Genomic DNA, 54,494 nt, shown 5'->3' with positions numbered 1-54,494 from the left:
GGCCCAGCGCTCCGAGTGGATCCTTGAAGAGAATGACGTGCTGCCCCACCTTGAACTGGCCGTAACAGTTCTGCTGTTCCGACAGATCCCGCACGACACCCGATGTGTCGACAACCCGGCAGACGGACAACTCGGTGCTCTTCTTCACGCCCCGGCGCTCTCCGGTGTCCGCCACAACACCGTGCACACGCTCACCGAGCTGTTTGACGTACGTCTCGTAGAACGCGGGCCCGGCGAAGAACGGAAGTGCGAGTGCGGCAACGGACGCGAGTGTCGCTGCCCCCGCCCGATGCCAGACGCCGCCCGCGACGATCGCAGCGGCGGCCACCACCCCCATCATGATGATGACCCCGACCCACATCCCGTACGGATACTGACCGAGTGCCCCCGCGAGAACCCCCACCGCCGGGATGAGGATGGCCCACTTCAAACTGTTGAGTGTGCGACGCGGAGTTGCGGCAGTGGTTATGGCTTCAGTCGCCGACTCGGCCTGTGCGACCGGCGGCATCTCGTACGGCCCCATACAGCTCTGCTCTCCCACGTACCCCGTCGATATTCCGGACTACCGACCTGCAGCGCTGCTCGGCGGTTTCCGGACGCACACAGTAGCCGGTGCCGGTGACACGCCCGCCGACTCGGACCATGGGCCGAACGGCACACCGCATGGCCATAGCAGCCGCCGGCTCCCCGATCGCACCGCCCGTGTGGGCCCCAGCAGCGTGCGCCCGTCAGGAATTCAGGTCCATGACTACTCATGCGCGTCTGGGGACTCACCGGGAACGCTGGTCACCATGCAGATGCCGCGTCTCCTCGCCCGCCGCCTCATCAGCCAAGGTGCGCCATCCGACACCTGCGACCCCGCACAGTGGGCCACGACATCGGCTCGTACCGCTTGCGGCCGCAATGCGGGCCTCGCTTCGGTAAGTGCTTTGCAGTTGCCCGTCACTCCGCCGAGTCCGCCCTGGCGAAACCAAGAACCGCACCGGTAACGTCGCTGTCCTTGACTTGCCACTCACCCCACCCCCACCGGGAGACGACCGTGAAACGCCGTTCTTTGCCCGTTGCTGCCGCGCTGGTCGCAACCGCAGCCTCGCTGTTGACGGCCTGCGGCAGTGGGAGCGACTCGTCCGAGGGCCACGACAAGATCTCAGGCGCGGAGCAGAGCGCGGCACGGACGGCGTCGCCGACTCCTACGGCCGACATCGCGCGGCCTGACCTCTCACTTCCGAGCGATATCACGGAAACCTTCGAGAGCTGGAAGACCGGCGACACGGCCAAGGACACGATCCTCACGGACGCCGGTCATGCGCAGTCCGCGGTCACACACGCGGTCGTCAAAGGCGATCCCGAAGATGCGAGTCTGAAGTTCTACCAAGCGGACACGGCTCTCGCGGGCAGCCAGGACTGGGTCAAGTCGATCGTCGATGCGGGATCCACCTTCACGGGTGCGGTGCGTTACTACGTGCCGAAGATCAGCGTCTTCGACAAGACGTCTGCGGCGGTGACCTATTGCTCGGACGAGAGCAAGGCTTTCAACAAGAATCGCAAGACGGAGAAGGTCGACAAGTCGCCAGTCACTAAGGACGCCTACGTGCTGTACAGCACGCGTCTGGAGAAGAACGCACAGGGCGTTTGGCAGACCACAAAACTCGAGTCCGAACGGGGTAGCAAGACGTGCACGCCTTGACCCGGCGCAACAGGTGGCTCGTTGTCGTTGCAATGGCAGGAGTCTGCGCGCTGATGCCGAATGCCGCGATGGCGGGCTGGGGCCCGCCAGGCAAGTCGAACGGCAGCAAGACGGAGACGACCGGTGGCCAGTCCGGCGGCGACCTCGTCTCCATGGTCCGCTTCTCCGGCAGCACCTCCGGTAGCGACGGCGGCAGCTCGGGGAACGTCACCCCCGTGGGCAACTGGAGCCCGCCGGCCTGCTGGTACGAGCCGCGTAGTGCGGCGGAGTTCTCGAAGTACGTCGAGGACATGTACGACGAGACTCTCAACACTCCCGGCCAGGCCAACTACGCCAAGTCGAGCGTCGGCGAGTTCCGCACCACCTACAAGGACGGTCAGTACAAGAACTACAACCTCGACAAGGCGGACGAGGGCAACTGGTGGGTTGCCGTCCGTGACGAGGACCGGTGGATGGAACCGGAGGCCCAGGCCTGTGACAAGCAGCCGTTCTGGGTCGAGACCGGTGATACGCCCGACGTCCCGAGCGCCGTCACCCCGCAGGTGCTCGCCGAACTCGCCTATGACAGGCTGCACCTCCCTGAGACCGAGGTCACCCTCGCGCCGAGGGACGTCACCAAGGTCAACCTCCCGACCTGGGCCTGGCTGGACGGGTCCAAGTTCAAGCCGGTCGAGGTGACCGCCGCCCTGAACGTCGGCGGCCTCAATATCCAGGCCACCACCACGGCGAAGCCCGTCTCCCTCAAGCTCGAACCCGGCACCCGGGACGCAGAGACCTACCCGGCCGGCGGCGAGTGCAGGTTCGGTGTCGACGGATCCATCGGCGAGCCGTACGCCAAGGGCAAGGCCGACCGGACTCCGCCGTGCGGCATCAATTACCTGCGATCCTCGGGCAACGGCACGTACTCGATCCGTGCCACCGTCACCTGGGAGATCACCTGGTCCGGAACCGGTAACCCCGGTCCGACGCAGCTTCCCAACGGCACCTTCGGGGACACGCAAAACATCAAGGTCCAGGAAATCCAGTCCGTCAACCGCTGAGCCTGGAGGCCCTGGCACCCCAGAGTGAGTGCCAGGCGCTCCGCTGGGAGTGCACTGTGAACCGCCGTTCTGTCCCGATCGTCGCCGCGATCGCCGCGGCCGCAGCTCTTTCGCTCTCGGCGTGCGCGGGCCACGATGCCGAGTCCGCGAAGCACCCGTCGAAGTCCAAGAACATCGCCGAGATCAAGGCAGCCCTGTCGGCGGAATTGCACACGGCGATCAAGGCGGCCACGCCCAAGGCCGACTACCCGAAGGACGAGTTCGGCAAGGCGGCCGGCGGCTCCGGCTGCTCAGGCACACAGTCCACCGTGCGAATCGCCGGCTGGGACCCTGACGAGGCACAGTCCAACGAGGAACTCCTCACGAGGAGTACCGCCTACCTCGGAAAGCACGGGTGGACGATTACCCCTCAAGTCTCCGACAGCGAGGACCAGGCAGCCAAGATCGCCAAGGCCGACCTCGCAGAGGGGCTTCTCACCGCTGCTAACCAGGGCCTCACCTTCGAGGGTGACACCGTCTGCAGCGCGCCCTGACCGCTCGGCAGCACCGCCGCGCACATCTTCGCACCACAGGTCTACGTACAGGGGAACTATCTGATGCGAGCACACCACATGGGGAGGACGGTCGCGGTCGCCGTCGCCCTCGTATGCGGAGTCGCGGGGTGTTCCGCATTGCCCGGGGCCTCCGGCAAGGACAGGAAGGAGGAGCAGACGACCTCCGGCCCTACTTACAGCGAGGCGCTGGCTGCGATGAAACCCGATGTCGCAGACGCCCTCAAAGCGGCGATGCCCAACGCGGAACTGGACGAAAGTTCAAGTGCCGACGACTGCGGCGGCCTCGACATCCTCGACAGCAAGGACGGCAGCAAGCGAAAAGGATCGCTCGACGTCACCATCGCCGGCGCTCCTTCGGACACACGGCAGTCCAAAGAACTGGTGGAGGCGGTCGTGAAGCAGCTGTCCAGCCGGGGATGGACCGTCGAGAAGCGATCCGATACCACCCCTGCCGGCCATCCCGACGGCTACATGCAGTACCTGAAAAAATCCGGCCTGCACGGCACGGTCGCCGTCTCGGCCTCACCCTTCAAGCTCACTTCGGGCAAGGTCTCCCAGACCCTCGGCGCCACAGTGGTCACCGACTGTCTGCGGAACCCGGACTGGCGCAAGGAATGACGATCGAAGAGGACGAGGAGTGAGCGGGGTCAGTTCCCCCCGCCCTCATCCTCCTTGCTGCGCTGCGTGGCGGCGGACCCTTCAAGGTCGTCGGCCATGGAACCCAACCGCCCCTTCCTGACTTTCAGTTCGCCACGCACCTTTTCAGCGGTAGGGCCCTGCCAGCGCTCATCCGCTTTGGCTTGCTGGTCCGCCGCGATCTCGATCGACTGGTCGAGCAACTTCCGGACGTCCTCCGCAAGCTGCCGAATCTTGCCCGCGTCGTCCTTTGCCCCCATGGGAAATCCTCATTTCATCCGCACTCTCATCGGGATTCGGTTCGCCGAAACCCGCCTTGCAGATCCTATCGATGGGATAGCGTACTAGACTATGGCCCTGGTTTATGCGGATCCTGACATGCTAGATCGGCTGGCGAAGTCCCTCGACAACAAGGCGGGAGAGATCCCGCATTTGAAGTCCCGAGCATCCGCATTAGGTGTTACCCCAGACGTGTCCGGATTGCCCGCAATTGCCAACTGGTTAGGTGAAACCGCCACCGACCTCCGCAGACGCGCGAAGATCCTCAGAGCCCCTTCCGAATCCCCTTTCAGCTCACTCTCGGAGTTCGGCCTGCCGACGTCCCTGGCCAGGAAGCCGGGCGCGGGCGACAAGTTCGAATCGGGTCTCAAGTTCGTCCTTGCCTCCCATAAGGGCGAGACATCGCAGGAGCAGGCCCAAGCGGTCAAGACCTACTTCGCCACGCTTTCCCCGGAGGAGCAGGCAGCACTCGCTGTCGCCGACCCCAGCCTCGTCGGGAACCTCGAAGGCGTCCCGGTCAACGTACGTTTCGCCGCCAACCGAATTTCTATCCAGAATGAGTACACCGAGGAGTCTGAGCACCTCAAGGGAATGGCGACGAACGATCCCGCATACAAGCGAACAAAGGATCGCGTCGACACCCTCCGCAGTTTCCTCAGCCCGCGAATCCAGAAAATCAGGGACCCGAATACGGGTAAACCAAGAGAGCTTGAAGTACCCCGGCAATTCCTGATCTTCGACGCCAAATTCGGCTCGACCGCCGACCCGAAATCCTCCCCATTTCCCGACGGCAGGGTCGCCGAAGTTGTCGGCGACCTGGAAACCGCCAAGAACGTGGCCTTCCGAGTCCCCGGTATCACGAACCGTCTCGATAACTTCAACGGTTTCACCGCTGGCGGCTACCAATTAGCATCGGACGAGCACGGCTTCGAACAGCCGGACACCGCAGTGGTCAGCTGGCTCGGCTATGACACCCCGGAGATCGGCGACTCCGTTGACGCAGAAAAGGCGGAGGTCGGCGGACGTCGACTCGACGCCTTCCGCCAAAGCATATCCGTGAATCTACAACCGGATGCGAAGACCAGCATCTTCGCCCACAGTTACGGAACACTGGTGACCAGCAAGGCCCTGCAGGACGGGCTGACCAACATCGACAACGTTACGTTCATGGGCAGCCCGGGCCTAGGGCCGAATATTCATTCGGCCGCGGACTTCCACATGCCCAACACCAAATTCTACGTGATGCGCGCCAGGGAAGATCCCGTGTCCTACACTCAGGGACACGGAGACGATCCGGCGGACTTCAAAGACATCATCCGGCTCGGAACCGACGGCGCCACCGGACATTCCATGTACTACGACAGGGGCACCGCGTCCCTGAACAACATGCGAAGTGTCCTCTTCGGCGGCGCCGAGAAGCTCACCTTCACCCACACCACACTCGACCAAGAAATGCCAGGCGCCCAAGAAGTACGCGACCTGGTCGCCTTCTTGCACGAGAAGGTACCGCCCGAGGCCGTCAACGAGATGGGTGCAGACCTTGACCCCATCGTGCAGGGTCTACTGAACGGCAGAAGTAAATTCATCGACGTCGTGGGCCCCATCCACTCGGTCCTCGGCAAGCACAACATGCTGGACCGGGTGAAGCCACACGAACTCATGGGCGAGGTCAACGCTCTCGCGTCCCGGTTCGCGTACAAACAGGCCTACAAGGCGGCGAAGGACAAGGGGGCCCCGGACTGGTTGGCGACGGCTGCCGCAGGGACCGCAACCCTGGCGGCCAAGGCCTCGCTCCACATCGCAACCTGGCCGGTCGTCAAGGTCATGGAGTTCGACCGTCTGCAGAACGACACCCGCCAGTTGTACGGCATCGTCAGCGATGGCTGGGGAGAGATCTCTGCCGACGGCTCCGCGCTGGCGAACAGCCTTGGAAGAGACGGCAGCCGCGTCTTTGCCGCCGGTGCGGACATGACTGGCAGTGCCATCAACACCGGCGGGCAGGTGGTGTCGGGAATCGGAGACTCCATCCTGAACCCCTCCCACACATTCAAGAACGCCGACGACATCGCCAAATCAGTGCAGTCCACCACAGATTCCTTTGTCCGGGACGGCACCGAAATCATCAACTCTGTCGACCATGCCTTCGAAGAGACCGTCGACAAGGGTGGAGATATGCTCAGCAGTGGTCTGGACACCGGGAAGAAGGCTCTCCACAAGGGCGGGGACGTCGTGGACTCAATCGCCAACTTCATTTCCTAGAACATCCCGGGAGGAGCCACTATGGCTGTAGTACAGGCACGCACCGAGTTGATCAGCAGGGTCCGGTCCGCGATCAACACCGTGATGGCGGGCGCGACGGTGATGGACCTGCCTTCCGTCGTCTCGTCCGACGCCGTCGCGATCACCGCCTTCGACGAGTCCGACACCAGGTCCTCCGACGCACTGACGGACGCGTTCATCGCACAGCTCCGTTCCGACGGCTGGGCTGTCGACGAACGGGAACGCACCCGTTCCGAGCCCCAGTTCCACGCCGCCAAGGCCGGGCTCGGCGGCGGCGCCTTCGCTGTACGGACGGCAGCCGTTTCCTTTCACGGCCTGGCGAACCACGACACAGAGGCAGGACCCCGTCCATGAGCATCGAGGAGACGCAACGGGGCATCGCGGAGGAGATTCGTGCCGCCATCAAGGCAGCGACCTCCAGAGCGGTGTACCCCGACGACGAGTTCGGCCACCCCGACCCCGCCTCGCTGCGGGTCGCCGGCTGGGACCCGGACGAGACTCAGTCCAACGACCGGCTGCTCAAGCACAGTACGAGTCACCTCGTACGCAACGGGTGGAAGGTCTTCCCGGAGCCTACGGACAGCGACGACCGCTCGGCCCGGATCCTCAAGCCGGGGTTCGCGAGTGGTCGTCTGTACGCGGCTAACCAGGGACTGACCTTTACTGGCACGGTCGAATCCTGACCTGCGAGCCGAATGGTGCCGATGCCAGCGGATGCGTGGTCGGCCCCGTACAGATGTCGTCGCACGCAGATGGGCAGTTGCACTCAGGCCACACCGGGCGCCCTTCTCGGCCTCTCTGTCGTGTGTGCCCTGTACGCCGCGGTGAAGTGGGGGCGTGGGGTCACGCAGGACGCCGGCTCGCGCCTGGCGATGGGGATCTACGATCTGATCAACCCGTGGACGGAGACCGCTCTGTACGGGGACGGCAACTCCGCCCCGGACGGCGCCCAGCACACCGTACGAGTGAACGAGCACCACGCCACCGTCGCACTGCCGCTGACGACGGCCGTTGTACTGGCCCCGGCAGCGCTGGTCACGTTCGTCACCTTCGCGGCGGTGCGCCACCGGAGTAGCCGCACTCGGACCCGTCCCAGCCCCCGGCCCAGTTCAATGTGGTGACCCTGTAACGGTCGGGAACAGTTCCCACTCACCGACTCACCTGCCGCAGACGCCCCTCGTATGCTTCACCAGCGATGTCGCCGTGGACGGATATGCGGACATCGCTCAGCAGAGCGGTAGCAGTCAACGGGGGAGGTACCGCACGTGGCGGTCACGGACGGCGGCGACGAAGCCGCCGAATTGAAGAAGCGGGCGGAGAAGCTGCGTGAATGCGCGCGGGAGGCGCGGTCGCTCGCCCGCCGGCTCGGTCCGTATCTCGACGACGCGGTGAAGAAGGCCACCCCGCGCGCGGACGCGTTCCGCACCGGGGGCGACAAGGGCGCGCTCTGGCAGGGGCCGTTCGCCGACGAGTCCACCGCCATGCTCCAGCAGCGCCAGCGCGGTCTGAACGGCATGGGTACCGCGCTGCTGGCCGACGCCACCCGCTGGGAGACGCAGGCGGACGAGCTGGACAGGCAGGCCAAGGAGAAGGACAAGGCCAAGTCCGGTACGGGCGGCGGGCACTGATGACATTCAGAGGCTTCGACGCCACCGGTCTGACGGCACTGGCCAACCAACTGGACGCGCTCGCACAGAACTCCGGGAAACTGCACTCCCAGCTCGCGACCGTCCTGACCACCGCACAGCAGAACCTTCCGCCCGGACAGAACGCGTCCCGGGACCCCGGCCTCCAGGACCTGGTCGGCGATGTGATCCCCATGCCGTCGATATTCGGCGGTGGCCGTCGGCGGCTGCCCGGCTCCCTCGGGGGCGAACTCGGCGACCTGCAGACGTCGATGAAGCGCCGCATCAAGCAGCTGGAGGGTATGCAGGAGCTGGAGAAGCGCGGCTATCCGGTCAGCGACGGCAGCGTCTTCCTGGACGAGGCGACGCCCGACGCGAAGAAGATCGACGACGCTCTGCGCAACCTCCAGGGGCTTCAGGGCAAGGACTTCGGCGTGAACGGCAACCGTGACGACCTGGAGAAGGTCTCCGGTGAGCTGGACGGCCTGACCGCCGCCGAGCTGGACGTGCTGATGACGAAGGCGTCCCCGAAGGACCTCGCCTTCTACAACCAGCTGGTCAGCAACACCGACGACTCGGGCTGGAACCCGTTCGACGACAACGGGCTGCCCGAGGACAAGCGCCGGGCCACCCTCGGACTGATGCTCTCCAAGATCAGCCCGGAGAACGTGGGCAAGTTCCAGGCGGCCTTTCCCGGGACGCAGCCGACGTTCACCAACACGGGCGCGTACGAGAGCGGCGGCAACAACCAGAACGGCCAGACCAACAGTGGAATCCACTGGGCGCCGCCGTCGGACCCGCTGTTCCAGGACGGTGTCTCGGCCGACGACGTCAGCCAGAACCAGTTCGGGGACTGCTGGTACGTCGCCTCGTTGGCCGGACTGGCGCAGAAGAACCCGAAGTTCATCCAGGACGGGATCAAGCAGAACCCGAACGGCACGGTCAGCGTCCGCGTCTGGGACAAGAACGGCAACTCCCAGTGGGTCACCATGACCGCCGACCTGCCGACCGACCAGAACGGCAACCCGATCAGCACGTACGGCAACGGGGAGACCTGGCCGGCGTACTACGAGAAGGCCTTCGCGATGGTCTACTCGGACGACGGCGACGACGAGCGCGGTTACGGCGGTATCGAGGGCGACGACCCGAAGAAGGCCGCTCCCTACCTGACCGGCCAGGAGGGCGACGACCTCGAGTCGGGCGGTTTCCTCGGTATCGGCAAGCACGACGACAAGGACATCGACTCGCTGAAGCGGGCGTTCGACGCCGGGAAGGTCGTCACCGTCTCCACGCCGGACGACGAGGACCTGGACAAGAACCACCCGTCGGAGTGGGGCAGCACGTACCACAGCAACCACGCCTATTACGTCCGCGGCTTCACCGACGACGGCAAGATCATCCTCGGCAACCCCTGGGGCGTGCACGGTTATCCGCCGATCACCGTGACCCAGGACCAGTTCGACAAGTACTTCCAGGGACCCGAGGCGTTCGATGTCCCCTGATGCCCGACAGGTGAGCGTGAGCGCAGTGACCGAGCCCGAGCCCCGGCCCGAACGGCCGCACGTGAAGTACCCCTTCGAGTTCGACGGCCGCTGGGTACTCCGTTATCACATTCCGTACACGGTCGAACACGAAGGTCGCACGCACCGGATCGTGGCGACGGTCTTCTCCCGTCCCTCGGTGCACGGCCGGATCCAGGTCAGCAGCGAGGGTGGCCCGGACGCGGAGTACGACGACCTGACCCCCGGCGACGTCGTGGAGATCACCGGCGACGCGTGGCGGGTCGCGGAGGTCGACTACCGCACCCGCGTGGTGCTGGAACGCGCGACCGACGCCGACGAGGAGGAATCCGGTGCTCAAGCCGGCGAGTGAGTACGGCGTCGTGGGCGTCGCCGTGGTCCTGCTGGCCCTGTCCGGCTGCGGCTCCTCCTCGGGCGGAAGCGACGGCGACGACCCGACCCCCACGCGAGCCGCGGCGAAGGACAAGGGCCCGGTGTGCGTGGGCTCGGCCCCGGCGGACGGGGTGCACGTGCTGCGCGGCGGTGGTTTCAGGCTGCCGGGTGGCGGGGGCGTACGGTACGTCGCCGCGGACGCCGACGGTACGTCCCGTACGGCGACCCTGGGCGACGGCGCGGTGTACACCTCGGGCGGTCGGCAGTGGAACGTCCGGCCCGGCACGGAGCTCACCGTCTCCGGCCACGGCTACACCGTCCGACAGATCTGCTCCTACCGTGTGGTCCTGGAGCCGAAATCCGCCGAGGACGGCGACGCACTCGCCGCCGCGCCCAAATCACGGAAGGCCACGGGCGGTTCCGCCGACGCGGGCCTCTGCTTCACCACGAACCGCTCCGTGCTGGACACGGCGGCCAAGGGCTTCCCTGCCGAGGACGAGACCCTGTCGGTGCTCGACAACGGCGGTGTCCAGCGCTTCCCCACCGGCCTGTCCCTCACCGTCTCGTACGTCGATTCCGCCGCGGGAACCGCCGGTCTCGGCGCGAACTGCGCCGCTGTCGGGGTCGCCGCCTACAAGGACGTCCGGCTCGGCGATTCGGTCGAGTTCGCCGGGGTGCTGTTCAAGGTGTCCGAACTGACGGAAGAGGCCGTACGGCTGAAGCGCACGAGCGCGTAGCCAACGGCGGTCGGCGGTAGGCGGTCGGCGGCTGTTCCTTCCTCACCACCCGACCGTGGAGACAGACTGTGTTCGGCAAGAGCGAGAGCAACAGCAGGAACAAGACCATGAGCACGAACACGAGCACGACGGGTGACGATGACGCGTCCCCCGTCCCCGTCGTGCCCTGGGGCGACGCGTGGGAGTTCACGATCGGGGACGAGGAGCGGCCTGCGCCCGGTCGGTGGACACGGCCCGTACTCGGGGTCCGAGCCGTCCTGGTCCCGCACGGCGGGGGAACGCCGCCGGCCGACGCCCCCTGCGCCTTCCTTCCCCCGCAGGGGACCGAGAACGGCCCGCGCCTGTACGAGGACGCCGGGTGCCGCCGTCTCCTCTGCTCCGTCGACGACCCCGAGGAAGAGGCGGGCGCGCGAGGCTACCGCGTTCGTGACGGACAGGGACAGGTCATCGGCACCGTCCGACGTGTTCCCCCGCTCAAGCACGCGCTCAAGCCGACCTGGCGCATCGACCAGCCCGGCCGCCCGGAGATCGTGAGCGACGCGGAGTGGTCGACGGGCGGGGTGCCGGAGTTGGTCCGGCGCGGGGCCGGGAAGCTCCTGCTGGGGGCCGTGCAGGCAGTCGCCGACCTAGGGGCGGACGGCGGTGACCAGTCCGCCCGGTCACGTGTCGTGGTGTGGAGGGCCGACGGTGAGCCGGTCCTGGCGTGGGACGGCCGGGACCGGTACCTGATCAGGGCGGCGTGGTTCGATCGCCGGCTGGCGTTCACGTACGCCCTTCTGCGCGCCCGCTGACCCCGGCGCCCTCGTCCCCTCGTAGCGGCCGCGCAACGTCCCCCACCGCGCCCGGGCCGTCGTGGGCGGGCATCGGTACAGTCGAGCCGTCAGGCGTGAGGCACGGGCATGGAGGCTGGCGTGGCGTTCGGCAGGCAGAAGGCGGAGGAACCACCGGTTGAACCGGTCGGCTGGGCCGATGTCCAGACGTTCGTCGTCTCCGCGGTGGAGCGTCCGCTCACGGTCAAGCGCAAGCGCGCCGTGCCGGGGAAGCCGGCCGTGCGCGTGGCCCGCGGATCAAAGGACCTGCGGGTGCTCGCCCCCTGCGCCTTCCTCGGATCGGACCTGACTCAGCACCCGGGCCTGCCGTCGCTCCCCCAGCACACCCTGTATGAGGATCCCGACGCCCGGCGTCTGCTCTGCTACGTGGACCCGGCCGTGGACGTCGACGGAGAGCAGCGGCACGTCGTACGCGACGGCCAGGGGCAGGTCCTCGGCACGCTCACCCGGGTGCCGCCGAAGCGCCGCCCCTTCAAGCACACCTGGCGCATCGAACAACCGGGTCACCCGGAGATCGTGGGCCGCAACGAATGGGTGAGCGGGGACGCCAAGGAGATCGCCGGACGGGTGGCGGGCAAGTTCCTCGGCGGTGTGCTGAACGCCATCGGTGACATGGGCGCGGAGGGCGGCGACCAGGCCTCCAAGCCGCGCTCGCTGGAGTGGCGAGCGCAGGACCAGGTCGTGATGGTCTCGGAGGGCAGCGAGCAGGTCAGCGTGCGGGCGGGTTGGATCGACCGGCGGCTGGCCTTCGCGTTCGCGCTCGTCGGGGACCGGTGAGGACGGCCGGTGGCGGCCGCGAGAAGGTGAACGGCCAAGTGCCCGCTTGGCAAAACGTGTTCGCGTACGCACCGCTTCACCACAACTGATTCCCTGTACGCCCCCGACCCCGCCCGTATCATGGTGCGCCGACCCGCGACCAGTCTCCGTCGGTCCGCCGGGAAGTGCTCTAGGGGGATGAATCATGGGCATGAGGAACGTCAACCCGGACGATCTCGACCAGTTGGCGAAGCTGCTCGACGGTCGAGGCGGCATGCAGGACAAACTCGACGAGGCGTTCACCAGGGCGTCCCGGCTCGGTGTCACCAGCAAGCTCACCTCGCTCAACCCCTTGCGTTCCTGGGTGAAGGACACGGCACCGGACCTGCGCAAGCGGGCGATCTACGCCCGGCTGGAGAGCGGGGATCCCGAAGCGGGCCTTCGGTGGGCGGGGTTCAGCGCCAAGGACATCGAGCAGTACAAGGGGCTCTCTCCCGACGAGATGCTGTTGGCCAACTCGGTTGCCGCCAGCGACGATCCGAACGCCTACAAGTTCAAGAGGCAGCCCGACGAATCACTCGCGGACTGGGTCGAGCGCCTCGAAGCGCATGCGATATCCCAGATACCCGGACTTCAGCCGCACGAAGAGACGATCGCCACCATGATCGGCCTCTACGGCGACTGGGGATCGGTGACCGCCGCCACCGCCGTCGTGACGATCCAGGGCGCCTCGATGACCAAGGTGCTGCTCGGCAACTCACTGAAAGCGGGCGCGCTGCGCACCTGGAAGACCCGGCTGGGCGTGGTCCTGCGCGGTTCCGACAACGGCCTCATACGGTCGGCGGGCAACGGACTCATCAAGTGGACTCCGAAGATCCGGTCCCTGGGCGCTCCCGGCAGCTGGCTGCCCGGTCAGCTCGGCCGGATGTTCTCGGGCAGCTCGCTCTACCAGAACGCCAGCCGTGTCCCGCTGACCGGCGGCCTGCGCGGAGACCTCCTCGGCAACGCGTACAACTGGGCGCGCAGCACACCCCTCATGCGCAGCTTCGGCGTCAACAACGCCATTGACTTCGTGGTCGGTTCGGACGAGGTGGCCACAGCGTTCGGCGGTCTCACACATGCCGGACAGCCCGTGGCCCGGGCGGGCAACGCGAGCCTGATCAAGGTCTTCTCCAACGCCTCCCGCGCGGCGGGCGAGACGGGCGGACTGCGCGTCGGACTCGGCGCCGCGGCCAAGACCGCCGGCTTCCTGCGTGGGGCGGGCATCGTCGGTGGCGTGGTGTCGACGGGCTTCAGCGCCGCCAACGTCATCTCGCAGGGCAACCCGGTCGAGGCCTTCAAGAGGAACGGCGCCGGGTACGTCGCCGACATCGCCGAGGTCGGCTTCAACGCCTCCCTCACGGCCGCCATGATCGCCCCCAACCCGATCACCATCGGCCTGGCCGTCGGCACGGGCCTCATCTACGGCGGCGCCAAGGTCGTCGAGCACTGGGACGACATCACGGAGGGCGCCGGCAAGGCGGCCGACTGGGTGGGCGACAAGGCGGGCGACTTGGGGAAGAGCATCGCCAAGTCGAAGGCGAACCCGATGAACTGGTTCTGACCCGGTAGTCGGTGCGGCCCGCTGCGCGGAACCTCTCGTCCGTACGGATTTCCGCGCGTGTCCAGGCCGGCCGGATTGTCCCGCGTTCGGCGCTGCCTCGTCGCGCGGTTACTCGCCCTCGATGAGCAGTTCTTCCTTGTCCGGGATCAGGTCCGTGATCTTTTCCCAGACCTGGGCGGAGTGGGAGAGGGCGAGGACCAGGGGGCTGTCGGGGGTGACCTGGCCGGGGAGGATGGGCTCTTCGGGCTGTTCGCGGATCCAGTAGCCGAGAGGGCCACAGTCCCAGACAGCGAGGGCGCGGACCATCGCGGAGCGTTCGCCGTCGTGGCGGCCGTCCCAGGCGGTGGTGATGCGCCAGGTGGCGTTGAGGGAGACGACCAGGTCCCGGAACTGTTCGAGAGCCGGGGTCTTGAGGCCGGCGTCCGCCTCGACGAGGGCCTTGTCGACGAGTGCGCGGGTCGCGTCGTCGTCGGGGCCGGGCTCGTCCAGCGCGACGAAGGCGGCGTCCAGCGCGGCCATCGTCGTCTCGATACGGACCTCGGGGGCGCCCTCGGCCGGCTTCTCGCCGCGGTGGAGGTTGACCTTGCGGGCCAGTTCCCAGACGAGGGTGTTGGGCTCGATGGAGACGTACTCGGACTCCTCCTCCCCCGGCCAGCCGTCGTGCGCGATGACCGCGTCCTGGCCCACGACCACACCGTGGTTCACCGGGCCGTGTTCGCCGGTGATCTCCACCTGGATCAGCACCATGGGGTCGGCCAGGGCGCCGAGCAGGTCGCGCAGGACCGGGGCCAGTTCGCCCTCCTCGCCGACCAGGCCGACACGCTGGAGTTCGACCAGCGACTCCCACAACTCCTCCGGAGGCGTCTCGCCGTCCAAGAGGTGTGCGAATACGGCGATGTGGCGGTCGGCCAGCCGGAAGCGTGCTCGGGAGCTGTCGTACGAGGGCACTGTCTGGGTTCCTCCCGTGAAGCGGCGGCGACGCCGGCTCACTGCTACTTCTTGTTGTCCTTGAGGTCCTTGGCGTCCTGCGTGCACCTGTGCGCTTCGTCGCGCAGCGCCTGTGCGACGGTCCCGCAGGTGGTGTGCCAGCTCTTGAGCTTGCCGCGCACGTCGTCCGCGTTCGGGCCGGACCAGGTCTTCATCCCCGTCGTGCTGTGGTTCTTGGCCGAGTCGACGAGCGAGTCGATGTGATCGGCCAACGACTTCAACTGACCCGCGCGCTGGTTGAGTTCCTGTATGTCAGGATTCGCCATATCAGTCTCCCCCGGTGTCTCAACGACCCCAGCATACTGTTGCACCGGCCCCGTTCAGAGTGGACCCCTGGCCCGGAAGAACGGGATGAACACGAGTCGTTCACCGGAAGATCCCATCTTCGGCAGCCCTGGACGGGAACTGCGGACGGTGCGGTAGCGTCCACTGTTGCAAACGGACAGTCCGGTTGCCTCTGACAACACACGGGGAGGATCGCTATGGATCGCGGTGCAGATCTCGGGCGGCTCCGGGAGCTCTCCAAGCTCTACAGCCGCAAGGCGCACGACTTGCAGGTCCTGATCAAGGACCTGCAGTCGGCCACGGCTGACAGCACGGGCTATTGGAAGGGCCCCAAGGCCGACCGCTTTCGTGACGACTGGCACGACGTGAAGCCCACCTTCGAGAAGTGGGTGGACACGCTGAACGACGCCAGCAAGTCGGCGAACACCAGCGCCGACAACATCGAGCGCGCCACCTGATTTCAGGCGAGCCGCGCGTTGTCGCGTTGCGTCGGGGCGCCCGGTCCGAGACTTTCGAGTCTCGACCGGGCGCCCCGGTCTTATGTGCAGTGGGCGGGGTCAGATCCCTTTGTGATAGCTGCGGGCGTCGGCCGCCGAGACCTTCTCCGGCTCGTCGCGGATCGCCGCGTCGACGACCGGCAGCAGATTGCCGACCTGTTCACTCAACTTGCGGTGTCGGCCGTCGAGTTCGCGGTGCCACGCACGAGCGTTCCTCCCGACCCAGACCTTGTCGCCACCGATCTCCTCGGTGGGGCCCTTGAGTGCTCTCTTGAGGCTTTCCACTTCCTTGGCGAGATCGCTGCGCAGCTTCTCCAGGTCGGCCTTGCGCGGATTAGGCACCTTGGGCTCGGGGGCCGCCACGAGCATCACCTCTCGTTTTTCATGTACCAGACAGACGCACGATCACCAACGGGCGATGCCGCCGCAATGGCTGACGATCACGTTGCTCACCGGCTGACGCGCCTCATAATCTGAGCCGATGACCTCAACGAGTGCAACCCAGGGCACTCCCGAATTCCTCGTGCTGCCCACAATGGCCGAAGTGCCGCAGGCCGACGACGGTTCGCCGCTCATCGACGGCACAGCGGAGGTGATCCTCGTCTCGGTCGCCGACGACAACGGCGAAGACCGGCTTGTCGCGCTCGCGTTCACCAGTGTGCCGTTGTTGGTCGAGGCCATGGGCGAGGGGCAGCCCTGGGTCATCGTCCCCACCCGGGAAGCAGAGAAGGCATTGCACGGATCAGGCGCGCGGGCGGTGCTGGTCGACCCGCGCCTCGCCGACGGCACGGAAGAGGAATGAACCGGTGGTTGACCCGAACTTCTCCGGTATCGATCCAGACAATCTGAAGAGGACCATCAAGCACCTCGAATCAAGCAGCAGGACTCTTCAGGACGCCAAGTCCGCCTACACCAGCCGATTCCAAAAATACGGGCTGGACACGAGCAGCCTGACCGAGATGGGGAAGATCGCCGGTTGGGTCGACGACGAGCTCCCTATGCTGCGTCGCAGGCAGGCCTTGGCTGCGGCCATGGAACTGGATCCGGACAGCGGCCTCGAACCTGGCGCCATGGTGCGGCTCCGTGAGCCCGTCACGACGGTCCGAGAAGCGCGGGAGGAAGGCGCGCGGCTCGCCGCGGACGCGAACAAGGCGGCGGACCTGGGGCCGGAGGCGGCTGGGGCGGAGTTCCATCGGATCGCCGCGGAGCTGGCGAAACACAAGGGCGACGCCGACTTCGTGTCGGCGCTGTACGCCAAGATGGATCCGGACCTCGTCAGAAACCTGCCGGTGGCGATCGCCACGACGGGCGCGTCCACCGCCGAGGACGACGTCAGGCTCTTCGGCTCGTCGTTCACCACCGCGATCGACTCCGAGTCTCCCGCGCCGGGGTTCGAGAAGACCGCCGCCCTGTTCCACGGCCCGATCCCTGACGACGAGCCCACGGCCGTGTTCAACCGGGCGCTCATGCAGGGGGACGACCCGGCTCTCTGGGATCTCGCCTGGAAGCATATGAATATCGCTGTCAAGAAATTGGGCGATCCCGCCGACACGTGGTCCGACAGTGTCGGCTTGCTGGCCAGCGTCTTCGGTATGCAGTCGAAATACGCCGAGGACTTCCGGAAGCGCTCGCAGTCACTGTTCGACGCGGCGCGTGACCTGAAACAGGACCGTGTCAACGCCGTGGGCAAGGCGGCGAAGCGGGCGCTCAGGAACGAAACCCGACGCGCCGGCAAAGCTTCGAGGCACTCTGCAGTCGAAGCGGAACGCATCTTGTCCAAGTACGGATTGGGCTCCTTCTCCCGCCTGATGGAAGCCTCTGTCGCGGACGGTGGAAGCTGGTTGATGGGCAGGATCCCCGCACTCAAGCCACCCAGCACGACGACGCTCTTCGGCAGGACGCTGCATGCGGGCGGGAAGCTGCCACTCGTGGGGACGGTGCTGACGATCGGGGCGACGGCTTGGGACATCGACCATGGCGAGGAGGTGGACGTCGCTGTCGCCGCCAACGCCGGGGGGATGGCCGCAGGGGCGGTCGGTGGCGGGATCGGTACCTGGCTGGGTACCGCGGCGGGTACGGCACTGATGGTGGGAACCCCTGTCGGCTGGGGAATTGCCGGAGGTGTCATCCTCGGGTTTGGTGCTGGATACGCAGCTTCGTACCTCATCAAAACGGAAGTGGGCAAGAGGCTGGTGAACACCGTCACAGGCGCCGCCAAGGAAGCTGGGCACGCCGTCAGCGACGCAGCGTCGAGCGTTAAGAAGGCAGTTTCCGGATGGTTTTCATGAGGCGGCAATACCATGGCTAAGAAAAAGAAGAAGCGTTCTGGAGATCAATACCAGCTTCCGCCCAAGGCGGAGCGAGCCCGGCAGATCTCCGCGAGCGTGGCGTCGCGGAAGCCGCGGCCCCCACTTCCTCCAAACCGTGCGATCTGGGGTGGGTTCGGACTGTTCCTACTGTTCGTCGGCTTCACCCTCGCCCTTTGGCTCCCAAGCCACTCTTTGGTCCAGGACCTCCGCTCACGGGGAATCACGGTCGATGCGACTGTTACCGCCGTCGACAATCATCCCAAGTATGTGAAAGTCCTTCTCGCGCAAGGTCCGAAGGCGGGTTCTCAGATCCAACTTTGGGACTACTCCGGGATGTATCCCGACGCACACGTCGGCGATTCGATGGTGGTCACCTACGACCCCACGAACCCCTCGCACAGTCTCTCCCACGAGTGGGTCACAGATCCGCCCGTGAACCTGCCCGTCTACGGCACCTCCGCACTGGCCCTCCTTTGCCTTGCCGGGACTGTCGTAGTGGTGCTCCACCGCCGTAAGATCCTGCGCACTTTCGGCCCGGAAACCCCACCCGCCCCCGCGACCGCCCCCACCCCCCTGACCAAGTCCTGACAGGGACCCCGAAGGGCCCTGCCTTCCCCAAGGCAGGGCCCTTGTGTGAGGGCGTCGGGGTCTTCAGCCGTTCATGACCCCCTGTACCGGCATGTAGGACCCCCCGGACACGAACAGGCCGCTGCCTGCTGGGCCGCCGCCGCTGTTGGCCGGGAGGCGGATGCCGAAGAGTTCGCCCTCCGAAGGGGATTGGGGGGTCAGCAGGAGGCCGTTGCGGGACTTTCGGGCCTCGACCGTGAAGCCTCGGTACTGGCCGGAGAGGCTGTCCGTGGTGCCGGCGGCGAGGAGGCCGATGCCGCCGTCGGCGCCCTTGCGGACGACGGATTCGAGGGCCTCGTCGAGGCGCGTGTCGTAGAGGAGTTCCGCGTCGTCGACCACGACCACGTAGGAGCCGTTCGGGGCGGTGCCCACCAGTTCCTCCAGGTCGTCCTCGCGGCTGTCGGCGTTGAGGAGGCCCAGGACGCCCTCGCGGCCCGCCAGGTCGCGCAGGGGCGAGCGGCGGGGGGCGACCAGGATCACCGGGGTACCGGAGCGCAGCAGGGACTCCGTCGCGGCCAGCAGCAGGGTGGAGCGGCCGGACTTGGGGGGCCCGGCGATGACGAAGCCGGGTCCGTTCTCCTCCAGGTCGATGCCGATGGGGTGGAGTTCGTCTCCGCCGACGCCGACGAGGGCCCACAGCGGGGAGGCCGGGGTGAAGTCCGGGTCCAGGGCGAGTGCCTCGCTCGCCGTGATGCGGGACGGCAGCGCGTCCACGCGGAGCGGGCGGCGGTCGGCCGGGACACGGCCGTGGCGGGTGCGGGCCTCCTCGGCGATCTCGCGCAGGGCGCGGACCTGTGCCTGGCCCGCCGGGTCCTCGGCGAGCAGGCCGATCTGGGTCTCGTCCACGCCGGTGTCGGTGATGCGCAGGGCGCGGCCGGGAGGCATGTTCTTGGGGACCTCGCGCGCCTGGAGTCCGGCCGTGGAGTAGTCGTTGGAGTCGGCGAAGCGCATGACCATGCGGTCCGCGAAGGCGGAGGAGACATGACCGCTCAGGCCGCTCCGGTCGGCGGTCATGACCACCTTCAGGCCCACCGCGGAACCTTCACGGAAGATGCGCTGGGCCGCCTCGAGCAACTGGCCGTAGTTGTAGGCCTCGAAGGTGGACGCGAAGCCCTCCCAGCCGTCCAGGAGCAGGACCATCCACGGGAGGCGGTCCTCCGGGGCGGCCGAGGCGCGCTGTTCGGCCGCGCTCGACGCGCCTTCCATCGCGAGCAGTTGCTGTCTGCGGGCGATCTCCGCCAGCAGGCGTTCGATCAGGCGGCGGACCCGGTCCGGCTCGTCCCGGGTGACCACCGCGCCGACGTGCGGCAGCCGCATCAGAGGCAACAGCGCGTTCGAGCCGCAGTCGATGCCGTAGACGTGCACGTCGTGCGGGGACGTGGCGCGGGCGAGGGAGCCGGCGAGGGTGCGCAGGGCCGTCGAGCGGCCGGAGCGCGCGCCGCCCAGGAGCAGGGTGTGCTCGCCGTGCACCAGGTCCAGGGACAGCGGCTTGCGGCTCTGCTTCGCCGGAAGGTCGATCAGGCCGAAGGGGACGGGAGCCACGTCGTCGCCGTCGGCAGCAGCCCGCGGCGGGCCGTACGACTCCAGTTCCGCCAGCGTCACCAGTTCCGCCAGCGGCGGCAGCCACGGGCTGCGCTGCTCGCCGAAGCCCATCCGCCGCGCGCCGTCGCGCACCGCGTCCACGAGGACCGCCAGATCGGTGACCATCGTGCCGTCGTCGTCGGCCTCGGCCCGCTTGGGCAGGGGGCGGGCGTAGGAGTTCCACTGCAACGGGATCAGCGTCGCCTTGGGCCCCGTGCCGCCCGTCGCAGGGCGGCGGCCACCGATGCGGGCCGACTGCACGCCGACCAGGGACTGGGCGCCGGAGCGGACGTACATACGGCCCGGGGTCGACTTCGCGATCGCACCGGAGTCAGGGGCGTCGATGACGTCCGCCGACTCGGACGCGTCGGTCACGCGCAGCGCGATCCGGAGGTTCGTGTTCGCCCGGATGTCGGCGCTCACCACGCCCGCCGGGCGCTGGGTGGCCAGGATGAGGTGGACGCCCAGCGAGCGGCCTCGGCGGGCGATGTCGACCAGTCCGACGATGAAGTCGGGGAGTTCGGCGACCAGCGACGCGAACTCGTCGATGACCAGCACCAGTCGGGGCATCGGCTCCAGCTCGGGGCGGAGCTTGCGGGTGTCGTTGTAGTCCTCGATGTCCTTGGCGGCGGCGTCGAACAGGATCCGTTCGCGGCGGTGGAGTTCGGCGGCGAGCGAGGCCAGGGCCCGTTCGGTGAGGTGCGCGTCGAGGTCGCTGACCATGCCGACGGTGTGCGGCAGGTTGGCGCAGTCCATGAAGGCGCTGCCGCCCTTGTAGTCGATGAGGACGTAGTTCAGGGCGTCCGGGCGGTTGGCCATGGCCAGGGAGGCGATGATCGTCTGCAGGAGTTCCGACTTACCGGCACCCGTCGTACCCGCCACCAGCGCGTGCGGGCCGTCCCGGCGGATGTCCAGGACGAAGGTGCCGTCCGCCGCGATACCGACCGGCGCGGACGTCGTCGAACCGCCCGCCCGCCAGATCCGCTCCACGTCCGCGCCCGTCGGGTCGGGCAGACCGAGCAGCGTCAGCAGCCGGGCCGCCGTCGGCAGCGCGCTGTCGGCGTCGTCGCGGCTGACGTCGCGGACCGGTGCGAGGGAGCGGGCGAGCAGCTCGCACCACTCCGGGGTGACCTGGTCGGCGAGGATGTCGCCGACGCCCTCCATGCCGTAGCCGCGGACGCGGACGTGGTGGGCGGCGTCCGGAGACCAGGCGACGACGGCCTTGCACTCCTCGGGCAGCAGCCGCTCGTCCTCGTCGATGCAGAGGGCGAGGATGCCGTACTGCGGTCCCTCGGTGAGGAGTTGGGGTACGCCGGGGACACGGCGCAGCAGCCGTGCGCCGTCGAGGGTCACGAGGATGGTCTGGTCCGGGTAGAGCTGGCCCGTCATGTTGTTCTGCTCGCGGGCCGCCTTGCGCCGGGCGAGTTCGTTGAGGAGCTCGTTGACGCGGCGGGTGATGCCCTCGGAGTCGAAGCCGACCAGCGCGACGCAGTCCTGGCCCTGGTCGGGGTTGGTGTGCGGCAGCCAGTGCGCCCAGTGCCAGTCGGCGCCCGCGGCCGGCGTGGCGGAAAGGGCGACGAGGGAGAGGTCGCGGGGGCTGTGCAGGACGGCGGCCTGCACGCTCAGCCAGCGGGCCGTGGACAGGGCGCGGGCGCGGTCACCGGCGATGCCGACGACACCGAGCCGGGCGAACGGCAGGGTGACCGGGACGTCGGGCAGGACCGGCGGCTCGGGGCGCTCCTCGTCGTACGAGGTGCCGCCGCGGCCCATGACCATCTCGACGTCGGACGGCAGCCCGCCGACGCCGACGCGCAGTTGCATGGCGTCCGGGTCGGTGAGGCGGCGCTCCCACAGGCGGCGGCGCGGGCCGGTCGCGAAGAGGAGGATCTCGGCCGGGTCGGGGCTGTCCCCGCGGCGGCCGTGCTGCTCCTCCTTGGCCAGCTGGGCGAGCTCGGCCTCGTGGGCGGCTAGGTCCTTCTTGTACTGCTTGAGCGAGGTCTTGTGCTTCTTCTTGCCCTCGCGGTTCTCGCTGAACCACTGGCCGATCATCATCAGCGGGCTCATCGCGCAGAACAGCAGCATGTAGATCTGCTTGGTGATGAAGTACATCGACAGCCCGAAGAGCATGGGCATGAACGCCATGATGAACTGGAAGCGCGCCCGCTCGTTCTTGCCGGGCGGCAGCGGTACGACGATGCGCCGCCGGGGCCGCAGCGGCGACAGCCGGGGCGGACGGTTGTAGGCGAGACCGCCCTCGCTCATCGCGGACAGGTGCGCGTCCGGCTCGGCCACCCGGTCGAGGACGAGGAGCGAGTCGGCGACCCGGACGACAGCACCGAGCGGCCACGAGGCCCTGGCGGTCCGCGCGCCACCCGCGGTTCCGGCAGCCCCGCCCTTCTTCGCCCTGCCTGCCTTGCCTGCCGTACCGGACGCCCCCGCCGTTCCCACCGTCCCCGCCGTCAACGGCTCGTCGTCGAGGAGGACTTCGGCCCCGCCCTCCGCGGCGAGCGTGGTGTTGCCCTGGAGGTCGACGGTCAGCCGGAGCGCGACCGGCGGCAGCGAGGGGTCCGGCAGGGGCAGTGAACAGGTGGGCGCCGAGCCCACGGTGGCCGCGCCGACGCCCAGCCGGACGACGCGCCCGGCCGCGGGACCGCCGGCCACCCTCAGCTCGTACTGCCCGACCGGTTCGCCCTTGCGCAGCAGCGGGCCTATCGCGTCGTCGACGGAGACGCGCATGCCGTCGCGCAGGACTCCGGCCGCCGGGTCCGACGGGTCGCACCGCATCCCGTCCGCCCACAGCGACAGCGCCCCGGTCACCGCCGGTCCGTAGCCGGGCGGCGGGGCGAGCGACGTACCGCGCAGGGGTACGACGTTCCCCGGCATCGCGCCGGGCGGAGCCGCGGCACGTCCTACGGCCGTGCCCAGCGCCTCCGCCACATCGCCTGCCGTGGCGGTGTCGTCCGCGGTGACGACGACGTCCTGCGGTGCACCGCCTTCGTGCACGAGCGTGACCAGCATCCGCATGGTGGCCATCCTCCCCGTCGGCCCCTGTGGCCGCGTCCGTTGCTTCAGCTGACGGAGACTAGTCGCAGTCTCCGAGGTCGTGCCCTGCCGCCCGGGTGTCAGACGGCGGGCATCACGTATTCCTCCGGCCCGTTCGTCACCGTCAACCGTTGCCGAAGAGGGCGCTCGGGGCGCCGTGCGCGGCGACCACGTCCGTGAGGTCCGGGCCGAGCACGTACGACGTCGCCGGCCACGGCAGCGGTGCGTCCGGGGCAGCGTCCACGACGGGCGCGCTGTAGCGGCCGGAGACCGCGCGGGCGATCTCGACCTCGTGCCGGAAACGGTCGCGGAAATCACCGTTCGCGGCGAGATCGGGGCGGACGACCTTCACGGCGACGGTCCGCCCACCGGGCGAACGGGCGAGGTGGACCCACCCCATGCCGCCGGCCCCGAGCCCGCGCAGCGGTCGGTGGCTGCCCAACTCCTGTGGATCGTCCGGCTGGAGTGTCTCCATGGCGGGCGTTCCCCGTCCTTCCCCGTGGTGACGCGACGCGTCGTGGCTCGCGGTGTGCTGCGGACCGCAGTATGTGGCCGCATGTATGTGGCCGCGTGTGTGTCGCGTCCGTGGCCGCCGTGGTGGCGGTGTTCGCTTTCGCAGACACAGTAGTGACAGCCGGGGCGCTGGAGGTGACGGGGGTGACGGGGGCATGACCGACGGACCGGCAGCACGCGGTCCGTCACTTGACGGCTCGGCTACCCGACCTTCGACATCCGGGCCACCGGGTTCCCCTCGTCCGAACTGTCCGAGGTGTACTTCAGGTCGTCGCCGGCCGGGGTGAGACGGACGGTGTGGGCGGCCGGGTTGCAGCCGTCGTGGTTGCCCTCGGCGCCCCTGGACGTCGCCACGATCTCGGTCTTCGTCACCGTCTTCAGGGTCAGTACGTCGTTGCAGACCCCGCCGAACAGATCGGTCTGCCGCAGACTGCCCAACTCCTCGCCCACGGCGGCCTGTCGGACGGTGAGCCGGAAGGTCCCCATGGGGAGGGTGCCGTCGAGACCGCTGCCCTCGCCCTCCCAGGTGCCGAGGTAGCGGGCGGGAACGGTGCCGGGACCACCGGGAGCGGGAGGGGAGACGGAGGAAGACGGGGAAGACGAGGAAGAGGGGGACGAAGGGGAGGATGAGGAGCGCGAGGAAGAGGGGGAGGAATCGGCAGGGGGCGACGAGTACGCGCTGTCGCTGCCGGAGGCCCTGTCGGCGTTCCCCTTCGGCAGCAGGTCGAACAGGAACGCCGATCCGACCGTCACCGCCGCCAGCGCTCCGGCCACCGCGAGGGCCAGCGTGCAGCTCAGCCTTCGTCCCTGTCCGCCGTTACCAGGCGTGGAGGCCGCCGCCATGGTCACGGAGACCTTGCCGGGCCGGGTTCCGAGCGGCCGCCCGTCGACCGGCGTGGCGTCGACGGGCGTGGCGTCGACGGGCGTGGCGTCGACGGGCGCGGCCGGACTCGGGATCGAGGTCGGTGTCGAAGTCGGTGTCGAGGTCGGGGCCGACGTGGGGGCCGGGGCCGGACCGCCCGTCGGCGGCATCACGGGCGGCGGGCCGAAGCCGGCCAAGGCCGACGGCTCCCCCAGCGACGCACTGCTGAAGCCCACCGGCCCCGACGGAGTCGCCTCGACCGCGTCGGCCGCCTCCAGGTTCAGCAGCTGTACGGCGCTGCGGCTGACCTGCTCCACCAGCGCGCCCGGCAGCCAGCCGCCCGCCACCAGCCGGGCCGCGCCCTCCGGAGCGAGCCGTCGGGCCACCTCGAACGGACCTGGCCGCTCCGCCGGTTCCTTGGCCAGGCACGCCTCCGCCACCGCGCGCAGGTCGCCGTCGAGGTCGCCGAGCCGCGGCTCCTCGTGCACGACCTTGTAGAGCAGCGCGGCCGAGGAGTCGCCGGGGAAGGGCGGTTCGCCGGTCGCGGCGTACGCCAGGACCGCGCCCAGGGAGAAAACGTCCGCGGCGCCGGTGACGCCGCTGCCGAGGATCTGTTCGGGGGCCATGTAGCCGGGTGAGCCGACGGAGACACCCGTCGAGGTCAGGGAGGCCGTACCCGCGGTGGCGCGGGCGATGCCGAAGTCGATCAGGAGGGGGCCGTCGAGGGTGAGGAGGACGTTCGACGGCTTCACGTCCCGGTGCACCAGGCCCAGGTCGTGCACCGCGGCCAAAGCCTCCGCCAGGCCCGCGGCCAGCGCCCGTACGGAATGCGTGGGCAGCGGGCCGCCGTCCGTCACCGCCGCCGCGAGGGACGGCCCCGCCACGTAGGCCGTCGCGACCCACGGGACCGACGCGTCGGGGTCGGCGTCCAGGACCGGCGCCGTCCAGGCGCCGCCCACCCGCCGGGCCGCGTCGACCTCGCGCCGGAAGCGGGCGCGGAACTCCTCGTCGAGCGCGAGGTGCGGGTGCACGATCTTGACGGCGACCGTGCGGCCACCGGCGCTGCGGCCCAGGTAGACGCGGCCCATACCGCCGGAGCCGAGCCGGCCGAGCAGCCGGTAGGGCCCGATGACCGTGGGCTCGTCGGCTGCGAGCTGCTGCATGGCGTCCACCTCTCCCCCGTAGGACACGTCAGCAGATTAGTGCGGAACGGGCCCCGCACTCACGGCTGGGGCGGATCCGGTACGTCTGAAGCAGACCTGCTACGACCGGAGTCGTCTCGCCCCGGCCCGAGCCGGCCCACCACGGCCAGAACCCGGCCGACCGAGCCGAGCGGCCACGGCCGGAACCGACCCACCACGACCCGAGCCGACCCACTACGGCCAGAACCGACCCACCACGACCCGAGCCGACCCACTACGGCCAGAACCCGACCCACCACGACCCGAGCCGACCCACTACGGCCAGAACCGACCCACCACGACCCGAGCCGACGCACTACGGCCGGAACCGACCCACCACGACCCGAGCTGACCCACTACGGCCGGAACCGACCCGCCGCGACCGGAGCCGAGCGGCCGCCGCCCGGACCGACCGGCCACCGCCGGAGCCGAGCCGTTACGGCTGGAGCAGATCCACCTTCACGTCCGCCGGGAACCCCGTCGTCGGGCCGACCCGTCGGGCGAACTCCGTGACCGCCGCGAGCTGCGGGGCGCCGAAGCGGAAGTCGAGCGTGGTGAAGTACTGCTCCAGGACCCGCTCGTCGAAGGCCTCCCAACGGGCCGCCTGCTCGGCGACCTTGGTGACCTCCTCCAGGGAGAGGTTGCGGGAGGCGAGGAACGCCTCGTGCACCCGGCGGGTGATGACCGGCTCGCGCTCCAGGTAGTCGCGCCGGGCCGCCCAGACCGCGAACACGAACGGCAGGCCCGTCCACTCCTTCCAGAGCGCGCCCAGGTCGTGCACGGTGAGGCCGTAGCGCGGGCCGTCCAGCAGGTTGGCGCGCAGTGCCGCGTCGCCGATGAGAACCGCGGCGTCCGCCTCCTGCATCATCAGGCTGAGGTCGGGCGGGCAGGTGTAGTAGTCCGGCTGGACGCCGAAGCGGTCGGCCAGGAGCAGCTGGGCCAGGCGGACCGACGTGCGCGAGGTCGAACCGAGCGCGACCCGGCGGCCGTCGAGCTGGTCCAGCGGGACCTGGGAGACGATCACGCAGGACATCACCGGGCCGTCGCAGCCGACGGCGATGTCGGGGAAGGCCACCAGGTCGTCCGCGTTCTTCAGGAACTCGACCAGCGTGATGGGCCCGATGTCGAGGTCTCCCCGCACCAGCTGCTCGCTGAGCTTCTCCGGGGTGTCCTTGGTCAGCTCGAAGTCGAGGAGCGTGCCGGTTCTCGCGAGCCCCCAGTACAGGGGCAGGCAGTTGAGGAACTGGATGTGGCCGACACGCGGCCGGGTGCGAGAATTGTCCACATCGCGAGGCTAGACCCTGGGGCCGGCCGGGCCGCGACCACCCCCGTCACGCGTCGCTGTCAACCTCGAGTGATCGACTTCAAACGTCCGAGTGGCGTGATCTTGACCTCTATTGCATTCGGGTGGGCGCGTGCTAGGCTCGCCGCAAGTTGCAGTTTGGTTTCCCTTGCAGTACAGAGCCTGCGGAGCATGTGACCGCGGGCTCTAGTCGTTTTCAGACGTATGCAGTTGTGCAGCACAGTTTTCACACTTGCAGGGTTCTGGAGCAGGGCGACCCTTTGGGCCCAAGGAGGGCTTATGGCTACCGGAACCGTGAAGTGGTTCAACGCCGAAAAGGGCTTTGGCTTCATCGCCCAGGAAGGCGGAGGCCCCGACGTCTTCGTCCATTACTCCGCGATCAACGCCAACGGTTTCCGTTCGCTCGAGGAGAACCAGGCGGTCTCCTTCGACGTGACCCAGGGCCCGAAGGGTCCGCAGGCGGAGAACGTCACCCCGCTCTAAGCCTTCGGCTCGTCGAGCCCAAAGCTTTGATTCGGAATGGATAGCAGTACCCAAGGAGCCCCGCGCCATCCGGCGACGGGGCTCCTGCCTTTTGCCCCCGGTCCTCCCTAGATGTGCTGCATGACGAGAGTGAAGATAGTCCCCGGCGTCAGCGCCTCGTACGTGTGCGGCACGTCCCCGCGGTAGGACATGTAGTCACCGGGCGCCAGTTCGGCCTGCTCCCCCCACGGCCCCGCCTTCACCCGGCCCGCGCCGACCACGATGTGCTCCGTCGTCCCCGGGATGTGCGGCTCCGAGTCCCGTACGGTCCCGGGCTCCAGCCGGACGTGGTAGATGTCGCGCCGCGCCCCCGGCGGGCTGGCCGAGAGCAGTGTCGCCGTGTAACTGGACTGCTCGGAGTGGACGGTGGGCCCTTCGCCCGCCCGGATCACCCGCACCGTCGGGGCGGGCTGCTCCACCAGCGCGCTGAACGGCACCCCGAGCGCCACCGCCAGCGCCCAGACGGTCTCCATGCTCGGGTTACCGCCGGCCGCCTCCAGCTGCGACAGCGTGGACTTCGCGATCCCGGCCCGCTTGGCCAGCTCCGACAGGCTCAGGCCGGCGCGGGTGCGTTCGCGCCGCAGCGAGGCGGCGATCCAGTCGAGCGGGAGGCGGGACGGGGGCGAGGTCGGAGTCGGGGACGAGGAGGGGGATGGGGACGAGGGCGGGGACGAGGGCGGGGACGAGGGCGGGACATCGGACATGGCGTTCGCTCCAGAAGTACGATCGTTCGGCTTGACGAACGAGGTCTCTGCTGTCCATCGTAGGAAACATGCGTTCGGTACAGCGAACATCAGCCTATGTCCACGACCGCGAGCTGCTCCGGGACGTCGCGCTCGTCTGTCTCGCCGGGGGTGTCGTCGGCGTCTCCTTCGGGGCGATCGCCGTGGCCGGCGGACTGCCGGTGTGGGTGCCGGTGGTGATGTCGCTGGTCGTGTACGCGGGTTCGGCGCAGTTCAGCGCGGTCGGCGTGCTGCTGGCCGGGGGCGGTCCGCTCGCCGCCGCCGCCACCGGCCTGCTGCTCAACACCCGCACGGCGGCCTTCAGCCTCGCCGTCGCGGACGTGATCGGCCGGGGCCGGATCGCCCGCCTGGCCGGGGCTCACCTCGTGACCGACGAGACGGTGGCCTTCGCGCTCGCCCAGGCGGATCCGGTCCGGCGGCGGACGGCGTTCTGGGTATCGGGGATCGGCCTGTACGCCGCGTGGAACATGGGCGTGTCGGCCGGGGCACTCGCCGGGAGCGCCCTGGGCGACACCGACCGGTACGGCCTGGACGCGGCCTTCCCCGCGGTACTGGTCGCGCTGGTCCTGCCCGCCCTGCGCGAGAAAGGGGGCGTACGCGTCCGGCGTGCGGCGGCGCTCGGCGCGGTCGTGGCGCCGGCGCTCACCCCGGTCGTCCCGCCGGGCGTTCCGGTACTGCTGGCGCTGACGGGGCTCCTGCTCCACGGCCGCGGACACGACCGCGGACACGACGGCGACCCTGGCCACGGAACCGACCGGAAACCCGACCGCGGACCCGAACGGGGACTTGAACGGGGACCCGACCGCGGGAAGGAGGCCGCGGCATGAGCGCGACCGTCGCGCTGATCCTCGCGCTCGCCGTCGGGACGTACGCCTTCCGGCTGGTCGGACCGGTGCTGCACGGGCGGGTAGAGCTGTCGGCCCGGGTGCGGGAGTTGTTGTCGGCGGGCGCCCTCGTGCTGCTCGTCGCGCTGCTGGCGACGGGGGCGCTGACCGAGGGCGGCGGGTTCGCCGGGTGGACACGGCCCGGCGGGGTGCTGGTGGGGGGCGTACTGGCGTGGCGGCGGGCGCCGTTCGTGGTGGTGGTGCTGGGAGCGGCCACGGCCACCGCCCTGCTGCGGGCGGCGCTACCGGGGTCGGCCTGAACGTGTGCTCAGCCGGGATGCCGCCAGTGCGGGCCTTGTCCGTGCCGGCCTTGTCCGCGCCGGCCTTGTCCGTGCGGGCGTTGTCAGTGGGGGTCGGTACGGTCACCGGCCATGACCTCCGACCCTGAATTCCTCACCATCACCCGCACGTTCTACGACGCCATCGCGGACGACTACGCCGAGCGCTTCCGTGGGGAGCTCGTGGCCAGACCGCTGGAGCGAGCGATCCTCGGCGCGTACGCCGAACTCGTGCGCGGGCACGGCCCGGTGGCCGATCTCGGCTGCGGGCCCGGCCGGATCACGGCCCACCTGGCCGGCCTGGGGCTGCCGGTCTTCGGGCTCGACCTCTCGGAGTCGATGCTCGCCGTCGCCCGCCGCGAGAACCCGGAGCTGCGGTTCGAGCAGGGTTCGATGCTCGACCTGGACCTCCCGGACGGCGGCCTCGCGGGCGTGGTCTGCTGGTACTCGTCCATCCACACCCCTGTGGACCTGCTCCCCTCCCTCTTCGCCGGGTTCCACCGCGTCCTGGCACCGGGCGGTCATCTGCTCATCGCCTTCCAGGTGGGCGACGAACCCCGCCGCCACGAGAACCCGTGGGGGCACCCGGTGTCGCTCGACTTCCAGCGGCGGCGGCCCGAGCGGATCGCCGGACTGCTGGAGGGCGCCGGTTTCGCGGTCCGCTCACGGACGGTGCGCGAAGCGGACGTCGAACTCGAGGAGACGACCCCGCACGCCTTCCTGATCGCCGACAAGCCGCTCCCGCTTCCCTAAGGGCTGTCCCGTTCCCTAACCCGCCGCGTTCCCGAGCCCCGGCGTTCCCAGAGCGCCCCCGGGTTCCTGGAGCGCACCGGCGATGTCCAACGCCGCGATGTAGCCGAACGTCATCGCCGGGCCGATCGTCGACCCGGCACCGGCGTAGCTGTGGCCCATCACCGCGGCGCTGGCGTTGCCCGCGGCGTACAGGCCGGGGACCACCGAGCCGTCGGCGCGCAGCACCCGCGCCCGGGCGTCCGTGCGCAGGCCGCCCTTCGTTCCGAGGTCGCCGGGGACGATCCGGAAGGCGTGGTACGGCGGCAGCCAGAGCGGGGCGAGGCAGGAGTTGGGCAGCACGGCGGGGTCCGTGTAGTAGTGGTCGTAGGCGCTGTCGCCGCGCCGGAAGTCGGTGTCCCTGCCTTTACGGGCCAGGGAGTTGAAGCGGTCGACGGAGGCGCGCAGACCGGCCGCCGGTACGCCGATCGACGCGGCGAGCGCGTCCAGGGTCCAGGCCTTGTGGGCGGCGCCCGAGCGGTACCAGTCGTCCGGGAGGGGCAGGGCCGGGGCGACGTCCCTGAAGAGGTAGCGGTTGCGGTAGTTCTGGTCGGTGATCAGCCAGGCCGGGATGTCCGGGTCGGCGGGGTCGCGGTCGTACATGGTGTGGACGACGTCACTGTAGGGGCCGGCCTCGTTGACGAAGCGGGCGCCGGCTGCGTTGACGAGGAGGCCGCCGGGGAGGGTGCGTTCGGCGAGGCAGAAGTAGGGTTCGCCGGGCAGCGGGATGGCGGGACCCCACCAGGCGTCCTCCATCAACTCCAGCGCGGCGCCGACCCGTTCCCCGGCCCGGATGCCGTCGCCCGTGTTCTCCTTCGCGCCGACGGTCCAGTCCGTCCCGATGGGCTGCCGCTGGTACCGCGCGCGCATCGCGGCGTTGTGCTCGAAGCCGCCGGAGCCGACGACGACCGCGCGCCGGGCGCGGACGAGCCCGGCGGCGCCGTCGCGGGTGACGACGGCGCCGGTGACGGATCCGCTGTCGAGGAAGAGGTCGGTGAAGGGGGTGTCGAGCCACACCGGCACCCCGGCCGCCAGCAGCCCCGCCCGTAGTCCCGCGGCCAGCGACTGTCCCATGGTGAGCGGCTTCTGCCCCAGCAGGGCCGCCTTCGTCCCCCGGGCCAGGCAGGCGGCGGCCACGGCGGCGCCCTTGACGTTGACGGCGGCCAGGGCGAGCCACTTGTAGTCGGCGCTGAAGACCACCAGGCCGGCCGGGACCGGCAGGTACGGCGGGTTGAGGCGGGCGAGTTCGGCGCCCAGGACGTTGCCGTCGAGCTGGTCGGGTTCGATGGAGCGGCCGTTGGGGAGGCCGCCGGGCAGCTCGGGGTAGTAGTCGCTGTAGCCCTCCATCCAGCGGAATCGCAGCGGGCTGTTGGCCATGACGAAGGAGATCATGGCGGGCCCGTGGCCGAGGAAGGCCCGCTGTCGTGCGGCGGGCACGTCCGCGCCGACGACGGCGGCGAGGTAGGCGGCGGCCTTGGCGGGGGTGTCGGGGACGCCGGCGGCCAGGATGACGGGGTTGTTCGGTATCCAGATGCCGGCGCCGGAGCGGGCCGCCGACCCCCCGAAGGTCGCCGCCTTCTCCACGACCACGCAGCTCAGCCCCTGCTTGGCGGCCGTGAGCGCGGCGGTCATGCCGGCGGCGCCGGAGCCGATGACGACGACGTCGTAGGTGCCGAGGAGGGGGAGGTCTGCGGCGCCGGCGCCGTGCGCCCCGGCGGCGAGGGCGAGCCCGGTGCCCGCGGCGGCACCGAGCACCTGTCTGCGGGAGGGCGAGAGCCCGGTCGTGCTCGTGGACGTGGTGGACATGGCGGGCCCTTCCGGTCCGACGGGGGCGGGGGGACCGGAATGTCGCGCGGGGGTCTTGTGAAGTCAAGGGCCGTACACCGGCCGGGAGAATCGGGCCTACGGCGAGAGGACCGCGCGGCAGTCGTCCCAGGCCGGTTCGCTCAACAGGGGGCGGAAGCGGGTGAACAGGGTGAGCAGGCCGGGTCCGTACCGCGCGCGGAACGCGGGGTCACGGCGGGCGAGGTCGAGCTCGTTGGCGGCGGAGAGCTCGGCGAAGTCCCGGCGCAGCCGCGTCGACGGGGTGTGGGCGGTGCCGGTGAAACGGTCGTGCAGGGCCGATCCGGGGTCGCCGAAGCGCGGGTACGTGGCCGCGCGGTCGCAGCTTCCGTAGGCGTAGACGATCGCCTCGGCCTCCGCGCCGACGGCCTCGACGAGTTCGGGGCGGCGGCCGAGCGGCAGCAGTGCCTCGGGAAATCCGTCGGTGCCGTAGGCGGCGTGAGAGAGGCCGGCGAGCTGGAGGTCGGAGCGGGCGCCCCAGAGGGCGAGCCGGGCGCGTACGCGGTCGAGGTGGGCGAGGAGGGTGCCGCCGGGATGGGGGACGGCTTCGGCTCCGCACTCCTTCAAGAGGGCGGTCACCCGGAGGGTCGAGGTCTGCACGGTCGGTGTCCTTCCGGCGGGTCGGATCGTGCGGGGGCGTGGTCGCCCGGGGCTGTCGTCGTGGCGTGACTCCGTCGGGCCGAGGGTGAGTTCGGCCCACACCGTCTTGCCCACGGCACGCTCCGCGACACCCCAGGTGGCGGAGAGGAGGGAGACGAGGATCAGGCCCCGGCCCCGCTCCTCCTGTGTCCCCGTGACGAAGCGGAGCCGACCGTCACCGCGTGCGTCGCTCACCTCGATCCGCAGCGAGCCCGTGCCCTCCGGGCGGAGCAGGAGGCGGAGTTCGAAGTCCCGCCCGGGTACGCGACCGTGGGTGACCGCGTTCGCCGCGAGCTCGGCCACGACGTGCTGTGCCGTGTGACTCAGGTCGCCGCCGTACGGAAATCCCCAGACGTCGAGCTGATGCGCGGTGAGGCGCCGGGCCAGCCGGGCACCACGCGGCGTCGAGCTGAAGCGCTGGGTCAGTTCGGCGGTCGCGGGGGTGGAGTTTTGGGAGTTCACGTGACTGAGCGTGGCCGTGTGACTCTACGCTGACCAGGGGTGGCCCGGCGACGCCGGGTAGCCGTACGGGTGCGGTACGTCGGGTGTACGGGCTGTCGGCCGTGACCACAGGGGCGTGAAGGCGGTGGCGTACGTGACGCAGGAGCGCAGGCCGGAGACACCGGCGGAGTCCGAGGGGACGACGGGGCTGTTCACCGCCCTGGGAAAGATGCTGAAGCTGCTGCGGGAGCGGAAGGGGCTCACGCAGAGGGAGTTCGGACAGCTGGTGGGGTACGGGCCCGACGCGGTGTCGGCGATGGAGCGCGGGGTGCGGATCCCCCGGCCGGAGGTGCTGGAGAAGGCGGACGAACTGCTGGAGGCGGGCGGCCTCCTGCGGGCGGTGATCCCCGAGGTACGCGAGGCGATGAGCAGGGTACGGACTCGGCATCCGGAGTGGTACCGGAGTTATGCGGCCCTGGAAGCGGAGGCCGTCGAGCTGCACTTCTACGCCAACCAGGGGGTGCCGGGCCTGTTGCAGACCGAGGACTACGCGCGGGCGGTGTTCTCTCGCCGACGGCCGTTGCTGGACGAGGAGACCATCGACAAGCGCGTGGCCGACCGTCTGGCACGGCAACACGTCCTCGACACCTGGCCCGCACCCCTGTGCAGCTACGTGCTTGAGGAGGTGCTGTTGGACCGACCGAACGGCGGCCGAGCCGTCCACAGGAACCAGTTGGGGCGATTGCTGCGCATCAGCAGCATGCGGAACGTGGAGATCCAGGTGATGCCGACCGGCATCGAGGAACACCCCAACATGGACGGTGCGTTCAACCTGCTGACGCCCCGCAAGCACCCGCAGGTGGCGTACACGGAGGTCCAGGGACACCCCCGGTTGATCACCGACCTCGAAGAGGTCCGGAAGATCGCCGACCGCTATGGAATCATGCGGGCGATGGCACTTCCGCCCACGGAATCCCGGACGTTGATCGAGAAGAAGCTGGAGGAGCTGTGAGCAGCGAGGAACCCACCTGGGTCAAGTCCAGTTACAGCGGCGGCGAAGGCGGCGAATGCCTCGAAGTCGCCGTCTCCCCCCACACCGTCCGCGTCCGCGACTCCAAGCGCCACGAGGCCGGCCCCGTCCTCGCCCTGACCCCCGCGACCTGGGCCGACTTCCTGACGTACGCCGTGAAGTGATCCTTCAGGTCACCGCGGGTACAGCCCCTCCACCTCCTGGGCGAAGTCCCGCAGGATCGCCTCCCGGCGCAGCTTCATCGACGGGGTGAGGTGGCCCGCCTCCTCCGTGAAGTCGACCGGGAGGACGGCGAAGCGGCGGATGGACTCGGGACGGGAGACCAGCTTGTTCGCCTCATCCACCGCGCGCTGGAGGATGGCGTTCAACTCCGGGTCCCCGATGAGGAGTTCCGGTGGAACCGGGTGCTTGCGGTTCATCTGGCGCCAGTGGGTGATGCCGTCCTGGTCGAGGGTGATCAGGGCGGTGATGTAGGGGCGGGTGTCGCCCAGGACCATGCACTGGGAGATCAGGGGGTGGGAGCGCAGCCAGTTCTCCATGGGGGCCGGGGCCACGCTCTTGCCGCCCGCGGTGATCAGCAGTTCCTTCTTGCGGCCGGTGATGGTGAGGTAGCCGTCGTCGTCGAGTTCGCCGATGTCGCCCGTCGCCAGCCAGCCGTCCGGGGCCGCGGGGACGACACCGCCCGCCGACGGGTCCCAGTAGCCGCGCAGCACGTGGTCGCCGGCGAGCAGGATCTCGCCGTCCGCGGCGATGCGGACGCGGGTGCCGGGCATGGGCCAGCCCACCGTGCCCAGACGGGGCTTCAGGGGCGGGGTCACCGTCGACGCGCCCGTCGTCTCCGTCAGGCCGTAGCCCTCGAAGATCTCGATGCCGGCACCGGCGTAGAACGCGGCCAGGCGGCGGCCGAGCGGGGAGCCGCCGCAGATGGCGTAGCGGACCCGGCCGCCCATGGCGTTGCGGATACGGCGGAAGACGAGCGGGTCGTAGAAGGCGCGGGCCGCCTTCAGCGCGGTGGAGGGGCCCGAACCGGTGCCGGTCTGTCTGGCCTCCAGGCCCTCGCCGTACCGGCGGGCCACGGCTGCCGCGCGGTCGAAGGACGACACCCGGCCGCTCGCCTCGGCGCGGGCGCGTGCGGTGTTGAAGACCTTCTCCAGCATGTACGGGATGGCCAGCAGACAGGTCGGCCGGAAGGCGGCCAGGTCCGGCAGCAGGTCCTCCGACTTCAGGCTCGGCGCGTGGCCGAGGCGTACCCGGGCGCGGATACAGGCGATGGCGACCATGCGGCCGAAGACATGGGACATGGGCAGGAAGAGGAGGACGGAGACCTCCTCGTTCATGCCCGCCTTGAAGATCGGGTAGAGCAGCTCGATCGCGTTGTCGACCTCGGCGAAGAAGTTGCCGTGGGTGAGCGCGCAGCCCTTCGGGCGGCCGGTCGTGCCGGAGGTGTAGATGAGGGTCGCCAGGGTGTCCGGGCCCAGCACCCCGCGTCGCACCTCCACTTCCTGGTCCGGCACCTGGGCGCCGAGCTCCGCCAGGCGCTCCACGTGCCCCTTCTCGATCACCCACATGTGCTGGAGGTCGGGCAGGTGCTCGCGTTCGGGGCCGAGGGCCGCCGCCTGGGCCACCGTCTCGGCGACCAGGGCGACCGCGCCGGAGTCGTGCAGGATCCAGCGGGTCTGGAAGACGGAGGAGGTGGGGTAGACGGGAACGGTGACCAGGCCGGCCGACCAGGCGGCGAAGTCGAGCAGGGTCCACTCGTAGCGGGTCCGGGACATGACGGCGATCCGGTCGCCCGGCACCAGCCCCTCGGCGATGAGTCCTTTGGCCACCGCCTGCACCTCGGCGGCGAACTGGGCCGCCGTGACGTCCGCCCACCGACCCTCGTCCCCGAGCCTGCGGCTGAGGGCGACGGCGCCCGGCGCCGCGGCCGCGTTGTCGAAGGGCAGGTCGGCGAGGGAGCCGTGGGTCACCTGGTGGGCGAACGGCGGTACGGACGCCTCCCGTACGACACCGTCGAGCCGCCGTGTCTCGGGCTCCACGAGCGCGGGCCCCGCGCCGTCGGAGAACGCGGCGGAGGTCGGGAAAGGAGTGGACACGGGCGGCTCCTGAGGCGTGCAGCGGCGGACTGCTTGCTGCATACGTACGTGCCTCGTGCATCGAGGCGTTCACCGGCGGCAAGCCGCGGCAAGGGTTACCGGCGGTTAGGAAGGGGATCGTACGGGGCTCCTGTGGGGGGCGTGTGCCGGTTACGGGATGGTCCGGAGCCAGGGGTGTGCAACATCGGCGGTTACGTGAGGAACGTTCACGTCCCTCGCCAGGTCATGGGCGTTCCAGGTCGACCGTGACAGCGTCGGATGAGCGGGCGAACGGGATCCGGCTGCGGCCGACGATCGCGACGTGTCGTGCCGCGACGGCTCCATCGGCGGCTCCAGGAGGCTCATTTCGACCTGCTCCTCGCTCCCGACCTAGACTTACCTCCGGTAACCTTACTCCAGGGTAAGCAAAAAGGACCGAGCCAGGAGTTGGACATGGCGGACCGCTATCTGAGCTTCACCGGCACCGCGCCCGGCCGTTTCCTCACCCGCCGGCTGGGCCTGCCGCAGCCGGCGGCGCTCAGCCGCAGGTCGTCGCGACATCCGCGCTTCGAGGGCACCCTGCTGCACCTGACGGCCGGAAAGTCCGACCTGGACCCGGCCCCGGTCCTGGCCCGTACGGGACTCACCGCGGGCTCCGCGGACCCCGTGGCCGTCGTCCTCGACGCCACCGGTGTGCGGGACGTCGACGCGCTCGCCGAGGTGCACGCGGCCCTGCACCCCGTGGTGCGCTCGGTCGCCGCGAGCGGGCGGATCGTGGTGCTCGGCGCGCCGCTCGACCCCGCCGACCACCACCAGGCCGCCGCGCAGCAGGCGCTGGAGGGCTTCGTGCGCTCCCTCGGCAAGGAGATCGGCCGCGGCAGGACCGTGAACCTGCTCCGGCTCACCGACGCGCGGGCCGCCGAGTCCACCCTGCGCTTCCTGCTATCGCCCGGGTCCGCCTACGTCAGCGGCCAGGTGATCCACGTCGGGGACGACGAGCCCACCGCCCCGGACGACTGGGACCGCCCTCTCGCCGGGCGTACCGCCCTCGTCACCGGCGCCGCCCGCGGCATCGGCGAGGCTGTCGCCGAGACGCTGGCCAGGGACGGCGCCGAGATCGTCGTCCTCGACGTGCCGTCCGCCGAGGAGGACGCCCGGCGGGTCGCCGAACGGCTCGGCGGCACCGCGCTCGCCCTGGACGTCACGGCCGCCGACGCGGGCGTCCGGATCGCGGCCGCGCTGCCCGGCGGCCTGGACGTCCTGATCCACAACGCGGGCGTCACCCGGGACCGCCGCCTGGTCAACATGTCCGCCGAGCGCTGGAGTTCGGTGCTGGACGTCAACCTGAAGAGCGTGCTGCGCACCACGGACGCGCTGCTCGCCGCCGGCACGCTCCGGCGCGGTGGCCGCGTCGTGGCGACCGCGTCGATCGCGGGCCTCGCCGGCAACGCGGGCCAGACCAACTACGGCGCGAGCAAGGCGGGCGTGGTGGGCCTGGTCCGCGCGCTCGCGCCACGCGCCCTCGCCGAGCACGGGGTCACGGTCAACGCGGTCGCGCCCGGGTTCATCGAGACGCGGATGACCGCCGCGGTCCCGCTGTTCATCCGCGAGGCGGGACGGCGGATGAACTCCCTCGCGCAGGGCGGGCTCCCGGTCGACGTGGCCGAGACGACGGCCTGGCTCGCCCACCCGGCCTCAGGCGCCGTCAACGGGCAGGTCGTACGGGTCTGCGGGCAGAGCCTGCTGGGGGCCTGATGACGACCTCCGAGGCCTACGCGGCCACCGTTCTGAGCCGCTCCCCCGCCCTGGCCCCGCTGTTCGCCCGCGGCGCCCTGCGCTCACCCCTCAAGCGGCCGGGCCCCGGCGCCGCCTTCCCGCGCACCCGCCTGGTCCTGCCGGACCTGCGCGCCGACCTCGCGCGGCTGGCCGCGTACGAGCGGGTGTGCGGCTTCGCCACCGGCGACGACGCGCTGCCGATCACGTATCCGCACATCCTCGGTTTCCCGTCGGCGATGCGACTGATGAGCGGCCGGGACTTCCCGCTGCCGCTGCTCGGCCTGGTCCACACGTCGATCGAGATCACCCGGCACACCGTCCTGCAGGCCACGGCCGGCTACGAACTCGGCGTGTACGTGGAGGGGTTGGTGCCGCACCGGCGCGGCACCGAGGCCGCCGTGGTGACCGAGGTCCGGGCCGGCGCGGACGTCGTATGGGAGTCGCGGAGCACCTATCTCGCACGGCACCGCACGGACGGGCCGGCCGCCGGGCCGCCGGCGCGTCAGGAGCGGCCGCTGCCCGCGCTCGCCGAGTGGCGGCTCGCCGCCGATGTGGGGCGGCGCTACGGTGCCGCCTCCGGAGACCGCAACCCCATTCATCTGCATCCGCTCAGCGCCCGTCTGTTCGGCTTCCCGCGGGCCATCGCGCACGGCATGTGGACGGTGGCCCGCTGCCTCGCCGCGCACGGCACCCCGCGGGCGGCCCGGGTCCGCGCGGAGTTCCGGGCGCCGGTGCCGCTGCCGGGGACGGTGCGGTACGCGGCGCTGGGCGGCCGGTTCGAACTACGGGGACCGGACGGACGGCTCCACGTGAGCGGGAGCGTGGCACCGCTGACGCCCGGCTGACGACACCGGCCGACCAGGGCCGGCTTCGCCCTAGTCGGCCTCCGGCGGCGACCAGGGTCGTCCCTCCATGAGGTTGCCCAGGCCCGCCCAGGCGAAGTTCATCAGGGTGGCCGCCGCCTGCCGGGCCGAGACACCCTCGGTGCTGTTGGCCCAGGCCGCGAGGGACTCGGCGGCGCCGACCAGGGCCTCGGCGAGTCCGGCGACCTCCCGCTCGGGCAGGTCGGCGTCGGTGGGGGTCCCCCCGCACGAGCGAAGCCGAGGGTGGGGGAGAGCCTCGCGCGCGGCGACGACGATCAGCTGGGTCACGAACGCGACGATCTCCTCGCGCATCGCGGCCACCTCGGCGGCGAACCGTTCACCGTGCGTACGTGCCTGGAGGTGCAGCACGGACCAGGCGTCGGGGTGCTGCGCGGTGTGGGTGAAGAACGCCTGCAGTCCGTCCCAGAGTTGGCGGTCCGCGCCGAGGCCCGGCCGTACGCCGGACCGCACGGCCTCGCTGAGCGCGGCGGCCTCGCGGCGGACGCAGGCGGTGAAGAGGTCTTCCTTGGAGTTCAGGTACAGGTAGACCAACGGCTTGGAGACACCGGCGACTTCGGCGATCTCGTCCATCGAGGCGGCCATGTAGCCGCGCTGGCCGAAGATCCGCACGGCGGCGTCCAGCATCTGCTGTTCGCGGACCGCACGCGGCATCCGCTTGGTCTTGACGGCACCCATGGGGGCAAGAGTAGTTGGGCCCGGACCGGCCAGGGGCGAAGCGTGCTGGGAAGTGCTAGGAAGCCTGTCCCTGTGCCCTGGTGGTGTCGTCCACGACATCCTCCTGCGAGCGGTTCGCCTCGATGTTGGCCTTCATCCGGTCCACCCGCTCCACGACCTGCACGGACGCGCGGTCGCGTTCCTTGCGCAGCACCACGAAGCTGATCGGCGCCGAGAGCACCAGGGAGAGAAGGGCGATCCACATGATGTTGGAGTCGCCGAGACCGCGCGGGAGGGCACCGGAGTAGACGAGGCCCGAGACGACCACGAGGCAGCCCACGAAGACCCCGAGGCGCATCAGCGTGTAGCGGAGCATCTCAATCCACTCTTCCGTTGCGACGACTTCCAAACGAACCCATAAACGAACCCAAAGGGCACCGTCCAGTGAAGCACGCCTGACTTGCGATCTTGCAGGGGGGTGCGGGGCGGTGCGGGGACTCAGGTGAGGGGGAGCAGCATGGTGATGTCGTCGCGGTCGTCGCCGGGGGCCACCCGGATCGCGCCGGGCACCCGCCCGACCTCCTTGTAGCCGCAGGAGCCGTAGAACCGCTCCAGCCCGTTCCCGCCCCGGCAGGTGAGCCGGATCGCCTCGATGCCCTCGAAGGAGCGGGCCTGCTCGGCGGCGGCCGCGAGCAGGTCCCGGCCGTACCCCTTGCCCTGGTGCCCCGGAGCCACCATCACCGTGTACAGCCACACCCAGTGGGTCATCAGCCGGTGCGTGTTGAAGGCGAAGAACGCGGTCGCGGCGACCTCGCCCCGCTCGTCGCGCCCGACGAGCAGCCGGGTGCGGCCCTCCGCCATGCCCACGAGGTGCCTGACCAGCTCCGGGCGTATGTCCTCCCGCGTCACCGGCGGCACGAAGCCCACGGAGCCACCCGCGTTGGAGACGTCGGTCCACAGACCGAGGATGCCGTCGCGCAGGGCGGGATCGACGGCGGGATCGAGAGTGAAGGTAAGGGGCATGGACCGAGTGTATCCATTACGAAATCATCATCTGACCGGCCGCTCGCCCCGCGCCCCGACCCCTCGCCCCGTGCCCCGACCCCTCGCCCCGCCGTCCGGTCGTCTCACACCCGCATGGGCTGGGGCGACTCGCGGCGCGCCGGGTCCGGGCCGTCGTACTCGCGGATGATCTCGTAGCGCGTGTTGCGCTCCACCGGGCGGAAGCCCGCGTCACGGATCAGGTCGAGCAGGTCGTCGCGGGTGAGCTTGTTCGGCGTGCCGTAGTTGTCGGCGTCATGGGTGATCTTGTACTCGACCACCGAGCCGTCCATGTCGTCGGCGCCGTGCTGAAGGGCGAGCTGGGCGGTCTGCACACCGTGCATCACCCAGAAGACCTTCACGTGCGGGACGTTGTCGAACAGCAGCCGGGAGACGGCGAAGGTCTTCAGCGCCTCGGCGCCGGTCGCCATCTGCGTACGCGCCTGGAGGCGGTTGCGGACCTTGCCGTCCTTCATGTCGACGAAGTCGTGCTGGTAGCGCAGCGGGATGAAGACCTGGAAACCGCCGGTCTCGTCCTGGAGCTCGCGCAGCCGCAGCACGTGGTCGACACGGTGCCGGGGCTCCTCGATGTGCCCGTACAGCATCGTGCACGGGGTCTTCAGACCCTTCTCGTGCGCGAGGCGGTGGATGCGCGACCAGTCCTCCCAGTGGGTGCGGTGGTCGACGATGTGCTGCCGGACCTCCCAGTCGAAGATCTCGGCGCCACCGCCGGTCAAGGACTCCAGGCCGGCGTCGATGAGCTCGTCGAGGATCTCCGAGGCGGTCAGCCCGGAGATGGTCTCGAAGTGGTGGATCTCGGTCGCCGTGAAGGCCTTGAGCGAGACGTCCGGCAGGGCGGCCTTCAGCTCGCGCAGGGAGCGCGGGTAGTAGCGCCACGGCAGGTTCGGGTGCAGCCCGTTGACGATGTGCAGCTCGGTGAGGTTGTCGTTCTCCATCGCCTTGGCGAGGCGGACGGCCTCCTCGATGCGCATCGTGTACGCGTCCTTCTCGCCCGGCTTGCGCTGGAAGGAGCAGTAGGCGCAGGACGCGGTGCACACGTTCGTCATGTTGAGGTGACGGTTGACGTTGAAGTGCACGACGTCGCCGTTCTTGCGCGTCCGCACCTCGTGCGCGAGGCCACCGAGCCAGGCCAGGTCGTCCGACTCGTACAGCGCGATGCCGTCCTCACGGGTGAGCCGCTCACCGGCCCGGACCTTGTCCTCCAGCTCGCGCTTGAGCCCGACATCCATGTTTCTGCCTCTCCCTGTGGACGAACCCTGCCAACCGTACGCCTAGGCCTCTAGACCTCTTCCGGCAGCTCGCCCACCCGGTTCTCCCACTTCGTGGACAGCACGATGGTGGTACGGGTTCTGGAGACGCCCTTGGTGCCGCTCAGCCGTCGGATGATCCTCTCCAGACCGTCCACGTCACTCGCCCGCACCTTGAGCATGAACGAGTCGTCGCCCGCGATGAACCAGCAGTCCTCGATCTCGCTGAGGTCCTTCAGCCGCCGGGCCACGTCCTCGTGATCGGCCGCGTCGGAGAGCGAGATGCCGATCAGGGCGATGACGCCGAGACCGAGGCTGGCGGCGTTCACGGTGGCCCGGTAGCCGGTGATGACACCGGCCGCCTCCAGCCGGTTGATGCGGTCGGTGACGCTGGGTCCCGACAGACCGACGAGGCGCCCCAGCTCCGCGTACGAGGCCCGGCCGTTCTCCCTCAGGGCCTGGATGAGCTGCCTGTCCACCGCGTCCATGCGATCGAAGCCTTCCGCTGAAGAGGTCTGAAGTGCCTGAAGTTCATGAAGTTCGACGTTGCTCGACGTACTCGAAGTGCTTGACGTACTCGAAGTGCTCGAAATGCTTGACGTACTCGAAGTGCTCGAAGTGCTTGACGTACTCGAAGTGCTCGAAGTGCTTGACGTGCTCGACGTGCCTGACGTTGCTCGATGTGCCTGACGCGCTCAGGCCGGGCGGGAGCCGCCGCCGAGTTCGCCCTGCCAGCGACGGTAGAGCCCGTGTCCGACCCCCGCCGCGTCGAGGACCCGTCCGGCGACGAAGTCCACGAGGTCCTGGATGTGCGTGGCCCCCGCGTAGAAGGCGGGCGAGGCGGGCACCACGGCGGCACCGGCGTCGTCCAGCGCCACCAGGTGCCGGAGCGTCTGCCCGTTCAGCGGGGTCTCGCGGACGGCGACGACCAGCGGCCGCCGCTCCTTGAGCGTCACGCTCGCCGCCCGCTGCAGCAGGTCCTTCGACAACCCGAGAGCGACCCCGGCGACGCAGGCCGTGGACGCCGGCACGATCACCATGCCCCGCGCCGGATACGACCCCGAGGACGGCCCCGCGGCCAGGTCCCCCGCACCCCAGTACCGCACCCCGTCGATGTCCGCCTCGAAGGTGCCGGGCTTCCCGTCGGCCCCCCGGGACAGCCACTCCCGCAGATCGTCCCGCCAGTGCGCGTCCCGGAAGGAGATCCCGGTCTCGTCGAGCAGGGTGAGCCGTGAGGCCCGGCTGACGACCAGATCGACGCTCTCGCCCGCGTCCAGAAGCGCGCGCAGTACAGCGGCCGCGTACGGCGTACCGGACGCTCCGGAGACCCCCACGATCCAAGGCGCGCGCTCTGTTTCTCCTGCGTTCACACCTTGAGCGTACCGGCGGGCCGGGAGGTACTCAGGCCGGGTGCGGGTGATCCCCACCGCCTGCCACCCCGTCGGTCCCCCGCGCCGCTCTCAGAGGGTCAGGCCCCGGACCAGGAGGTCGAGGAGCGCGCACACGAACAGACTGATCCCGATGAACCCGTTGGTCGAGAAGAACGCCCTGTTCAGACGGGACAGATCATGCGGTCGCACGATCGTGTGCTCGTACAGGAACGCGCCCGCCACGATCACCAGGCCCAGCCAGAAGAACGCGCCCGCGCCGGTCGCCAGCGCGTACCAGACGAACAGCGCCGTCGTGATCGCGTGACAGACCCGCGCTCCCCGGATCGCCGCCGGGATGCCGAAGCGCGCCGGGACCGACATGACGCCGATCTCGCGGTCGGTCTCGACGTCCTGGCAGGCGTAGATCAGGTCGAAGCCGCCGATCCAGACGCCGACGGCGAGACCCAGGATCACCGCGTCCCAGGACCAGGAACCGGAGATCGCCAGCCAGCCGCCGATCGGGCCCATCGCCTGGGCCAGGCCGAGGATGGCCTGCGGGAAGTTCGTGAACCGCTTGCCGTAGGGGTAGACCACCATCGGGATCACCGCGATGGGGGCCAGGGCCAGGCACAGGGGGTTGAGCAGGGCCGCCGAGCCGAGGAAGACGACCAACGCGATCAGGGCGCCCGTCCAGGCGTGCCGCACCGACATCGCGCCCGTCACCAGCTCGCGCTGCGCCGTCCGCGGGTTGCGGGCGTCGATCTCCCGGTCGATGATCCGGTTCACGGCCATCGCGAAGGTGCGCAGACCGACCATCGCGAGGGTGACGAGGAGCAGCCGGCCCCAGTGGACGTTCTCGTCCCACTCGAACATCGCGGTGAGGGCGGCGATGTAGGCGAAGGGCAGCGCGAAGACCGAGTGCTCGATCATGACCAGGCGCAGGAACGCCTTGGTGCGTCCCGGCTGCGGGATCGCGGCGGAAGCTGAACTCACAGCCCGTACTCCTTCCAGCGACGGTCGACCGTCGCCGCCGTCTGCGGGTCGGACAGCACCATCTCGGGCCATCCGCCGTCCCGTGTGTATCCCTCCTCGGGCCACTTCCTCGTCGCGTCGATGCCCGCCTTGCCGCCCCAGAACTGCTGGTAGGAGGCGTGGTCGAGATGGTCGACCGGGCCTTCGACGACCGTGAGGTCACGGGCGTAGTCCGTGTTGCCGAGGGCCCGCCAGGCGACCTCGTGCAGGTCGTGCACGTCGCAGTCGGAGTCGACGACCACGATCAGCTTGGTCAGGGACATCATGTGCGCGCCCCAGACCGCGTGCATCACCTTCTGGGCGTGCTTGGGGTACTTCTTGTCGATCGACACGATCGCGCAGTTGTGGAAGCCGCCCGCCTCGGGCAGGTGGTAGTCCACGATGTCCGGAACGATGATCTTCAGCAGCGGGAGGAAGAAGCGTTCCGTGGCACGGCCCAGCGGTCCGTCCTCCGTCGGGGGGCGTCCTACGACGATCGACTGGAGCAGCGGCCGCTTCCGCATGGTCACGCAGTCGATCTTCAGCGCGGGGAAGGGCTCCTGCGGGGTGTAGAAGCCGGTGTGGTCGCCGAAGGGGCCCTCGGGGAGCATCTCCCCCGGCTCCAGCCAGCCTTCGAGGACGACCTCCGCCTGGGCCGGGACCTGGAGCGGGACCGTCTTGCAGTCGACCATCTCGATCCGCTTGCCCGCGATGAACCCGGCGAAGAGGTACTCGTCGATGTCACCGGGCAGCGGTGCCGTGGACGCGTACGTCACGGCCGGCGGGCAGCCGAAGGCGATCGCGACGGGCAGCCGCTCGCCGCGCCGGGCCGCCACCTGGTAGTGGTTGCGGCTGTCCTTGTGGATCTGCCAGTGCATGCCGATCGTGCGCCGGTCGTGGCGCTGGAGGCGGTACAGGCCCAGGTTGCGGATCCCGCTCTCCGGGTCCTTGGTGTGGGTCAGCCCCAGGTTGAAGAAGGAGCCGCCGTCCTGCGGCCAGGTGAAGAGCGCGGGCAGCCGGTCGAGGTCGACGTCGTCGCCGTGCAGGACGACCTCCTGCACCGGCGCGCTGTCGGATTTCACCTTCTTCGGCGGTACGTGCGTCATCGCGCCGAGCTTCCCGAACGCCTCGCGCACCCCGACGAACCCGTGCGGCAGCTCGGGCCGCAGCAGGCCGCCGATCTTCTCGGAGATCTCGCCGTACGACTTGAGTCCGAGCGCCTTGAGCAGCCGCCGGTCGGTGCCGAAGACGTTCATCGCGAGGGGCATGGCGGAGCCCTTCACGTTCTCGAAGAGCAGCGCCGGGCCGCCCGCCTTCTGCACCCGGTCGACGATCTCCCCGACCTCCAGGTACGGATCGACCTCGGCCTTGATGCGCTTGAGGTCTCCCTCACGCTCCAGTGCCCTGAGCAGAGAGCGAAGATCGTCGTAAGCCATGCGGTCCAGTATCCGGTACGGGCTACTCTGGCCCCGTCACCGGGGCCGTTCCGTGCCCCGTCGTCGTCTTCTGGGGGATCGACCTCTCATGCTCAGGTATCTGCCCCTTCTGCTGGTCCTGGCGCTGTGGATCTACGCCTTCATCGACTGCCTGAACACGCCCGAGGACCAGGTGCGCGTCCTGCCGAAGGTGGTCTGGGTGATCGTCATCCTGCTCTTCGGCGAGGTGCTGGTCGGCCCGGTCGCCTGGCTGGTGGCCGGCAAGGTGCGCGCCGCTCCCGGGACCGGTCCCGCGCGGTTCGTCGCGCCCGACGACAACCCCGAGTTCCTGAAGTCCCTGAACAAAGAGGACGAGGAGAAGAAGGACGACGCGGGCTGATGGAGCTGCGGCTGCTGGTCACCTTCGAGAAGGTCGCGACCACCCTGAGCTTCACCCGGGCGGCGGCCGAGCTCCAGTACGCCCAGTCCAGCGTGACCAGCCAGATCCGCGCCCTGGAGTCCTCGCTCGGCACGGAGCTCTTCGACCGGCTCGGGAGCAGGATCCGGCTCACCGGGGCCGGTGAGCGGCTGCTGCCGTACGCCCGGCAGATCATCGAGCTGACCGAGGAGGCCCGCACGGCGGTCGCCGGCACCCGGGAACCGGCCGGCCCGCTCGCCGTCGGCACGATGGAGTCGCTGACGAACTACCGTCTGCCGCCGCTCCTGGAGTTCTTCCACCACCGCTACCCGCAGGTCCGCCTCTCCCTGCGCACGACCATCGGCGACGAGACCCGGCAGGCGCTCCGGCAGGGGACGTACGACCTCGGTTTCCTGATGGAGGAGACGACCGAGCACCCGGGTCTGGAGACGCGGGTACTGACGGTCGAGCCGCTGGTGCTGGTCGCGGCGCCGGGCCACCCCCTCGCCGAAGCCGCGGCCGGCCCGGCGTCCGGCGGGAAGCCGGTGACCGCCGCCGACCTCGTACGGCAGTCCCTGCTCGCCTCCGAACCGGGCTGCGCCTACCGCGATCTGTTCGAGCGTGAGCTCGCGCCCCACGGCACGGTCGCGTTCACGGAGTTCGGCACGATCGAGGCCACCAAACGCGCGGCGGCGGCCGGCCTCGGCATCTCGCTGCTGCCCGAGGTGACGGTCGCCGCCGAACTCGCGGAGGGATCTCTCGTCCGACTGCCGTGGCCGGTGCCGTTCACGCTTCGGACGCAACTGGCGTGGCGGGCCGGGAAGCGGCTTCCGGCGCACGCCCGGCTGTTCGTGGAGCGGGCGCGCCAACTGCTGGCCGAACAGACCCGGCCTCCGCGGTCGCAGGAGTCCGCGCAAGCGTGACCCGCAGGCCGGCGAGCACGATCAGCGGGACGCCGAGGGCCTGGACGAGGCCGATGTGGTGGCCATAGACCGCCCAGTCCATGACCATCGCGACCGCCGGGTAGACGAAGGCGAGGACGGCGATCTTCGAGGTGGGCAGCTGGGCGTAGGCCGCGTACATCAGGACGTACATCACGCCGGTGTGGATCAGGCCGAGCCCGACCAGCCAGCCCCAGTCCGCGCCCGTGCCGCTCATGGCGCCGAAGTCGGCGAAGGGCAGCAGCAGTGGGATGCCGACCAGCACCTGGACGAGCGCGATGAGGTGCGGCCGTACGCCGGTGACCCGCTTGGTGACCAGGGTGGACAGACCGTAGAGCAGGGCGGCGAGCAGGGCCTGGCCGACACCGAGGACGTAGGTGCCGCCGCTGGTGAAGTCGCCGGGGGTGATGCCCGAGACGAGGACCAGCCCGGCGAAGGCGACGGCGATCCAGCCGACCTTGGCGGCGGTCAGCCGCTCGCGGAAGAGCAGGGCGCCGAGGAGCACGACGTAGAACGGCTGGGTGTGGTAGACGACCGTGGCCACGGATATGGACGTGTTCTCGTACGACTCGAACAGGAACACCCAGTTGAGGACGATGAACACGCCGCCGAGAGCGGCCAGGCCGAGGGTGCGCGGGGTGAAACCGTGGCCGCGCAGCCAGCCGCGGGCGACGACGTAGCCGCCGAGGGCGACGGAGCCGAACAGGACGCGGAAGAAGACGACGTCGAAGGGGGAGGCGCCCGACTCGACGACGAACACACCGAGGGTGCCGGAGAGCACCATCGCCGCCGTCAGCTGGACGATGCCCTTCCGCTCCGAACCCGTGCCCTGTGGGCCTTTGTTCTGTGGGCCCTTGTTCTGTGAGCCCTGGTTCTGTGAGCCCTGGTTCTGTGAGGTCATGCCCAGGACGCTACGAGCGCCACGCGGAACCGGTCCACGAGCCAGTGGTGCGTCCTGCCGATGGGGCCATCGGCAGGGCCGATGAGCGGCCCGCGGCCAGACGCCGACGGCCCGCACCGGAGCCGTGCTCGAAGGTGCGGGCCGCCTTCACGCGTACCCGACCGGCCGGGTCGGCCGGTTCAGCGCAGGCGGGACGACGACAGGATCGACAGCAGGTGCGCCGGAACCATCACCCAGGTGATGACGGCGAGCGCGCCGAGCGCCCAGCGGGTCGGCTCGATCCCGCCGGTGACCGCGTCGGCGACGGCCGCGGCCAGCAGCACCAGGGACGCCTCGATGCCATTGGTGACCCGGTGGATCCTGAAGGCCGCGGCGAGGCGCCGCACGGTGGCCACGCCCTGCGAGCGCGGCCGGGTCGCCTCGTCGTCGGCGACGGTCAGCCCGCGCCGGGCACGTGCCACGTCCACCAGGTCGGTCGAGGCCTTCAGCAGGACGACACCCAGGGCGGTGGCGATGCCGACCGACAGCCAGCCGCCGAATCCCGACTCGGCCGCCCGGTACCCGGCCCCCGCCAGCAGGGCCGCGTCCGCGAGATAGGCGCCGAGGCGGTCGACGTAGATGCCGGTCGCGCTGTTCTGGCCCTTCCAGCGGGCGACCTCGCCGTCCACGCAGTCGAAGAGCAGGAAGAGCTGCATCAGCACGACCGCGAGTACGGCGCCGGTCAGGCCCGGGATCATCAGCGCGGCGCCGGAGGCGACCCCGCACCCGACCATCGTCCAGGTCAGCTGGTCCGGGGTGACGGGCGTGCGCACCAGCTGCCGGGTCAGCCGCAGCGAGATCCTGCGCATGTACAGCCGGCCCGCCCAGTGCTCGCCATTGCGGCTAGCCAGCTTGGCCTGCGGCTGGCAGACCTCGCGCAGCTCCTCCAGAACCGGCGCAGCAACCATGGAACTTCCTCCCGACCGGGGCCCGGCCGGGGCCCAACTGCCGCTCGCGCGGCGACGATCGGGCCAGGGTACAGACCGGGTTTCCACGTGCTTTACCCAGGTAACGCCTGCCCGCCACGGTCCCGCCACCCCGCGGGCGCCGCCCGGAGGGTGCATTCCGCACGTCGCCCTCGTGTTCCGGTCCCGGCCCCAGCACAGTGGAGGCATGGATCAGGCACAGGCACGCACATGGCTCGCCACCGCCGTCGCAGAGGCACGCGCCGGCCTCGCCGAGGGCGGCATCCCGATCGGCGCCGCGCTCTACGGCGGCGACGGCACCCTGCTGGGCCGTGGACACAACCGGCGCGTCCAGGACGACGACCCCTCGGCGCACGCGGAGACGGCGGCTTTCCGGGCGGCGGGACGGCAGCGGTCGTACCGCGGTACGACCATGGTGACCACCCTCTCGCCGTGCTGGTACTGCAGCGGGCTCGTCCGCCAGTTCGGCATCTCGCGCGTGGTCGTCGGCGAGGCGGCCACCTTCCACGGCGGCCACGACTGGCTCGCGGAGCACGGCGTGGAGATCGTCCTCCTGGACGACCCGGAGTGCGTCGAGCTGATGCGCGACTTCATCAAGGCCGACCCGGCACTGTGGAACGAGGACATCGGTGAGTGAGCCCAGCACCCCCCGCACCCCCCGCCCGCCCCGCATCCCGACCGTCGATCTGCGGCCCTGGCTCGACGGTGGCCCCGAGGCCCGCGCCGGCATCGCCCGTACCGTCGACCTGGCGCTGCAGACCGCCGGGTTCCTCCTGGTCACCGGTCACGGCGTGGACCCCGGTCTGCGCGCCGACGTCCGGGCGGCGGCCCGCGCCTTCTTCACGCTGCCCGACGCGGCCAAGCGGCGCTACGCGGCGAAGGTCGGCGGCCGGGGCTGGCTCGGCCCCGGCGCGGAGGCCAACGGGTACGCGGAGGGGACCGAGACCCCGCCGGACCTGAAGGAGTCGCTGACGTTCGCGACGCACGAGCCGTTCGAGGACCCGGTCGTCAACGCGGAGTGGTACGCGCCGAACGTGTGGCCGCGGGAGGTGCCCGCACTGCGGGCGCTGTGCGAGGAGTACCTGGCCCGGATGGCCGAGCTGGAGAACCACCTGCTCGCCCTGCTCGGCGAGGCGCTGGGCCTCGAACCCGACTTCTTCACCCGGCACATGGACCATCCGACGTACGGCTTCAACATCAACTGGTACCCGGGGACCGAGGTGATCGGCGAGCCCCTGCCGGGGCAGTTCCGCATCGGCCCGCACACCGACTTCGGGACGGTCACCATCCTGGACCGGCAAGCCGGCCGGGGCGGGCTCCAGGTCTGGACGGACGACGACGGCTGGCGGGACGCGCCGTACGACCCGGCCGCCTTCACCGTCAACATCGGTGATCTGATGGCCCGTTGGACCGGCGACCGCTGGCGTTCCGGCCGCCACCGCGTGCTGCCCCCGCCCTCGGACGTGCCCGCGGAGGAGCTGATGTCGCTGGTCTACTTCGGCGAGTGCACCCCGGGAACGCTCGTCGAGTCGGTTCCGGCGCCGGTGGGACGGGTGACGTACGAGTCCGTGGACTCGCATGTGTACCTGCGGGAGAAGCTCGACTCGATCACCGTGGACTGACCACCGCGGACCGACCACCGCGGACCGACCACCGCGGACTCACCACCGCGGACCGACCACGGCGGACCGACCACCGCGGACTGATCACCGCGGACCGGTCACCGCCGGCCCTCGGACCGACAGGCCGACTGTCATCGACGCGCTCGGCGGCCGCGGCTGCCACAGCCGCGCGTTCACGCTGCTGACGGGTGCCGGCCGAGTACCCCTAGCACCTGCCCGGGTCGTGGACGGCGGGGCGCTGGGCGGGGCCGCCGAACTGGTCGATCAGGCGTTCGAATCGAGCCCGCCAGCGCGCCTCTGACTCGCCCTCCCCCTGGAACTCGTGCGTGAACCGCAGCGAGGTCGCCGCGTCCCCGTCCCGCTCCAGGTGGAAGCGGATCCGGCCGCCGCCCTCCACCGTGTACTCGGCGACCCGGTCCACATCCCACGCGGTGATCTGCCCGCTGCCCAGGTCGCGCAGGGTGACCGCGCCGCCGAGCCTGGGCTCCAGCACCTCGGCCTCGGTGAACCAGCCCGCGAGCCCCTCCCGGGTGGTCACCGTCGGCCAGACGCGCTCCATGGGCCGCGGAAGCCGTACCCGGAAGTGGAGGATGTGCGTGTTCCCGTGGGTCTGACTGGTGCCCTGCTCGATGGAGCCGCTCATGACACCAGCGTGGCCCCTGACGGGAGGGGCTGCACGCGCTACGGCCGCTGCCCGGCCCTGCTCACGACCGCGCGCCGCAGAACGACGGTCGCGTCGCCGATCGAGCCCTTCTTGTGCTCGCCCCGGTCCTCGGTGTACACGAAGCGCGTGCCGAGGAACCGGTACGTCTCCTGGTCGAAGATCCACTCTTCCCGCCCGGACAGGCCCGGCTCCTGGTGGGCGAGCGCCACACCGGGCCGCCCGGCGGCGTCGACGGCGTGCCGGACAACGGTCACGCCGGGGATCCTGGCCACGGCCCGGTAGAGCGCGGCGCTCTGCTTCGGCGGCAGCAGTCCGCTCCCGATCAGCTCGCTCGCCCGCATGAACGGCGTCGGCTCGACGAGGACGCGTCCGTGCCGCAGCAGCGAGGTCGACTTCGTCAGCCAGGCGTACATCCCGTCGGCGCCGGTGGGCAGCGAGGCCGGGTCCCAGAGCTTGACGTACTCGTAGTCGGACTTGCCCGCGGCCTGTGTCGAGGGGGCGATCGACTCCTCCCGACCCGCTGTTCTGATCAGGCCCGGACGGGCGCCGTCCACGGCGTCCCATTCCTCCACCCGGTGGGGCGACTGGACCCCCTCCGCACCCTTGCCGTTCACGGCCGCCTCGGTACCGGTGTTCGACACCTCCTTGTCGACGTACCGGTACTGGTCGTCGCGCGCGTCGCCGAACCCGTCGCCCTCGCGCTCGGCCGCCGTCGCCGCGCTCTCCAGGAGGGCTCCCGCACCGACGGACCGGGGGGCGCCCGGACCGCTGCCGCCGGAGGGCGCGACGAGCGTGAAGGTGACGGCGGAAACGGCCGCGACCGCCCCCGCGACCAGGACGGGCCGCAGCCAGGCCCTGCGTGCTCGGGGGCTGTCCTCGAAGCCGAGGGTCTCGGTCATCAGATGCTCCTTGAGAAGTCGGTGACGGCCCGGCGGAAGGTCCCGCTCCGGTAGCTCGGTCATGAGTTCCCCTCCCTCAGGGCCCCGACCGCGGTGGTGCGGTCACCTCTCATCTGTCCGCGCGCTTGCGGTGGTTCCATATGTTCTGCGAGCTTCGTCCGCGCCCGCGAGAGCCGCGACCGCACCGTCCCCACGGGCACCCCGAGCGCCTCCGCGGCGGCCCGGTAGTCCAGCCCGGACCACACGCACAGCGCCAGCACCTCACGCTCGGTCCGCCGCAGCCGCCCCAGCGCGGTGCGTACGAGGGCCAGCTGCGTGGCGTCGTCGATGCGGCCGGCCACCTCGTCGGCGAAGTCCCCCGCGGCCTCCTCGCGCGGGATGCGGGCCACGGCAGCCGCGTGCCTCCGGGCGGCGCGGCGGGTGTTGCGGGTGACGTTGGTGGCGATGCCCAGCAGCCAGGGGCGCAGGGAGCCGCCGACCTCGTCGAGCCGCTCCCGCAGCCGCCAGGCGTCCAGGAAGGTCAGCGAGACGACGTCCTCGGCGACCGTCCACTCACCCGTGAGCCGGAAGGCATGGTTGTAGACGGAGCGCGCGTACGCGTCGAAGAGTTCGCCGAAGGCATCGTGGTCCCCCGCGCGGACGCGTCTTCGCAGATTCGTATCCACGCCCCTCAACCTGTCCGCACGACAAAGGCCGGTTCCTGTGACCTGAGCCACAGCAACCGGCCTCGGGGGTACGGGACTCAGACGCCCGCGTACGAGTGCTTGCCGGAGACGAAGATGTTCACGCCGTAGTAGTTGAACAGCCAGCAGGCGAACGCGATCAGCGCGATGTACGCGGCCTTGCGGCCCTTCCAGCCGGCCGTGGCCCGCGCGTGCAGGTAGCAGGCGTAGGCGACCCAGGTGATGAACGCCCACGTCTCCTTGGGGTCCCAGCCCCAGTAGCGGCCCCACGCGTCGCCCGCCCAGATCGCGCCCGCGATGATCGTGAACGTCCACAGCGGGAAGACGGCCGCGTTGACGCGGTAGGAGAACTTGTCCAGGGACGCCGAGGCGGGCAGCCGCTCCAGGAACGAGGTCGCGAAGCGGCCGGGCCTGCCGCCGTTCGCGAGCTTGTTCTCGTAGGAGTCCTTGAAGAGGTAGAGGAGCGTGCCGACCGCGCCGACGTAGAAGACCGCACCGCACAGGATCGCGGTCGACACGTGGATGTAGAGCCAGTACGAGTGCAGGGCGGGAACCAACTGGTCACTGGCGGTGTACAAGACAGTGACGGCGACGCCGAGATCGAGGAGGACCGTGGTGATCAGGAACAGGCCGAGCCAGCGGACGTTCTTCTTCAGCGCGAGCAGCGCGAGGTACACACCGACGGCGACGGTGGAGAACGTGATGTTGAACTCGTACATGTTGCCCCACGGCGCCCGCTGCACCGAGGCCGCGCGGGCGACCACACCGCCCACCGCGACGACGAAGGCGAGCGCGGTGAGCGAGATGGCGATACGCCCGTAGAGATCGCCCTGCTCGTCACCGCCGTGCGCGCCCGGCCCGTCCGGCACGTCGCGCGAGCCGGTCGCGGCCCGCACCACGACCTTCGGCCGCTCCAGTACGGCGGTGCCGCCCGCGTTCTGCACGGTGACCGCCGGAGCCTTCCTCGCCTGCGGCGTGGAGGTGAGCGCGGCGGCGGTGCGGCCGACCTTGCTGCGGCTGCCGAAGAGCCATTCGGCGATGTACGCGAAGAAGGCCAGGGTGTAGACGGCCATCGCGGAGTAGATCAGCGTGTTGCTGACGTTCGCGAGGTGTTCGTTGGTCGCGACGGCGAGATCGGTCACGCCGGCGAGATCGTTCGCGGTGGCGAGAGTCACTTCTTCTCAGCCCCTTCGGGGGGTACGACTTGGGGGTCGGGGGATGCGGACGGGTCGTCGTCGGGGTCGGGAGCCCCGGGGGCCTGGTCGTACAGGATCCCGGCGAGGTCGCCGAGCTCCTCGGGTACCTTGGCGGACTCGCTGCGGCCGAGCCCGGCCATCTCGACGACGGTCACGCCGTCCGCGCCCTTCACCGCCCGTACCCATACCCGGCGGCGCTGGATGAACAGGGAGCCGGCGAGACCGAAGATCGCGGCGACGGCGCCGACGAGCGCCCATGTGCTGCCGGGCTGCTGTGTGACCTGGAAGTTCGCCCACTGCTTGGTGCCCTCGTAGGTGATCGAGCCGGCACCGTTCGGCAGGGTCATCGTCTGCCCGGGCTTCAGGTTCTTGCGCAGCTGCGCGCCCTCGGCGTCCTCGAAGAACTTCATGTGCTTCTTGTCGAGCTGGTACACGCT

At 69.9% G+C, this 54,494-nt stretch carries 57 protein-coding genes and 3 pseudogenes (2 of these 60 only partly in view); 32 read left to right on the top strand and 28 right to left on the bottom strand.

Features of this window, described 5'->3' with window-relative positions; all coding sequences use genetic code 11:
* Nucleotides 1-430 carry the 5' portion of a hypothetical protein gene (locus ACFV0T_RS12995; protein WP_385777613.1) on the bottom strand. Its footprint begins 167 nt before the window's first position, so only the first 430 of its 597 coding nucleotides appear in the window; its start codon is at nt 428-430; its stop codon lies beyond the left edge, outside the window.
* A 609-nt stretch (nt 431-1,039) separates the two neighbouring features.
* Between ACFV0T_RS12995 and ACFV0T_RS12990 the strand changes: the two genes are divergently transcribed.
* The 4 genes from ACFV0T_RS12990 (at nt 1,040) to ACFV0T_RS12975 (ending at nt 3,899) form a co-directional block, all read left to right on the top strand.
* Nucleotides 1,040-1,687, top strand: coding sequence for a hypothetical protein (locus ACFV0T_RS12990; protein ID WP_385777611.1), 648 nt, complete (start codon nt 1,040-1,042; stop codon nt 1,685-1,687).
* Between the two features lie 53 nt (nt 1,688-1,740).
* A complete protein-coding gene (locus ACFV0T_RS12985; RefSeq protein WP_385777609.1) occupies nt 1,741-2,727 on the top strand; it encodes a hypothetical protein in 987 nt (328 codons plus the stop codon).
* A gap of 56 nt (nt 2,728-2,783) precedes the next feature.
* Nucleotides 2,784-3,260, top strand: coding sequence for a hypothetical protein (locus ACFV0T_RS12980; protein WP_385777607.1), 477 nt, complete (start codon nt 2,784-2,786; stop codon nt 3,258-3,260).
* Between the two features lie 216 nt (nt 3,261-3,476).
* A complete protein-coding gene (locus ACFV0T_RS12975) occupies nt 3,477-3,899 on the top strand; it encodes a hypothetical protein (RefSeq protein ID WP_385777605.1) in 423 nt (140 codons plus the stop codon).
* A 29-nt stretch (nt 3,900-3,928) separates the two neighbouring features.
* On the opposite strand, the gene ACFV0T_RS12970 is transcribed toward ACFV0T_RS12975, so the two are convergent.
* Nucleotides 3,929-4,177, bottom strand: a complete 249-nt coding sequence (locus ACFV0T_RS12970; RefSeq protein WP_385777602.1) for a hypothetical protein — start codon at nt 4,175-4,177, stop codon at nt 3,929-3,931.
* Nucleotides 4,178-4,268: 91 nt separating this feature from the next.
* Between ACFV0T_RS12970 and ACFV0T_RS12965 the strand changes: the two genes are divergently transcribed.
* From ACFV0T_RS12965 to ACFV0T_RS12915, 11 genes are all read left to right on the top strand, one after another.
* On the top strand, nt 4,269-6,455 hold the full coding sequence (locus tag ACFV0T_RS12965; protein ID WP_385777600.1) for an alpha/beta hydrolase: 2,187 nt from the start codon (nt 4,269-4,271) through the stop codon (nt 6,453-6,455).
* A 21-nt stretch (nt 6,456-6,476) separates the two neighbouring features.
* On the top strand, nt 6,477-6,830 hold the full coding sequence (locus ACFV0T_RS12960; RefSeq protein ID WP_385777597.1) for a hypothetical protein: 354 nt from the start codon (nt 6,477-6,479) through the stop codon (nt 6,828-6,830).
* Nucleotides 6,827-7,159, top strand: coding sequence for a hypothetical protein (locus ACFV0T_RS12955; protein ID WP_385777595.1), 333 nt, complete (start codon nt 6,827-6,829; stop codon nt 7,157-7,159). Before ACFV0T_RS12960 ends, ACFV0T_RS12955 begins: the two co-directional genes overlap by 4 nt.
* A 189-nt stretch (nt 7,160-7,348) precedes the next feature.
* On the top strand, nt 7,349-7,597 hold the full coding sequence (locus ACFV0T_RS12950) for a hypothetical protein (protein WP_385777593.1): 249 nt from the start codon (nt 7,349-7,351) through the stop codon (nt 7,595-7,597).
* Between the two features lie 144 nt (nt 7,598-7,741).
* A complete protein-coding gene (locus tag ACFV0T_RS12945) occupies nt 7,742-8,104 on the top strand; it encodes a hypothetical protein (protein ID WP_385777591.1) in 363 nt (120 codons plus the stop codon).
* Nucleotides 8,104-9,603 (top strand): C2 family cysteine protease, encoded by a 1,500-nt coding sequence (locus tag ACFV0T_RS12940; RefSeq protein WP_385777589.1) that lies wholly within the window; start codon nt 8,104-8,106, stop codon nt 9,601-9,603. The genes ACFV0T_RS12945 and ACFV0T_RS12940 overlap by 1 nt, the downstream gene beginning before the upstream one ends.
* 16 nt (nt 9,604-9,619) lie before the next feature.
* Complete coding sequence (locus ACFV0T_RS12935; protein WP_385777587.1) at nt 9,620-9,973, top strand: DUF6406 domain-containing protein; 354 nt, start codon at nt 9,620-9,622, stop codon at nt 9,971-9,973.
* Nucleotides 9,954-10,730 carry a hypothetical protein gene (locus tag ACFV0T_RS12930; RefSeq protein WP_385777585.1) on the top strand — a complete coding sequence of 259 codons (777 nt, stop codon included), beginning with the start codon at nt 9,954-9,956 and terminating at the stop codon, nt 10,728-10,730. The genes ACFV0T_RS12935 and ACFV0T_RS12930 overlap by 20 nt, the downstream gene beginning before the upstream one ends.
* 107 nt (nt 10,731-10,837) lie before the next feature.
* Nucleotides 10,838-11,521 (top strand): hypothetical protein, encoded by a 684-nt coding sequence (locus ACFV0T_RS12925; protein WP_385777583.1) that lies wholly within the window; start codon nt 10,838-10,840, stop codon nt 11,519-11,521.
* A 120-nt stretch (nt 11,522-11,641) separates the two neighbouring features.
* Nucleotides 11,642-12,337, top strand: a complete 696-nt coding sequence (locus ACFV0T_RS12920) for a hypothetical protein (protein WP_385777581.1) — start codon at nt 11,642-11,644, stop codon at nt 12,335-12,337.
* 190 nt (nt 12,338-12,527) lie between these two features.
* Nucleotides 12,528-13,919, top strand: coding sequence for a PE-PGRS family protein (locus ACFV0T_RS12915; protein ID WP_385777785.1), 1,392 nt, complete (start codon nt 12,528-12,530; stop codon nt 13,917-13,919).
* Nucleotides 13,920-14,027: 108 nt separating this feature from the next.
* On the opposite strand, the gene ACFV0T_RS12910 is transcribed toward ACFV0T_RS12915, so the two are convergent.
* The gene (locus ACFV0T_RS12910; protein ID WP_385777579.1) at nt 14,028-14,867 is read right to left on the bottom strand and encodes a hypothetical protein; all 840 of its coding nucleotides are present in this window, start codon (nt 14,865-14,867) and stop codon (nt 14,028-14,030) included.
* A 44-nt stretch (nt 14,868-14,911) separates the two neighbouring features.
* Nucleotides 14,912-15,172 carry a WXG100 family type VII secretion target gene (locus ACFV0T_RS12905; protein ID WP_385777577.1) on the bottom strand — a complete coding sequence of 87 codons (261 nt, stop codon included), beginning with the start codon at nt 15,170-15,172 and terminating at the stop codon, nt 14,912-14,914.
* Nucleotides 15,173-15,388: 216 nt separating this feature from the next.
* Here ACFV0T_RS12905 and ACFV0T_RS12900 point away from each other — a divergent pair, with 216 nt between their 5' ends.
* Nucleotides 15,389-15,649, top strand: coding sequence for a WXG100 family type VII secretion target (locus tag ACFV0T_RS12900; RefSeq protein WP_385777575.1), 261 nt, complete (start codon nt 15,389-15,391; stop codon nt 15,647-15,649).
* Nucleotides 15,650-15,748: 99 nt separating this feature from the next.
* Here the strand turns inward: ACFV0T_RS12900 and ACFV0T_RS12895 are convergent, their stop codons facing one another.
* Nucleotides 15,749-16,057: a hypothetical protein gene (locus tag ACFV0T_RS12895; protein ID WP_385777573.1), complete on the bottom strand. Its 309-nt coding sequence runs from the start codon at nt 16,055-16,057 to the stop codon at nt 15,749-15,751.
* Nucleotides 16,058-16,169: 112 nt separating this feature from the next.
* Between ACFV0T_RS12895 and ACFV0T_RS12890 the strand changes: the two genes are divergently transcribed.
* From ACFV0T_RS12890 to ACFV0T_RS12880, 3 genes are read left to right on the top strand one after another with little or no spacing between them, the layout of a single operon-like run.
* The gene (locus ACFV0T_RS12890) at nt 16,170-16,490 is read left to right on the top strand and encodes an SAV_915 family protein (RefSeq protein ID WP_385777571.1); all 321 of its coding nucleotides are present in this window, start codon (nt 16,170-16,172) and stop codon (nt 16,488-16,490) included.
* Between the two features lie 4 nt (nt 16,491-16,494).
* Entirely contained in the window at nt 16,495-17,976 is a 1,482-nt protein-coding gene (locus ACFV0T_RS12885) for a hypothetical protein (protein ID WP_385777569.1), read from the top strand.
* Between the two features lie 12 nt (nt 17,977-17,988).
* Nucleotides 17,989-18,585: a hypothetical protein gene (locus tag ACFV0T_RS12880; RefSeq protein WP_385777566.1), complete on the top strand. Its 597-nt coding sequence runs from the start codon at nt 17,989-17,991 to the stop codon at nt 18,583-18,585.
* Between the two features lie 63 nt (nt 18,586-18,648).
* Here ACFV0T_RS12880 and ACFV0T_RS12875 read toward each other — a convergent pair whose 3' ends face one another.
* The 4 genes and pseudogenes from ACFV0T_RS12875 to ACFV0T_RS12860 form a co-directional block, all read right to left on the bottom strand.
* A complete protein-coding gene (locus tag ACFV0T_RS12875) occupies nt 18,649-23,229 on the bottom strand; it encodes an FtsK/SpoIIIE domain-containing protein (RefSeq protein ID WP_385777564.1) in 4,581 nt (1,526 codons plus the stop codon).
* A 169-nt stretch (nt 23,230-23,398) separates the two neighbouring features.
* Nucleotides 23,399-23,722, bottom strand: a pseudogene (locus tag ACFV0T_RS12870) (serine/threonine protein kinase); the annotation flags it as partial.
* A 239-nt stretch (nt 23,723-23,961) separates the two neighbouring features.
* The gene (locus ACFV0T_RS12865) at nt 23,962-25,785 is read right to left on the bottom strand and encodes a serine/threonine-protein kinase (RefSeq protein WP_385777562.1); all 1,824 of its coding nucleotides are present in this window, start codon (nt 25,783-25,785) and stop codon (nt 23,962-23,964) included.
* Nucleotides 25,786-26,239: 454 nt separating this feature from the next.
* On the bottom strand, nt 26,240-27,088 hold the full coding sequence (locus ACFV0T_RS12860; protein ID WP_385777560.1) for a menaquinone biosynthetic enzyme MqnA/MqnD family protein: 849 nt from the start codon (nt 27,086-27,088) through the stop codon (nt 26,240-26,242).
* A gap of 297 nt (nt 27,089-27,385) precedes the next feature.
* Between ACFV0T_RS12860 and ACFV0T_RS12855 the strand changes: the two genes are divergently transcribed.
* Nucleotides 27,386-27,589: a cold-shock protein gene (locus tag ACFV0T_RS12855; RefSeq protein ID WP_385777558.1), complete on the top strand. Its 204-nt coding sequence runs from the start codon at nt 27,386-27,388 to the stop codon at nt 27,587-27,589.
* Nucleotides 27,590-27,696: 107 nt separating this feature from the next.
* On the opposite strand, the gene ACFV0T_RS12850 is transcribed toward ACFV0T_RS12855, so the two are convergent.
* Nucleotides 27,697-28,332 carry a helix-turn-helix domain-containing protein gene (locus ACFV0T_RS12850; RefSeq protein WP_385777554.1) on the bottom strand — a complete coding sequence of 212 codons (636 nt, stop codon included), beginning with the start codon at nt 28,330-28,332 and terminating at the stop codon, nt 27,697-27,699.
* Between the two features lie 68 nt (nt 28,333-28,400).
* On the opposite strand from ACFV0T_RS12850, the gene ACFV0T_RS12845 reads away from it, so the two are divergent.
* The 3 genes from ACFV0T_RS12845 to ACFV0T_RS12835 all read left to right on the top strand — a co-directional run bounded on the left by ACFV0T_RS12845 (nt 28,401) and on the right by ACFV0T_RS12835 (nt 30,286).
* The gene (locus ACFV0T_RS12845; RefSeq protein WP_385777552.1) at nt 28,401-29,198 is read left to right on the top strand and encodes an AzlC family ABC transporter permease; all 798 of its coding nucleotides are present in this window, start codon (nt 28,401-28,403) and stop codon (nt 29,196-29,198) included.
* Nucleotides 29,195-29,515, top strand: coding sequence for an AzlD domain-containing protein (locus tag ACFV0T_RS12840; protein WP_385777550.1), 321 nt, complete (start codon nt 29,195-29,197; stop codon nt 29,513-29,515). Before ACFV0T_RS12845 ends, ACFV0T_RS12840 begins: the two co-directional genes overlap by 4 nt.
* A 111-nt stretch (nt 29,516-29,626) precedes the next feature.
* Entirely contained in the window at nt 29,627-30,286 is a 660-nt protein-coding gene (locus ACFV0T_RS12835) for a class I SAM-dependent DNA methyltransferase (RefSeq protein WP_385777548.1), read from the top strand.
* A gap of 15 nt (nt 30,287-30,301) precedes the next feature.
* Here ACFV0T_RS12835 and kstD read toward each other — a convergent pair whose 3' ends face one another.
* Both kstD and ACFV0T_RS12825 read right to left on the bottom strand, forming a co-directional pair.
* Nucleotides 30,302-32,128, bottom strand: coding sequence for a 3-oxosteroid 1-dehydrogenase (gene kstD, locus ACFV0T_RS12830; protein WP_385777545.1), 1,827 nt, complete (start codon nt 32,126-32,128; stop codon nt 30,302-30,304).
* 96 nt (nt 32,129-32,224) lie between these two features.
* Nucleotides 32,225-32,764 (bottom strand): DUF6817 domain-containing protein, encoded by a 540-nt coding sequence (locus tag ACFV0T_RS12825; RefSeq protein WP_385777782.1) that lies wholly within the window; start codon nt 32,762-32,764, stop codon nt 32,225-32,227.
* A gap of 625 nt (nt 32,765-33,389) precedes the next feature.
* Here ACFV0T_RS12825 and ACFV0T_RS12820 point away from each other — a divergent pair.
* Nucleotides 33,390-34,256 (top strand): helix-turn-helix domain-containing protein, encoded by an 867-nt coding sequence (locus ACFV0T_RS12820; protein WP_385777543.1) that lies wholly within the window; start codon nt 33,390-33,392, stop codon nt 34,254-34,256.
* Nucleotides 34,253-34,438 carry a DUF397 domain-containing protein gene (locus tag ACFV0T_RS12815; protein ID WP_385777541.1) on the top strand — a complete coding sequence of 62 codons (186 nt, stop codon included), beginning with the start codon at nt 34,253-34,255 and terminating at the stop codon, nt 34,436-34,438. Before ACFV0T_RS12820 ends, ACFV0T_RS12815 begins: the two co-directional genes overlap by 4 nt.
* A 9-nt stretch (nt 34,439-34,447) precedes the next feature.
* On the opposite strand, the gene ACFV0T_RS12810 is transcribed toward ACFV0T_RS12815, so the two are convergent.
* Nucleotides 34,448-36,370, bottom strand: a complete 1,923-nt coding sequence (locus ACFV0T_RS12810) for an AMP-dependent synthetase/ligase (RefSeq protein ID WP_385777539.1) — start codon at nt 36,368-36,370, stop codon at nt 34,448-34,450.
* Nucleotides 36,371-36,802: 432 nt separating this feature from the next.
* Here ACFV0T_RS12810 and ACFV0T_RS12805 point away from each other — a divergent pair, with 432 nt between their 5' ends.
* Nucleotides 36,803-38,104, top strand: coding sequence for a 3-oxoacyl-ACP reductase (locus tag ACFV0T_RS12805; protein WP_385777537.1), 1,302 nt, complete (start codon nt 36,803-36,805; stop codon nt 38,102-38,104).
* Complete coding sequence (locus ACFV0T_RS12800; RefSeq protein WP_385777534.1) at nt 38,104-38,970, top strand: MaoC family dehydratase; 867 nt, start codon at nt 38,104-38,106, stop codon at nt 38,968-38,970. Before ACFV0T_RS12805 ends, ACFV0T_RS12800 begins: the two co-directional genes overlap by 1 nt.
* Nucleotides 38,971-39,000: 30 nt before the next feature.
* Here the strand turns inward: ACFV0T_RS12800 and ACFV0T_RS12795 are convergent, their stop codons facing one another.
* The 5 genes from ACFV0T_RS12795 to ACFV0T_RS12775 all read right to left on the bottom strand — a co-directional run bounded on the left by ACFV0T_RS12795 (nt 39,001) and on the right by ACFV0T_RS12775 (nt 42,460).
* Nucleotides 39,001-39,684 carry a TetR/AcrR family transcriptional regulator gene (locus ACFV0T_RS12795; protein ID WP_385777532.1) on the bottom strand — a complete coding sequence of 228 codons (684 nt, stop codon included), beginning with the start codon at nt 39,682-39,684 and terminating at the stop codon, nt 39,001-39,003.
* Nucleotides 39,685-39,739: 55 nt separating this feature from the next.
* Complete coding sequence (locus ACFV0T_RS12790) at nt 39,740-40,039, bottom strand: DUF4229 domain-containing protein (RefSeq protein ID WP_385777530.1); 300 nt, start codon at nt 40,037-40,039, stop codon at nt 39,740-39,742.
* 122 nt (nt 40,040-40,161) lie between these two features.
* The gene (locus ACFV0T_RS12785) at nt 40,162-40,686 is read right to left on the bottom strand and encodes a GNAT family N-acetyltransferase (protein ID WP_385777528.1); all 525 of its coding nucleotides are present in this window, start codon (nt 40,684-40,686) and stop codon (nt 40,162-40,164) included.
* Nucleotides 40,687-40,790: 104 nt separating this feature from the next.
* Nucleotides 40,791-41,954 (bottom strand): aminofutalosine synthase MqnE, encoded by a 1,164-nt coding sequence (mqnE, locus tag ACFV0T_RS12780; protein ID WP_385777526.1) that lies wholly within the window; start codon nt 41,952-41,954, stop codon nt 40,791-40,793.
* Nucleotides 41,955-42,004: 50 nt separating this feature from the next.
* Nucleotides 42,005-42,460, bottom strand: a complete 456-nt coding sequence (locus tag ACFV0T_RS12775; RefSeq protein WP_385777524.1) for an Lrp/AsnC family transcriptional regulator — start codon at nt 42,458-42,460, stop codon at nt 42,005-42,007.
* 58 nt (nt 42,461-42,518) lie between these two features.
* Between ACFV0T_RS12775 and ACFV0T_RS12770 the strand changes: the two genes are divergently transcribed.
* Nucleotides 42,519-42,662 carry a hypothetical protein gene (locus ACFV0T_RS12770; RefSeq protein WP_385777522.1) on the top strand — a complete coding sequence of 48 codons (144 nt, stop codon included), beginning with the start codon at nt 42,519-42,521 and terminating at the stop codon, nt 42,660-42,662.
* A 5-nt stretch (nt 42,663-42,667) separates the two neighbouring features.
* Here the strand turns inward: ACFV0T_RS12770 and ACFV0T_RS12765 are convergent, their stop codons facing one another.
* From ACFV0T_RS12765 to ACFV0T_RS12755, 3 genes are all read right to left on the bottom strand, one after another.
* The gene (locus tag ACFV0T_RS12765; RefSeq protein WP_385777520.1) at nt 42,668-43,342 is read right to left on the bottom strand and encodes a UbiX family flavin prenyltransferase; all 675 of its coding nucleotides are present in this window, start codon (nt 43,340-43,342) and stop codon (nt 42,668-42,670) included.
* 90 nt (nt 43,343-43,432) lie between these two features.
* Nucleotides 43,433-44,335 (bottom strand): menaquinone biosynthesis prenyltransferase MqnP, encoded by a 903-nt coding sequence (gene mqnP, locus ACFV0T_RS12760; protein WP_385777518.1) that lies wholly within the window; start codon nt 44,333-44,335, stop codon nt 43,433-43,435.
* A complete protein-coding gene (locus ACFV0T_RS12755; RefSeq protein ID WP_385777516.1) occupies nt 44,332-45,789 on the bottom strand; it encodes a menaquinone biosynthesis decarboxylase in 1,458 nt (485 codons plus the stop codon). The genes mqnP and ACFV0T_RS12755 overlap by 4 nt, the downstream gene beginning before the upstream one ends.
* Before the next feature lie 88 nt (nt 45,790-45,877).
* Here ACFV0T_RS12755 and ACFV0T_RS12750 point away from each other — a divergent pair.
* Both ACFV0T_RS12750 and ACFV0T_RS12745 read left to right on the top strand, forming a co-directional pair.
* Nucleotides 45,878-46,162: pseudogene (locus tag ACFV0T_RS12750) on the top strand (PLD nuclease N-terminal domain-containing protein); the annotation flags it as partial.
* Between the two features lie 5 nt (nt 46,163-46,167).
* Nucleotides 46,168-47,070, top strand: a pseudogene (locus tag ACFV0T_RS12745) (LysR family transcriptional regulator); the annotation flags it as partial.
* On the opposite strand, the gene ACFV0T_RS12740 reads toward ACFV0T_RS12745, so the two are convergent.
* Together ACFV0T_RS12740 and ACFV0T_RS12735 are read right to left on the bottom strand one after the other, a co-directional pair.
* Nucleotides 46,973-48,028: a DMT family transporter gene (locus ACFV0T_RS12740; RefSeq protein ID WP_385777514.1), complete on the bottom strand. Its 1,056-nt coding sequence runs from the start codon at nt 48,026-48,028 to the stop codon at nt 46,973-46,975. The pseudogene ACFV0T_RS12745 and the gene ACFV0T_RS12740 sit on opposite strands and share 98 nt — an antisense overlap.
* A gap of 179 nt (nt 48,029-48,207) precedes the next feature.
* Entirely contained in the window at nt 48,208-48,975 is a 768-nt protein-coding gene (locus ACFV0T_RS12735; RefSeq protein ID WP_385777512.1) for a CDP-alcohol phosphatidyltransferase family protein, read from the bottom strand.
* A 205-nt stretch (nt 48,976-49,180) separates the two neighbouring features.
* On the opposite strand from ACFV0T_RS12735, the gene ACFV0T_RS12730 reads away from it, so the two are divergent.
* Nucleotides 49,181-49,630 carry a nucleoside deaminase gene (locus ACFV0T_RS12730; protein WP_385777510.1) on the top strand — a complete coding sequence of 150 codons (450 nt, stop codon included), beginning with the start codon at nt 49,181-49,183 and terminating at the stop codon, nt 49,628-49,630.
* Nucleotides 49,623-50,615, top strand: coding sequence for an isopenicillin N synthase family dioxygenase (locus ACFV0T_RS12725; RefSeq protein WP_385777507.1), 993 nt, complete (start codon nt 49,623-49,625; stop codon nt 50,613-50,615). Before ACFV0T_RS12730 ends, ACFV0T_RS12725 begins: the two co-directional genes overlap by 8 nt.
* Nucleotides 50,616-50,820: 205 nt before the next feature.
* On the opposite strand, the gene ACFV0T_RS12720 is transcribed toward ACFV0T_RS12725, so the two are convergent.
* The 5 genes from ACFV0T_RS12720 to ACFV0T_RS12700 all read right to left on the bottom strand — a co-directional run.
* The gene (locus ACFV0T_RS12720; RefSeq protein ID WP_385777505.1) at nt 50,821-51,258 is read right to left on the bottom strand and encodes an SRPBCC domain-containing protein; all 438 of its coding nucleotides are present in this window, start codon (nt 51,256-51,258) and stop codon (nt 50,821-50,823) included.
* Nucleotides 51,259-51,296: 38 nt separating this feature from the next.
* A complete protein-coding gene (locus ACFV0T_RS12715) occupies nt 51,297-52,241 on the bottom strand; it encodes a CU044_5270 family protein (protein ID WP_385777503.1) in 945 nt (314 codons plus the stop codon).
* Nucleotides 52,238-52,843, bottom strand: a complete 606-nt coding sequence (locus tag ACFV0T_RS12710; protein WP_385777502.1) for an RNA polymerase sigma factor — start codon at nt 52,841-52,843, stop codon at nt 52,238-52,240. Before ACFV0T_RS12710 ends, ACFV0T_RS12715 begins: the two co-directional genes overlap by 4 nt.
* A 77-nt stretch (nt 52,844-52,920) precedes the next feature.
* Nucleotides 52,921-54,036, bottom strand: a complete 1,116-nt coding sequence (gene ccsB / locus ACFV0T_RS12705) for a c-type cytochrome biogenesis protein CcsB (protein WP_385777500.1) — start codon at nt 54,034-54,036, stop codon at nt 52,921-52,923.
* On the bottom strand, nt 54,033-54,494 hold the final stretch of the coding sequence (locus ACFV0T_RS12700) for a cytochrome c biogenesis protein ResB (RefSeq protein ID WP_385777499.1). Its footprint extends 1,266 nt past the window's final position; only the last 462 of its 1,728 coding nucleotides appear in the window; the start codon falls outside the window, past its right edge; it ends in the stop codon at nt 54,033-54,035. The genes ccsB and ACFV0T_RS12700 overlap by 4 nt, the downstream gene beginning before the upstream one ends.

This window comes from Streptomyces sp. NPDC059582 (assembly GCF_042735715.1).
Taxonomy (GTDB): Bacteria; Actinomycetota; Actinomycetes; order Streptomycetales; family Streptomycetaceae; genus Streptomyces.
This window is presented reverse-complemented; position numbering and strand designations above follow the sequence as displayed.

What these genes read in the sequence shown, in the direction of transcription:
- ACFV0T_RS12795 (WP_385777532.1), bottom strand. Translation starts at nt 39,684, where the DNA reads ATGGGTGCCGTCAAGACCAAGCGGATGCCGCGTGCGGTCCGCGAACAG.
- ACFV0T_RS12875 (WP_385777564.1), bottom strand. Translation starts at nt 23,229, where the DNA reads ATGCGGATGCTGGTCACGCTCGTGCACGAAGGCGGTGCACCGCAGGAC.
- ACFV0T_RS12900 (WP_385777575.1), top strand. Translation starts at nt 15,389, where the DNA reads ATGGATCGCGGTGCAGATCTCGGGCGGCTCCGGGAGCTCTCCAAGCTC.
- ACFV0T_RS12905 (WP_385777577.1), bottom strand. Translation starts at nt 15,172, where the DNA reads ATGGCGAATCCTGACATACAGGAACTCAACCAGCGCGCGGGTCAGTTG.
- ACFV0T_RS12850 (WP_385777554.1), bottom strand. Translation starts at nt 28,332, where the DNA reads ATGTCCGATGTCCCGCCCTCGTCCCCGCCCTCGTCCCCGCCCTCGTCC.
- ACFV0T_RS12785 (WP_385777528.1), bottom strand. Translation starts at nt 40,686, where the DNA reads ATGCCCCTTACCTTCACTCTCGATCCCGCCGTCGATCCCGCCCTGCGC.
- ACFV0T_RS12790 (WP_385777530.1), bottom strand. Translation starts at nt 40,039, where the DNA reads ATGCTCCGCTACACGCTGATGCGCCTCGGGGTCTTCGTGGGCTGCCTC.
- ACFV0T_RS12955 (WP_385777595.1), top strand. Translation starts at nt 6,827, where the DNA reads ATGAGCATCGAGGAGACGCAACGGGGCATCGCGGAGGAGATTCGTGCC.
- ACFV0T_RS12950 (WP_385777593.1), top strand. Translation starts at nt 7,349, where the DNA reads ATGGGGATCTACGATCTGATCAACCCGTGGACGGAGACCGCTCTGTAC.
- ACFV0T_RS12755 (WP_385777516.1), bottom strand. Translation starts at nt 45,789, where the DNA reads ATGGCTTACGACGATCTTCGCTCTCTGCTCAGGGCACTGGAGCGTGAG.
- ACFV0T_RS12880 (WP_385777566.1), top strand. Translation starts at nt 17,989, where the DNA reads ATGGCTAAGAAAAAGAAGAAGCGTTCTGGAGATCAATACCAGCTTCCG.
- mqnE (WP_385777526.1), bottom strand. Translation starts at nt 41,954, where the DNA reads ATGGATGTCGGGCTCAAGCGCGAGCTGGAGGACAAGGTCCGGGCCGGT.
- ACFV0T_RS12845 (WP_385777552.1), top strand. Translation starts at nt 28,401, where the DNA reads ATGCGTTCGGTACAGCGAACATCAGCCTATGTCCACGACCGCGAGCTG.
- ACFV0T_RS12960 (WP_385777597.1), top strand. Translation starts at nt 6,477, where the DNA reads ATGGCTGTAGTACAGGCACGCACCGAGTTGATCAGCAGGGTCCGGTCC.
- ACFV0T_RS12840 (WP_385777550.1), top strand. Translation starts at nt 29,195, where the DNA reads ATGAGCGCGACCGTCGCGCTGATCCTCGCGCTCGCCGTCGGGACGTAC.
- ACFV0T_RS12985 (WP_385777609.1), top strand. Translation starts at nt 1,741, where the DNA reads ATGCCGAATGCCGCGATGGCGGGCTGGGGCCCGCCAGGCAAGTCGAAC.
- ACFV0T_RS12855 (WP_385777558.1), top strand. Translation starts at nt 27,386, where the DNA reads ATGGCTACCGGAACCGTGAAGTGGTTCAACGCCGAAAAGGGCTTTGGC.
- ACFV0T_RS12970 (WP_385777602.1), bottom strand. Translation starts at nt 4,177, where the DNA reads ATGGGGGCAAAGGACGACGCGGGCAAGATTCGGCAGCTTGCGGAGGAC.
- ACFV0T_RS12890 (WP_385777571.1), top strand. Translation starts at nt 16,170, where the DNA reads ATGACCTCAACGAGTGCAACCCAGGGCACTCCCGAATTCCTCGTGCTG.
- ACFV0T_RS12865 (WP_385777562.1), bottom strand. Translation starts at nt 25,785, where the DNA reads ATGCAGCAGCTCGCAGCCGACGAGCCCACGGTCATCGGGCCCTACCGG.
- ACFV0T_RS12720 (WP_385777505.1), bottom strand. Translation starts at nt 51,258, where the DNA reads ATGAGCGGCTCCATCGAGCAGGGCACCAGTCAGACCCACGGGAACACG.
- ACFV0T_RS12895 (WP_385777573.1), bottom strand. Translation starts at nt 16,057, where the DNA reads ATGCTCGTGGCGGCCCCCGAGCCCAAGGTGCCTAATCCGCGCAAGGCC.
- ACFV0T_RS12965 (WP_385777600.1), top strand. Translation starts at nt 4,269, where the DNA reads ATGGCCCTGGTTTATGCGGATCCTGACATGCTAGATCGGCTGGCGAAG.
- ACFV0T_RS12835 (WP_385777548.1), top strand. Translation starts at nt 29,627, where the DNA reads ATGACCTCCGACCCTGAATTCCTCACCATCACCCGCACGTTCTACGAC.
- ACFV0T_RS12805 (WP_385777537.1), top strand. Translation starts at nt 36,803, where the DNA reads ATGGCGGACCGCTATCTGAGCTTCACCGGCACCGCGCCCGGCCGTTTC.
- ACFV0T_RS12740 (WP_385777514.1), bottom strand. Translation starts at nt 48,028, where the DNA reads ATGACCTCACAGAACCAGGGCTCACAGAACCAGGGCTCACAGAACAAG.
- ACFV0T_RS12940 (WP_385777589.1), top strand. Translation starts at nt 8,104, where the DNA reads ATGACATTCAGAGGCTTCGACGCCACCGGTCTGACGGCACTGGCCAAC.
- ACFV0T_RS12800 (WP_385777534.1), top strand. Translation starts at nt 38,104, where the DNA reads ATGACGACCTCCGAGGCCTACGCGGCCACCGTTCTGAGCCGCTCCCCC.
- ACFV0T_RS12715 (WP_385777503.1), bottom strand. Translation starts at nt 52,241, where the DNA reads ATGACCGAGCTACCGGAGCGGGACCTTCCGCCGGGCCGTCACCGACTT.
- ACFV0T_RS12730 (WP_385777510.1), top strand. Translation starts at nt 49,181, where the DNA reads ATGGATCAGGCACAGGCACGCACATGGCTCGCCACCGCCGTCGCAGAG.
- kstD (WP_385777545.1), bottom strand. Translation starts at nt 32,128, where the DNA reads ATGTCCACCACGTCCACGAGCACGACCGGGCTCTCGCCCTCCCGCAGA.
- ACFV0T_RS12775 (WP_385777524.1), bottom strand. Translation starts at nt 42,460, where the DNA reads ATGGACGCGGTGGACAGGCAGCTCATCCAGGCCCTGAGGGAGAACGGC.
- ACFV0T_RS12975 (WP_385777605.1), top strand. Translation starts at nt 3,477, where the DNA reads ATGAAACCCGATGTCGCAGACGCCCTCAAAGCGGCGATGCCCAACGCG.
- ACFV0T_RS12925 (WP_385777583.1), top strand. Translation starts at nt 10,838, where the DNA reads ATGAGCACGAACACGAGCACGACGGGTGACGATGACGCGTCCCCCGTC.
- ACFV0T_RS12915 (WP_385777785.1), top strand. Translation starts at nt 12,528, where the DNA reads ATGAGGAACGTCAACCCGGACGATCTCGACCAGTTGGCGAAGCTGCTC.
- ACFV0T_RS12735 (WP_385777512.1), bottom strand. Translation starts at nt 48,975, where the DNA reads ATGGTTGCTGCGCCGGTTCTGGAGGAGCTGCGCGAGGTCTGCCAGCCG.